55 protein-coding genes (2 of these 55 only partly in view) are annotated in these 56,775 nt (G+C 62.0%); 43 read left to right on the forward strand and 12 right to left on the reverse strand.

The window, feature by feature from the left end; genetic code table 11:
• From ACQRBV_RS16115 to yegS, 37 genes are all read left to right on the forward strand, one after another.
• Window positions 1–77: the 3' portion of a sigma-54 dependent transcriptional regulator gene (locus ACQRBV_RS16115; RefSeq protein ID WP_060756043.1), read on the forward strand. It extends 1,399 nt beyond the left edge of the window; only the last 77 of its 1,476 coding nucleotides appear in the window; the start codon falls outside the window, past its left edge; the stop codon is at window positions 75–77.
• A 109-nt stretch (window positions 78–186) separates the two neighbouring features.
• Window positions 187–1,398 carry a sensor histidine kinase gene (locus tag ACQRBV_RS16120; protein ID WP_161549169.1) on the forward strand — a complete coding sequence of 404 codons (1,212 nt, stop codon included), beginning with the start codon at window positions 187–189 and terminating at the stop codon, window positions 1,396–1,398.
• A 7-nt stretch (window positions 1,399–1,405) separates the two neighbouring features.
• Window positions 1,406–2,782 carry a sigma-54-dependent transcriptional regulator gene (locus tag ACQRBV_RS16125; protein ID WP_198762715.1) on the forward strand — a complete coding sequence of 459 codons (1,377 nt, stop codon included), beginning with the start codon at window positions 1,406–1,408 and terminating at the stop codon, window positions 2,780–2,782.
• Between the two features lie 131 nt (window positions 2,783–2,913).
• Window positions 2,914–3,243, forward strand: a complete 330-nt coding sequence (gene fliE, locus ACQRBV_RS16130; protein ID WP_016972029.1) for a flagellar hook-basal body complex protein FliE — start codon at window positions 2,914–2,916, stop codon at window positions 3,241–3,243.
• A 16-nt stretch (window positions 3,244–3,259) separates the two neighbouring features.
• Window positions 3,260–5,038, forward strand: a complete 1,779-nt coding sequence (gene fliF, locus ACQRBV_RS16135) for a flagellar basal-body MS-ring/collar protein FliF (protein WP_060756040.1) — start codon at window positions 3,260–3,262, stop codon at window positions 5,036–5,038.
• Window positions 5,031–6,050, forward strand: coding sequence for a flagellar motor switch protein FliG (gene fliG / locus ACQRBV_RS16140; protein ID WP_060756039.1), 1,020 nt, complete (start codon window positions 5,031–5,033; stop codon window positions 6,048–6,050). The genes fliF and fliG overlap by 8 nt, the downstream gene beginning before the upstream one ends.
• A 10-nt stretch (window positions 6,051–6,060) precedes the next feature.
• Window positions 6,061–6,825, forward strand: coding sequence for a flagellar assembly protein FliH (gene fliH, locus ACQRBV_RS16145; protein ID WP_060756038.1), 765 nt, complete (start codon window positions 6,061–6,063; stop codon window positions 6,823–6,825).
• Window positions 6,815–8,173, forward strand: coding sequence for a flagellar protein export ATPase FliI (gene fliI / locus ACQRBV_RS16150; RefSeq protein WP_060756037.1), 1,359 nt, complete (start codon window positions 6,815–6,817; stop codon window positions 8,171–8,173). The genes fliH and fliI overlap by 11 nt, the downstream gene beginning before the upstream one ends.
• A 3-nt stretch (window positions 8,174–8,176) precedes the next feature.
• The gene (fliJ, locus tag ACQRBV_RS16155; protein WP_060756036.1) at window positions 8,177–8,626 is read left to right on the forward strand and encodes a flagellar export protein FliJ; all 450 of its coding nucleotides are present in this window, start codon (window positions 8,177–8,179) and stop codon (window positions 8,624–8,626) included.
• A gap of 84 nt (window positions 8,627–8,710) precedes the next feature.
• Window positions 8,711–9,016, forward strand: coding sequence for an STAS domain-containing protein (locus tag ACQRBV_RS16160; RefSeq protein WP_060756035.1), 306 nt, complete (start codon window positions 8,711–8,713; stop codon window positions 9,014–9,016).
• Window positions 9,013–10,731 carry an ATP-binding SpoIIE family protein phosphatase gene (locus ACQRBV_RS16165; protein ID WP_411985154.1) on the forward strand — a complete coding sequence of 573 codons (1,719 nt, stop codon included), beginning with the start codon at window positions 9,013–9,015 and terminating at the stop codon, window positions 10,729–10,731. Before ACQRBV_RS16160 ends, ACQRBV_RS16165 begins: the two co-directional genes overlap by 4 nt.
• A gap of 30 nt (window positions 10,732–10,761) precedes the next feature.
• Window positions 10,762–11,106: an Hpt domain-containing protein gene (locus tag ACQRBV_RS16170; protein WP_060756033.1), complete on the forward strand. Its 345-nt coding sequence runs from the start codon at window positions 10,762–10,764 to the stop codon at window positions 11,104–11,106.
• Window positions 11,107–11,222: 116 nt separating this feature from the next.
• Window positions 11,223–12,569 (forward strand): flagellar hook-length control protein FliK, encoded by a 1,347-nt coding sequence (locus tag ACQRBV_RS16175; RefSeq protein WP_411985153.1) that lies wholly within the window; start codon window positions 11,223–11,225, stop codon window positions 12,567–12,569.
• 133 nt (window positions 12,570–12,702) lie between these two features.
• The gene (gene fliL / locus ACQRBV_RS16180; RefSeq protein ID WP_060756031.1) at window positions 12,703–13,203 is read left to right on the forward strand and encodes a flagellar basal body-associated protein FliL; all 501 of its coding nucleotides are present in this window, start codon (window positions 12,703–12,705) and stop codon (window positions 13,201–13,203) included.
• A 9-nt stretch (window positions 13,204–13,212) separates the two neighbouring features.
• Complete coding sequence (gene fliM / locus ACQRBV_RS16185) at window positions 13,213–14,181, forward strand: flagellar motor switch protein FliM (protein WP_090369530.1); 969 nt, start codon at window positions 13,213–13,215, stop codon at window positions 14,179–14,181.
• Between the two features lie 46 nt (window positions 14,182–14,227).
• Entirely contained in the window at window positions 14,228–14,695 is a 468-nt protein-coding gene (fliN, locus tag ACQRBV_RS16190) for a flagellar motor switch protein FliN (RefSeq protein WP_104994424.1), read from the forward strand.
• A 1-nt stretch (window position 14,696) separates the two neighbouring features.
• Window positions 14,697–15,134: a flagellar biosynthetic protein FliO gene (gene fliO / locus ACQRBV_RS16195; RefSeq protein ID WP_161549131.1), complete on the forward strand. Its 438-nt coding sequence runs from the start codon at window positions 14,697–14,699 to the stop codon at window positions 15,132–15,134.
• On the forward strand, window positions 15,134–15,877 hold the full coding sequence (fliP, locus tag ACQRBV_RS16200) for a flagellar type III secretion system pore protein FliP (protein ID WP_060756027.1): 744 nt from the start codon (window positions 15,134–15,136) through the stop codon (window positions 15,875–15,877). Before fliO ends, fliP begins: the two co-directional genes overlap by 1 nt.
• Window positions 15,878–15,880: 3 nt before the next feature.
• A complete protein-coding gene (gene fliQ / locus ACQRBV_RS16205) occupies window positions 15,881–16,150 on the forward strand; it encodes a flagellar biosynthesis protein FliQ (RefSeq protein ID WP_060756026.1) in 270 nt (89 codons plus the stop codon).
• A 7-nt stretch (window positions 16,151–16,157) separates the two neighbouring features.
• A complete protein-coding gene (gene fliR, locus ACQRBV_RS16210; RefSeq protein ID WP_060756025.1) occupies window positions 16,158–16,943 on the forward strand; it encodes a flagellar biosynthetic protein FliR in 786 nt (261 codons plus the stop codon).
• 3 nt (window positions 16,944–16,946) lie between these two features.
• The gene (gene flhB, locus ACQRBV_RS16215; RefSeq protein ID WP_060756024.1) at window positions 16,947–18,083 is read left to right on the forward strand and encodes a flagellar biosynthesis protein FlhB; all 1,137 of its coding nucleotides are present in this window, start codon (window positions 16,947–16,949) and stop codon (window positions 18,081–18,083) included.
• Window positions 18,084–18,480: 397 nt separating this feature from the next.
• On the forward strand, window positions 18,481–18,684 hold the full coding sequence (locus tag ACQRBV_RS16220) for a cold-shock protein (RefSeq protein ID WP_104994421.1): 204 nt from the start codon (window positions 18,481–18,483) through the stop codon (window positions 18,682–18,684).
• Between the two features lie 143 nt (window positions 18,685–18,827).
• Window positions 18,828–20,942, forward strand: a complete 2,115-nt coding sequence (gene flhA, locus ACQRBV_RS16225; RefSeq protein WP_218580543.1) for a flagellar biosynthesis protein FlhA — start codon at window positions 18,828–18,830, stop codon at window positions 20,940–20,942.
• A 12-nt stretch (window positions 20,943–20,954) separates the two neighbouring features.
• Complete coding sequence (gene flhF, locus ACQRBV_RS16230) at window positions 20,955–22,271, forward strand: flagellar biosynthesis protein FlhF (RefSeq protein ID WP_161549132.1); 1,317 nt, start codon at window positions 20,955–20,957, stop codon at window positions 22,269–22,271.
• A 105-nt stretch (window positions 22,272–22,376) separates the two neighbouring features.
• Window positions 22,377–23,210, forward strand: a complete 834-nt coding sequence (gene fleN / locus ACQRBV_RS16235) for a flagellar synthesis regulator FleN (RefSeq protein ID WP_003192912.1) — start codon at window positions 22,377–22,379, stop codon at window positions 23,208–23,210.
• The gene (gene fliA, locus ACQRBV_RS16240; protein ID WP_060756019.1) at window positions 23,207–23,947 is read left to right on the forward strand and encodes an RNA polymerase sigma factor FliA; all 741 of its coding nucleotides are present in this window, start codon (window positions 23,207–23,209) and stop codon (window positions 23,945–23,947) included. The genes fleN and fliA overlap by 4 nt, the downstream gene beginning before the upstream one ends.
• A 168-nt stretch (window positions 23,948–24,115) precedes the next feature.
• Complete coding sequence (locus ACQRBV_RS16245) at window positions 24,116–24,490, forward strand: chemotaxis response regulator CheY (RefSeq protein WP_160385018.1); 375 nt, start codon at window positions 24,116–24,118, stop codon at window positions 24,488–24,490.
• A 19-nt stretch (window positions 24,491–24,509) separates the two neighbouring features.
• Window positions 24,510–25,298 (forward strand): protein phosphatase CheZ, encoded by a 789-nt coding sequence (locus ACQRBV_RS16250; RefSeq protein ID WP_060756018.1) that lies wholly within the window; start codon window positions 24,510–24,512, stop codon window positions 25,296–25,298.
• An 11-nt stretch (window positions 25,299–25,309) separates the two neighbouring features.
• Window positions 25,310–27,541 carry a chemotaxis protein CheA gene (locus ACQRBV_RS16255; protein ID WP_411985152.1) on the forward strand — a complete coding sequence of 744 codons (2,232 nt, stop codon included), beginning with the start codon at window positions 25,310–25,312 and terminating at the stop codon, window positions 27,539–27,541.
• A 49-nt stretch (window positions 27,542–27,590) separates the two neighbouring features.
• Window positions 27,591–28,727, forward strand: a complete 1,137-nt coding sequence (locus ACQRBV_RS16260) for a protein-glutamate methylesterase/protein-glutamine glutaminase (protein WP_411985151.1) — start codon at window positions 27,591–27,593, stop codon at window positions 28,725–28,727.
• Complete coding sequence (locus ACQRBV_RS16265) at window positions 28,727–29,467, forward strand: flagellar motor protein (protein WP_060756015.1); 741 nt, start codon at window positions 28,727–28,729, stop codon at window positions 29,465–29,467. The genes ACQRBV_RS16260 and ACQRBV_RS16265 overlap by 1 nt, the downstream gene beginning before the upstream one ends.
• Before the next feature lie 193 nt (window positions 29,468–29,660).
• Complete coding sequence (motD, locus tag ACQRBV_RS16270) at window positions 29,661–30,548, forward strand: flagellar motor protein MotD (protein WP_060756014.1); 888 nt, start codon at window positions 29,661–29,663, stop codon at window positions 30,546–30,548.
• 50 nt (window positions 30,549–30,598) lie between these two features.
• Window positions 30,599–31,387 (forward strand): ParA family protein, encoded by a 789-nt coding sequence (locus tag ACQRBV_RS16275; protein WP_060756013.1) that lies wholly within the window; start codon window positions 30,599–30,601, stop codon window positions 31,385–31,387.
• Window positions 31,387–32,193: a CheW domain-containing protein gene (locus ACQRBV_RS16280; RefSeq protein WP_244699903.1), complete on the forward strand. Its 807-nt coding sequence runs from the start codon at window positions 31,387–31,389 to the stop codon at window positions 32,191–32,193. The genes ACQRBV_RS16275 and ACQRBV_RS16280 overlap by 1 nt, the downstream gene beginning before the upstream one ends.
• 79 nt (window positions 32,194–32,272) lie before the next feature.
• Window positions 32,273–32,755 (forward strand): chemotaxis protein CheW, encoded by a 483-nt coding sequence (locus ACQRBV_RS16285; RefSeq protein WP_060756011.1) that lies wholly within the window; start codon window positions 32,273–32,275, stop codon window positions 32,753–32,755.
• Window positions 32,756–33,148: a DUF2802 domain-containing protein gene (locus ACQRBV_RS16290; protein WP_060756010.1), complete on the forward strand. Its 393-nt coding sequence runs from the start codon at window positions 32,756–32,758 to the stop codon at window positions 33,146–33,148.
• A gap of 201 nt (window positions 33,149–33,349) precedes the next feature.
• Window positions 33,350–34,270: a lipid kinase YegS gene (gene yegS, locus ACQRBV_RS16295; RefSeq protein WP_090369542.1), complete on the forward strand. Its 921-nt coding sequence runs from the start codon at window positions 33,350–33,352 to the stop codon at window positions 34,268–34,270.
• On the opposite strand, the gene ACQRBV_RS16300 is transcribed toward yegS, so the two are convergent.
• The 3 genes from ACQRBV_RS16300 to ACQRBV_RS16310 all read right to left on the reverse strand — a co-directional run bounded on the left by ACQRBV_RS16300 (window position 34,229) and on the right by ACQRBV_RS16310 (window position 36,583).
• Complete coding sequence (locus tag ACQRBV_RS16300; RefSeq protein WP_060756008.1) at window positions 34,229–34,888, reverse strand: response regulator transcription factor; 660 nt, start codon at window positions 34,886–34,888, stop codon at window positions 34,229–34,231. The genes yegS and ACQRBV_RS16300 overlap by 42 nt on opposite strands.
• Entirely contained in the window at window positions 34,885–35,778 is an 894-nt protein-coding gene (locus ACQRBV_RS16305; protein WP_060756007.1) for a sensor histidine kinase, read from the reverse strand. Before ACQRBV_RS16305 ends, ACQRBV_RS16300 begins: the two co-directional genes overlap by 4 nt.
• A gap of 355 nt (window positions 35,779–36,133) precedes the next feature.
• Window positions 36,134–36,583 (reverse strand): hypothetical protein, encoded by a 450-nt coding sequence (locus ACQRBV_RS16310; protein ID WP_174554034.1) that lies wholly within the window; start codon window positions 36,581–36,583, stop codon window positions 36,134–36,136.
• 554 nt (window positions 36,584–37,137) lie between these two features.
• On the opposite strand from ACQRBV_RS16310, the gene ACQRBV_RS16315 reads away from it, so the two are divergent.
• Window positions 37,138–38,064: a chemotaxis protein CheV gene (locus tag ACQRBV_RS16315; protein WP_060756006.1), complete on the forward strand. Its 927-nt coding sequence runs from the start codon at window positions 37,138–37,140 to the stop codon at window positions 38,062–38,064.
• A 195-nt stretch (window positions 38,065–38,259) separates the two neighbouring features.
• On the forward strand, window positions 38,260–39,066 hold the full coding sequence (locus ACQRBV_RS16320) for an MOSC domain-containing protein (RefSeq protein ID WP_411985150.1): 807 nt from the start codon (window positions 38,260–38,262) through the stop codon (window positions 39,064–39,066).
• A 48-nt stretch (window positions 39,067–39,114) separates the two neighbouring features.
• Here the strand turns inward: ACQRBV_RS16320 and ACQRBV_RS16325 are convergent, their stop codons facing one another.
• From ACQRBV_RS16325 to ACQRBV_RS16360, 8 genes are all read right to left on the reverse strand, one after another.
• Window positions 39,115–39,399: a pyrimidine/purine nucleoside phosphorylase gene (locus ACQRBV_RS16325; protein ID WP_060756004.1), complete on the reverse strand. Its 285-nt coding sequence runs from the start codon at window positions 39,397–39,399 to the stop codon at window positions 39,115–39,117.
• Window positions 39,400–39,463: 64 nt separating this feature from the next.
• Window positions 39,464–40,006: an exonuclease domain-containing protein gene (locus ACQRBV_RS16330; RefSeq protein WP_060756003.1), complete on the reverse strand. Its 543-nt coding sequence runs from the start codon at window positions 40,004–40,006 to the stop codon at window positions 39,464–39,466.
• Window positions 40,007–40,103: 97 nt separating this feature from the next.
• Entirely contained in the window at window positions 40,104–41,993 is a 1,890-nt protein-coding gene (locus ACQRBV_RS16335; RefSeq protein WP_411985149.1) for an acetyl-CoA carboxylase biotin carboxylase subunit, read from the reverse strand.
• Window positions 41,994–42,104: 111 nt separating this feature from the next.
• A complete protein-coding gene (locus ACQRBV_RS16340; RefSeq protein ID WP_411985148.1) occupies window positions 42,105–42,866 on the reverse strand; it encodes an enoyl-CoA hydratase/isomerase family protein in 762 nt (253 codons plus the stop codon).
• Window positions 42,863–44,020, reverse strand: coding sequence for a citronellyl-CoA dehydrogenase (atuD, locus tag ACQRBV_RS16345; protein WP_104994411.1), 1,158 nt, complete (start codon window positions 44,018–44,020; stop codon window positions 42,863–42,865). The genes ACQRBV_RS16340 and atuD overlap by 4 nt, the downstream gene beginning before the upstream one ends.
• A gap of 16 nt (window positions 44,021–44,036) precedes the next feature.
• On the reverse strand, window positions 44,037–45,653 hold the full coding sequence (locus tag ACQRBV_RS16350; RefSeq protein WP_411985147.1) for an acyl-CoA carboxylase subunit beta: 1,617 nt from the start codon (window positions 45,651–45,653) through the stop codon (window positions 44,037–44,039).
• 4 nt (window positions 45,654–45,657) lie between these two features.
• Complete coding sequence (locus tag ACQRBV_RS16355; RefSeq protein ID WP_244385368.1) at window positions 45,658–46,530, reverse strand: SDR family oxidoreductase; 873 nt, start codon at window positions 46,528–46,530, stop codon at window positions 45,658–45,660.
• 12 nt (window positions 46,531–46,542) lie between these two features.
• Entirely contained in the window at window positions 46,543–48,321 is a 1,779-nt protein-coding gene (locus ACQRBV_RS16360; protein WP_411985146.1) for an acyclic terpene utilization AtuA family protein, read from the reverse strand.
• 152 nt (window positions 48,322–48,473) lie between these two features.
• On the opposite strand from ACQRBV_RS16360, the gene ACQRBV_RS16365 reads away from it, so the two are divergent.
• Complete coding sequence (locus ACQRBV_RS16365; protein ID WP_411985145.1) at window positions 48,474–49,097, forward strand: TetR/AcrR family transcriptional regulator; 624 nt, start codon at window positions 48,474–48,476, stop codon at window positions 49,095–49,097.
• Between the two features lie 91 nt (window positions 49,098–49,188).
• Window positions 49,189–49,977, forward strand: coding sequence for a substrate-binding periplasmic protein (locus ACQRBV_RS16370; protein ID WP_411985144.1), 789 nt, complete (start codon window positions 49,189–49,191; stop codon window positions 49,975–49,977).
• A gap of 2 nt (window positions 49,978–49,979) precedes the next feature.
• Here ACQRBV_RS16370 and ACQRBV_RS16375 read toward each other — a convergent pair whose 3' ends face one another.
• Window positions 49,980–50,531, reverse strand: coding sequence for an RNA polymerase factor sigma-70 (locus ACQRBV_RS16375; RefSeq protein ID WP_060755994.1), 552 nt, complete (start codon window positions 50,529–50,531; stop codon window positions 49,980–49,982).
• Window positions 50,532–50,834: 303 nt separating this feature from the next.
• Between ACQRBV_RS16375 and ACQRBV_RS16380 the strand changes: the two genes are divergently transcribed.
• On the forward strand, window positions 50,835–51,587 hold the full coding sequence (locus ACQRBV_RS16380) for a thioesterase II family protein (protein ID WP_411985143.1): 753 nt from the start codon (window positions 50,835–50,837) through the stop codon (window positions 51,585–51,587).
• A 51-nt stretch (window positions 51,588–51,638) separates the two neighbouring features.
• On the forward strand, window positions 51,639–56,775 hold the 5' portion of the coding sequence (locus ACQRBV_RS16385) for a non-ribosomal peptide synthetase (RefSeq protein WP_411985142.1). 7,751 nt of this gene lie beyond the right edge of the window; 5,137 of the gene's 12,888 nt are visible here — the first part of the coding sequence; it begins with the start codon at window positions 51,639–51,641; its stop codon lies off the right edge, out of view.

Here is a 56,775-nt window from a genome sequence, read left to right on the forward strand (position 1 = left end):
GTCGTACCACCCTGGTGGAGAAGATGCGCAAGTACGGCATGAGCCGCAAAGAAGGTGACGAACAGGCGGATGATTGACGCCTGTTTTTTAAACTACTGAAATTCCAGTAGTTTTTTTTCGGCACGGGTATTGCTACAGCCCTCGCAACGTTCCGTTTAACTGACGGTCAGCCAGCGAGAGAGCATGATGCCCCACGCCGCCCAACTATCTTCGTCCCCCGATCTTGCGGGGGGCGCCCCATCTGTAGAGCAGCAGAGCCGGCAGGGCCTTGAGCAGGCGTTTTCGCTGTTCAGCCAGATGTCCAGCCAACTGACCGACTCCTACAGCCTGCTGGAAGCCCGGGTTTCCGAGCTTAAGGGCGAGCTGGCGGTGGTCAGCGCCCAGCGCATGGAAGAGTTGGCGGAAAAAGAGCGCCTGGCCAACCGTCTGCAAAACCTCCTCGACCTGTTGCCCGGTGGCGTGATCGTCATCGACGACCAAGGGCGTGTGCGCGAAGCCAACCCGGCCGCCTGCGACATGCTCGGCCTGCCGCTGGAAGGCGAGTTGTGGCGAGAAGTCATCACCCGCTGCTTTGCCCCGCGTGAAGATGACGGCCACGAAATTTCCCTGAAAGACGGGCGCCGCCTGTCCATTGCCACCCGCTCCCTGGACGCCGAGCCCGGACAGTTGGTGCTGCTCAACGACCTGACGGAAACCCGTCACCTGCAAGACCAGCTGGCCCGTCATGAACGCTTGTCGTCACTGGGCAGGATGGTCGCTTCTTTGGCGCATCAGATCCGCACGCCCTTGTCGGCGGCGCTGATCTACGCCAGTCATTTGACTGATGAGCAGTTGCCGGCTGCCACCCACCAGCGATTTGCCGGGCGCCTCAAGGAGCGCCTGCACGAGTTGGAGCATCAAGTGCGCGACATGCTGGTGTTTGCCCGTGGCGAATTGCCGCTGACCGACCGCGTCACGCCGGCAGAGCTGATGCAATCGCTGCAATCGGCGGCTGCCACCCATATCCAGGACGTCAATGTGCGCTGGCAGTGCGATAGCCATCTCGGCGAATTGCTGTGCAATCGCGACACCTTGGTGGGTGCCTTGCTCAACCTGATTGAAAACGCCATCCAGGCCAGCGGCGCGGATGCGCGGCTCAAGGTGCATCTCTACCCGCGCGGGCAAAACCTGCGGCTGTGCATCAGTGACAGCGGCAGCGGCATCGACCCAGTCGTGTTGCAACGGATGGGCGAACCGTTTTTTACCACCAAGACCAACGGTACCGGCCTCGGCCTGACCGTAGTCAAGGCGGTGGCACGTGCCCATCAGGGAGAATTGCACCTGCACTCCCGATTGGGGCGTGGCACCTGTGCATTGATGACCTTGCCGCTGTTTACCAGCCCGGCAAGCGCGGAGTAACGAAGCTATGGCTATCAAGGTTTTATTGGTGGAAGACGATCGCGCCCTGCGTGAAGCATTGGCTGACACGCTGCTGTTGGCGGGCCATGACTACCGGGCAGTCGGTTCTGCCGAGGAAGCCTTGGAGGCGGTCGAGCAAGAGGCGTTCAGCCTGGTGGTCAGCGACGTCAACATGCCGGGCATGGACGGTCATCAGTTGCTCGGCCTGCTGCGCGCGCGTCAGCCGCAGTTGCCGGTATTGCTGATGACCGCTCATGGCGCGGTGGAGCGCGCGGTGGACGCCATGCGTCAGGGCGCGGCTGATTACCTGGTCAAGCCATTCGAGCCCAAAGCCTTGATGGAGCTGGTTGCGCGGCATGCCCTGGGGGTGATGCCTGCCGTCGAAAGCGAAGGCCCGATTGCCTTTGAACCGGCCAGCGCTCAATTGCTGGAGCTGGCTGCACGGGTGGCGCGCAGCGACTCCACCGTGTTGATTTCCGGCGAGTCCGGCACCGGCAAGGAGGTGTTGGCGCGTTATATCCACCAGCAGTCCAGTCGTGCCAAGCAACCCTTTATTGCGATCAACTGCGCGGCTATCCCCGACAACATGCTCGAAGCCACCCTGTTCGGTCATGAAAAGGGCTCGTTCACCGGCGCCATCGCGGCCCAGGCCGGCAAGTTCGAACAGGCCGATGGCGGCACTATCTTGCTCGACGAGATTTCCGAAATGCCTCTGGGCCTGCAAGCCAAACTGCTGCGGGTGTTGCAGGAGCGTGAGGTGGAGCGGGTCGGTGCGCGCAAGCCGATCCAGCTGGATATCCGCGTGGTGGCCACGACCAACCGCGACCTGGCGGGCGAAGTGGCGGCGGGGCGGTTCCGGGAAGACTTGTTCTATCGGCTCTCGGTCTTTCCGCTGGCCTGGCGCCCGTTGCGTGAGCGTCCGGCCGATATCATCCCGCTGGCCGAGCGCCTGCTGAACAACCACGTCAAAAAAATGAAGCACGCCCAGGCGCGGCTGTCGGCTGAAGCCCAGGCTTGCCTGATCGGCTATCCATGGCCCGGTAATGTGCGGGAGTTGGACAACGCGATCCAGCGTGCGCTGATTTTGCAGCAGGGCGGGCTGATCCAGCCGCAAGACTTCTGCCTGGCCATGGGCAGTGCGGCGGCACCGTTGCCCACCCTGGCGCCCGCGCCGGTAGTCGCCGAAGCCGAAACCGGCGGTGCCCTGGGGGATGATCTGCGGCGCCGCGAATTCCAGATGATCATCGACACCTTGCGTACCGAGCGTGGCCGTCGCAAAGAGGCCGCCGAGCGCTTGGGCATCAGCCCGCGCACCTTGCGCTACAAGCTGGCGCAGATGCGTGACGCCGGTATGGATGTGGAAGCGTATCTTTTCGCTACCTGACAAATACTTGGGCTGACATGGCTTGTCGCCTTTTCTTACGAGTCGCCACGGATCTGGCACCCTTGTTGCTACCACCTGTAGTAACCGCTGCGTAGTGTCAAAAAATTGCGGGTCGTCAGAGAGAGAAGGTCATGAGCCAGGGTATTGAGTTCAATCGGTTGATGTTGGATATGCGCTCCATGCAAATGGATGCCATGGCTCAACCGAAATCCGTCGCGCCCGCGCCGGAATTGGGCCAAAGCAGTTTTGCCGACATGCTCGGTCAGGCAATCAACAAAGTCAGTGATACCCAGCAAGCGTCGAACCAGTTGGCCACCGCCTTTGAAATCGGTAAAAGCGGCGTGGACCTCACCGATGTGATGGTCGCCTCGCAAAAGGCCAGTGTTTCCTTCCAGGCCTTGACCCAAGTGCGTAACAAGCTGGTTCAAGCTTATCAAGACATCATGCAGATGCCGGTTTAAGGACGAGATTTAAGTCATGGCAGAAGCAGTCGTGGACAACGCACCCGCCAAGGCAGACGGCAAGCCGCCGCTGTTTGGCCTGTCGTTCCTGGAAAACCTTTCCGAAATGACCATGTTGCGTCAGGTGGGCCTGTTGGTCGGCCTGGCAGCCAGCGTGGCGATTGGTTTTGCCGTGGTGTTGTGGTCGCAGCAACCCGATTACCGGCCGCTGTACGGCAGCCTGGCGGGCATGGATTCCAAGCAGATCATGGAAACCCTCGCCGCCGCCGACATCGCCTACACCGTGGAACCCAACTCCGGCGCCTTGCTGGTCAAGGCCGACGACGTCGCCCGCGCGCGCATGAAGCTGGCTGCCGCTGGCGTGACGCCGTCCGACGCCAACATCGGTTTTGAGATCCTCGACAAGGACCAGGGCCTGGGCACCAGCCAGTTCATGGAAGCCACTCGCTACCGTCGCGGCCTGGAAGGCGAGCTGGCGCGTACCATCTCCAGCCTGAACAACGTCAAGGGTGCCCGTGTGCACCTGGCGATCCCAAAAAGCTCGGTGTTCGTGCGTGACGAACGCAAGCCAAGCGCCTCGGTACTGGTCGAACTGTTTGCCGGTCGCTCCCTGGAGCCGGGTCAGGTCCTGGCGATCATCAACCTGGTGGCCACCAGCGTTCCAGAATTGAGCAAGTCGCAAATTACCGTGGTGGACCAGAAGGGCAACCTGCTGTCCGACCAGGCCGAGAACTCGGCGTTGACCCAGGCCGGCAAGCAGTTCGACTACAGCCGCCGCATGGAAAGCATGCTCACCCAGCGTGTGCACAATATCCTGCAACCGGTGCTGGGCAATGACCGCTACAAGGCTGAAGTATCCGCCGATGTGGACTTCAGTGCCGTCGAGTCGACCTCCGAACAGTTCAACCCCGACCAGCCCGCCCTGCGTAGCGAGCAGTCCACCAGCGAACAACGCACCGCCAGCAATGGCCCGCAAGGGGTGCCGGGCGCCTTGAGCAATCAGCCTCCGGCCCCGGCGTCGGCACCGCAAACCACCGGTGGCGCTGCCGCGACTGCCGGCGCGATTCAGCCTGGCCAGCCGCTGCTGGACGCCAATGGTCAGCAGATCATGGACCCGGCCACCGGCCAGCCGATGCTCGCCCCGTACCCGGCGGACAAGCGTAACCAGTCCACCAAGAACTTCGAGCTCGACCGTTCCATCAGCCACACCAAGCAGCAACAGGGCAAAATCAACCGCCTGTCGGTGTCGGTGGTGGTCGATGACCAGGTCAAGGTCAACCCGGCTGACGGCGCGGTGACCCGTGCGCCCTGGAGCGCCGACGAATTGGCGCGCTTTACCCGCCTGGTGCAGGACGCTGTCGGTTTCGACGCCAGCCGCGGTGACAGCGTCAGCGTGATCAATATGCCGTTCTCCGCCGAACGGGGAGAGGTGATCGCCGATCCTGCGTTCTATACTCAGCCGTGGTTCTGGGACATCGTCAAGCAAGTGCTGGGCGTGTTGTTCATCCTGGTGCTGGTGTTTGGCGTGCTGCGTCCGGTGCTCAACAACATTACCGGCAACGGCAAGAAACAACTGGCGGCCTTCGGTGGCAGTGACGTCGAGTTGGGTGGCATGGGCGGCCTGGATGGCGAACTGGCCAACGACCGCGTCAGCCTGGGCGGCCCGCAAAGCATCCTGTTGCCAAGCCCGAGCGAAGGCTATGACGCTCAGTTGAACGCAATCAAAAGTCTGGTGGCAGAAGATCCGGGTCGTGTGGCCCAGGTCGTGAAAGAGTGGATCAACGCAGATGAGTGATAATCGAGCCGCTGTTGCCAAGCTCACCCGGGTCGATAAAGCGGCGGTATTGCTGCTGTCCCTGGGTGAAACCGACGCCGCCCAAGTGCTGCGCCACATGGGGCCCAAAGAGGTTCAGCGCGTCGGCGTGGCCATGGCGCAGATGCGTAACGTGCACCGCGAGCAAGTCGAGCAGGTGATGAGCGAGTTCGTCGAGATCGTCGGCGACCAGACCAGCCTGGGCGTCGGCTCCGACAGCTACATCCGCAAGATGCTGACCTCGGCGCTGGGCGAAGACAAGGCCAACGGCCTGATCGACCGCATCCTGCTCGGCGGCAACACCAGCGGCCTCGACAGCCTGAAATGGATGGAGCCGCGTGCCGTTGCCGACGTGATCCGCTACGAACACCCGCAGATCCAGGCGATTGTCGTGGCTTACCTCGACCCGGACCAGGCTGGTGAAGTCCTCGGCCACTTCGACCATAAAGTGCGCCTGGACATCATCCTGCGCGTGTCGTCGCTGAACACCGTGCAGCCGGCGGCATTGAAAGAACTCAACACGATTCTGGAGAAGCAGTTCTCGGGCAACTCCAACGCCTCGCGCACCACCTTGGGCGGTATCAAGCGTGCGGCCGACATCATGAACTTCCTCGACAGCTCGATGGAAGGCCAGTTGATGGACTCGATCCGCGAGATCGACGACACCCTGTCCGGCCAGATCGAAGACCTCATGTTCGTGTTCAACAACCTCTCCGATGTCGACGACCGTGGCATCCAGGCGTTGCTGCGCGAAGTGTCCTCGGACGTTCTGGTGCTGGCGCTCAAGGGCTCCGACGACAACGTCAAAGAGAAGATCTTCAAGAACATGTCCAAGCGTGCGTCCGAACTGTTGCGCGACGACCTGGAAGCCAAAGGCCCGGTACGCGTCAGCGACGTGGAAACCGCCCAGAAGGAAGTCCTCACCATTGCCCGCCGTATGGCCGAAGCCGGAGAAATCGTTCTCGGCGGGAAGGGCGGCGAAGAAATGATCTAAGGCGCGTCCCATGTCGAGCAAAGATGAGGCGCCCAGCGATCTGATTCGCGCGCGGGACGTCGGCGGGTTCGATATCTGGTCGTTGCCCAGTTTCGATCCGCATGTACCGGAACCCGAGCCTGAGCCGGTCGAAGAGCCCCCAGTGCAAATGGAAGAAGTGCCGCTGGAGGAAGTCCAGCCACTGACGCTCGAAGAGTTGGAGGCCATCCGCCAGGAAGCCTACAACGAGGGCTTCGCGGCGGGGGAAAAAGACGGTTTTCGCAGTACCACTCTCAAAGTCCGCCAGGAAGCCGAGGCGGCGCTGAGCGTCCAGCTCGCCAGCCTGGAGCGCTTGATGAGCAGCCTGTTCGACCCGATCGCCGAGCAGGATTCCCAGCTTGAAAAAGCCATGGTCCGCCTGGTGGAGCACATGACCCGCCAAGTGATCCAGCGCGAACTGGTGCTCGACTCCAGCCATATCGAAAGCGTGATGCGCGAAGCCCTCAAGCTGCTGCCCCTGGGCGTCGGCAATGTGCGGCTGTACATCAACCCGCAGGATTTCGAGCAGGTCAAAGCCTTGCGCGAGCGCCATGAAGAAACCTGGCGCATCGTTGAAGACGCGACATTGCAGCCTGGCGGTTGCCGGGTCGAGACTGAGCACAGCCGTATCGACGCGACGGTGGAAACCCGTATCACCCAGATCATGGCCAAGCTCTTCGATCAGCTCCATGAGCAGGCCCTGCATCCGGCCGAACCTGACCTGAGCGTAGACCTGGACGCCCCTGATGCGCCTTGATCGCACCAGCTTCGCCAAGCGCCTGGGCAGCTACGCCGAGGCCACCGAGTTGCCCGGCCAGCCGATCCTCGAAGGGCGCCTGTTGCGCATGGTGGGCCTGACCCTCGAAGCCGAGGGCCTGCGCGCCGCCATGGGCAGCCGCTGCATGGTGATCAACGACGACAGCTACCACCCGGTGCAAGTCGAAGCGGAAGTCATGGGGTTCTCCGGCAGCAAGATTTTCCTGATGCCGGTCGGCAGCCTGGCGGGCATTGCCCCGGGCGCCCGCGTGGTGCCGCTGGCTGACACCGGGCGCCTGCCGATGGGTATGGGCATGCTGGGGCGCGTGCTCGACGGCGCCGGACGCGCCCTGGACGGCAAGGGCGGCATGAAGGCCGAAGACTGGGTGCCGATGGATGGCCCCACCATCAACCCGCTCAATCGCAACCCCATCAGCGTGCCGCTGGACGTGGGCATTCGCAGCATCAACGGTTTATTGACGGTCGGCCGCGGCCAGCGTCTGGGCCTGTTCGCCGGTACGGGGGTGGGTAAATCGGTCTTGCTGGGCATGATGACGCGCTTTACCGAGGCCGACATTATCGTGGTCGGGTTGATCGGCGAGCGGGGCCGCGAGGTGAAGGAGTTCATCGAGCACAGCCTGGGTGAAGAGGGCCTCAAGCGCTCGGTGGTCGTGGCGTCTCCAGCGGATGACGCGCCCTTGATGCGTCTGCGTGCCGCCATGTATTGCACGCGCATCGCCGAGTATTTTCGCGACAAGGGCAAGAACGTCCTGTTGCTGATGGATTCGCTCACTCGTTTCGCCCAGGCCCAGCGGGAAATCGCCCTGGCCATCGGCGAGCCGCCAGCCACCAAGGGTTATCCGCCGTCGGTGTTCGCCAAGCTGCCCAAGCTGGTCGAGCGTGCCGGTAACGCCGAGGCGGGCGGTGGTTCGATCACCGCGTTCTATACCGTGTTGTCCGAAGGCGATGACCAGCAGGACCCGATCGCCGACTCGGCGCGAGGTGTGCTCGACGGCCACATCGTGCTGTCGCGGCGCCTGGCGGAGGAGGGGCACTACCCGGCCATCGACATCGAAGCCTCGATCAGCCGGGTGATGCCGGCGGTGGTCACGCCGGAGCACATGGCCCGCGCGCAGCATTTCAAGCAGTTGTGGTCGCGCTATCAACAGAGCCGCGACCTGATCAGCGTCGGCGCCTATGTGGCCGGCGGGGATCGCGAGACCGACCTGGCGATCGCCCTGCAACCGCAGTTGGTGACCTACCTGCGCCAGGGGCTCAACGACAAAATCAGCATGGGTGAAAGCGAAGCGCACCTCGGCTCGATCTTCGCCCCGGCGCCAGGCGGCTAAGCCATGGCCAGCACCCGCTCTTCACGCCTGGCGCCGGTGGTGGACATGGCCGAAAAGGCCGAAAAGACCGCCGCCCAGCGCCTGGGCTATTTTCAAGGCCAGGTCCGCCTGGCGGAAAGCAAGCTGGGCGACCTGGAGCGCTTTCGCGGCGAATACCAGCAACAGTGGATCGAGCGCGGCAGCCAGGGGGTGTCCGGCCAGTGGTTGATGGGCTATCAGGGCTTTCTCAACCAGCTGGAGACGGCGGTCGCCCAGCAGCGCCAGAGCCTGGCCTGGCACCAGAACAACCTTGAGAAGGCCCGCGAAAGCTGGCAGCAGGCGTTTGCCCGGGTCGAGGGCCTGCGCAAGCTGGTGCAGCGCTATATCGACGAAGCACGGGCGATTGAGGACAAGCGCGAGCAAAAGTTGCTGGATGAGCTGTCACAACGTCTGCCCCGTCAGTCGCAGTATTAGGTGTGGGGCTGCTCCTGCATTTGCCGAGATCGGGTTCGCCTGCTAAACCTTGTTACACATGGCCAATGACAAGGAAGCAGTCGTATGTCGGTGACATCAGAAGTATCCCTGGATGGGAAGCAGTTGACGATCGCAATCAAGGGCCGATTCGATTTCGGCAGCCACCAGCATTTTCGTGAGGCTTACGAGCGTTTCTACAAGGTCCCCGACGCCTACACCGTCGATCTGAAAGAAGCCACCTACCTGGACAGCTCGGCCTTGGGCATGCTGCTGTTGTTGCGTGACCACGCAGGCGGTGACGACTCGCAGGTCACGCTGATCAACTGCAGTCCCGACGTGCGCAAGATCCTCGCCATCTCTAACTTCGACAAGCTGTTCGACATCAATTGAGAGTCCTGGCCCCGATGTCCGAGCCGCTGACTGTCCTGATCGCCGAGGACAGCGATACCGACCGGCTGCTGCTGGCGACTATCTTGCGGCGCCAGGGGCATCACGTGCTCACCGCAGCCAATGGCGAGGAAGCCGTTGAGGTGTTTGCGCGTGAGCGACCTCAACTGGTGTTGATGGACGCGATGATGCCGGTGATGGACGGTTTCCTGGCTGCGCGGTGGATCAAGCAATTGGCGGGGGAAGCGCTGGTCCCTGTGATCTTTCTTACGTCCCTCAGCGAAAGCGCCGACCTGGCCGAGTGCCTGGATGCCGGCGGGGATGATTTTCTGCCCAAACCCTACAACCCACTGATCCTGGCCGCCAAGATCAATGCCATGGACCGTTTGCGGCGCCTGCAGGCCACGGTCCTTCAGCAGCGCGATCAGATCGCCCGGCATCATGAGTACCTGCTGCAAGAGCAGCGGGTGGCCAAGGCGGTGTTCGACAAGGTCGCCCATTCGGGATGCATCAACGCCGCGCCGAACATTCGCTACCTGCAATCACCCTATGCACTGTTCAATGGCGACCTGTTGCTGGCGGCGTACACGCCGTCTGGCGACATGCACGTGCTGCTCGGCGATTTTACCGGGCATGGCCTGCCTGCCGCCGTGGGTGCCATGCCCCTGGCGGAAGTGTTCTACGGCATGACTGCCAAGGGTTACGAGCTGGTGCAGATCCTGCGGGAGATGAATGCCAAGCTCAAACGCATCCTGCCGGTGGACATGTTCTGTTGCGCCACCCTGTTGTGCCTGAGCGCACAGCGGCGCGTGGTCGAGGTGTGGAATGGCGGCATGCCGGAAGGTTATGTGCATGAGGTCGCGACGGGCAGGCGCACGCCGTTGATGTCGCGGCACTTGCCGTTGGGTGTGCTGTCGGTGGAGACGTTCGATGACCGCATTGAGGTCTTGCCCATGGCCCTCGGCGACCGGGTGTTTTTGCTCTCCGATGGCGTATTGGATACTGCCGACGCCAACGACCAACTGTTCGGCGCGGAGCGCCTGCAGCAGGTATTCGCCGCCAACCGCGAGCCCGACCGCCTGTTCGAAGAGATTGAACAGGCCCTGGCAGCCTTTCGTGGTGAAGCGCGCGATGATGTCAGCATGGTGGAAATCACCTTGCAGCCCGGCCAGCCATTGCGTGCGGCCGAGCCCATATACGCCGACAGCAACCAGCCATGCCCCCTGGATTGGTCGGTGAGCTTCGAATTTCGCGCCCAGACCCTCAAATGCTACAACCCCTTGCCTTACCTGTTGCAGCTGCTGCTGGAGATTCAGGGGCTGCGTGAGCAGAGCGGGGCGCTCTACAGCGTGATGGCCGAGCTGTATTCCAACGCGTTGGAGCACGGCGTGCTGGGCCTGGACTCGCAGCTCAAGCGCGACGCCCAGGGATTCGCCGACTACTACCGTCAGCGCAATGAGCGCCTGGCGCAACTGGACAGCGGTCATGTGCGGGTACATATGCAAGTGATGCCGACCGCCACGGGCGGCAAGCTGATCCTGCGCGTCGAAGACAGTGGCCCAGGCTTCGACGTGGATCAGGTGCTGAAGCGGCCCCTGGATTTGGACCGTCTGTCTGGTCGAGGCTTGAGCCTGGTGCGCCAGCTGAGCAGCGATGTACGCTGGACGGACGGCGGGCGCAGTGTCTGCGTGGAGTTTTGCTGGAAGGCTCTGGCATAATCCGCCGATTCTTGATCAAGGAGCGAGCAAGTGGCTGAGATTCATCTGGACCCTGAAGTGCTGTCGGGTTTGCAGGACGTCATGGAGAGCGAGTACCCCAAGTTGCTCGACACCTTCCTTGACGACTCGCAGAAGCGCGTCGAAGCCCTGCGCAAGGCGCGCGATGACGCCAAGGCGCTGGGGCGAATCGCCCATAGTTTCAAGGGCAGCAGCGGCAACCTCGGGGCGGTACGGTTGGCGCAGCTGTGCCAGCGGCTGGAAGTGGAGTCGGTTGGGGCGACGGCGGACCTGGGGGCGCTGGTGGATCAGATTGACCGTGAGTTTGCTCTGGTTCGGCCTATGTATGAGTCGGAGAAGCAGCGGTTTGGGCTTTAGCTGTTAAAGAAGCGTAAGTCGACGTCCTGCATACGCACAGACACAAACCTGGCCCGACTCTTGCTCTACCTCCTGGCACAGCATCCCCGACCCCTGTGCAGTGGAGACCTTTACCTATGCCAGTCGCCCCCAACTCGCTCCTCCAGGCTGCCCCCGCAGCCAAGCCTCAAGCGCCCGCCGCTACACCTGTGGCAGCTGCTGCGGCCCCGCAGGACAAGGGCCCTGGCTTTGCTCAAGTGTTCGCCAGCCAAGGTTCGAAGTCGTCGGTGAAGAGCGGCGACACCCCGACCCAATCCACCCGTGACAAGCCTTCGGTTAGCAGCGCCTCGTCGGTGGATAGCAACGACAAGCCTGCCGCCAGCAAGCCAGCGGTTGCCGATAGCGGCAATCCCTTGCCTGCCAACCCGCCGGCCAAGTCCGATGACAGCGCCGGCAGTGACGACGCCAAGCCCACCGACCCGTCCCTGGTCCAGCAACCTCCCGTTGACCCCGTGGTCGACCCGGCGGTGATTGCCGCCGTCACCCCGGTGGTAGCTGTGCCTGTTCCTGTGGAAACCCCGGCCCCTGCTGCCGCGGCCAAGGATGACAAGGCCCAGCCGGTGGTTGCCGCACCCGTCGCGGCGACGGATGACACCCCGCAGCCGGCGTTCGATCCGTCGGCCGACCCACTGGACTCGATGCCGACCGTGCGTTTGGCAATGGAGCAGGGCGGGCACGTGTCGGCCAGCAGCCAGGCGCCGCAGAAAACCCCATCGGCGCCGACCCAGGACCAACCGACCGCTGCGCAGAGTTTCGCGGCCGGCCTGGCGACAATGGTCGATCAACAGGCCACCAAGGACAGCACCGATGGCGGTGACAAAGCCTTCAGCGGGCTGATCGACAGTGGCCTCAAGGATTTGAAAGAGGCCAGCAGCGATACCCGCGTCGATGACTTCGCCAACCGCCTGGCCGCGCTGACCCAGGCCGCCACGCCGAAAACGGCTAACGCCTTGCCGCCGGTGGCCAATGCGCCGCTGGCCATGCACCAGAGCGGCTGGACCGAAGAAGTGGTCAATCGCGTGATGTACCTGTCCAGCGCCGGCCTCAAGTCGGCCGAGATCCAATTGCAGCCGGCAGAGCTGGGGCGCCTGGATATCAAGGTCAACATGACGCCGGACCAACAGGCTCAGGTCCAGTTCATGAGCGGCCATGCCGTGGTGCGCGAGGCCCTGGAAAGCCAGTCTGGACGTTTGCGGGAGATGTTTGCCCAGCAGGGCATGGGGCAGGTGGACGTCAACGTTTCCGACCAGTCCCGTGGCCAGGAGCAGCAGCAACAAGCTCAGGCTCAGGCCCAGGCCGGCTTGAGTGGCAGTGGCAGGCGCGGGGACAGCGGCGAGAGTAGTGGGCACATCGACGTGGCTGAAACAGCGGCGCCCGTCATTTCCAGCGTGATCGGGTCCAGCGCGGTTGATTACTACGCCTGATTCGTAACCAACTGTGGGAGGGGCTTGCTCCCACTTTGATGTGCTGGGCCTGCATGGCAGACAACTCTGGCATAACACTTGCTCTTGCCTTTCCGTAGATCTATGAATCCCCGAATAGTGACGGATTATTGGCATGGCGAAGAGCGACGACGCAGCAACTCCACCCGCAGGCAAAGGCAAGCTCAAGCTGATCCTGGTGATTGTGCTGGGCCTGCTCCTGGCCATTGGCGCCTCTGTTGGCGGCACGTGGTACATCATGCACAGCAGTGCCAGCAAACCGGCCCCCGCCGCCGAAACCGCCACTAACGTCAAGCAACCGGCAATCTTCGAGCCGATGCTTCCGGCCTTTGTCGCCAACTTCAATCAGAACGGTCATCAACGCTACCTGCAGGTGAGCATCACCTTGCTGGCGCGTAACCAGGCAGATCTGGACGCCCTCAAGGTGCATATGCCGGTGATCCGCAACAACCTGGTGATGCTGTTCTCCGGGCAGAGCTTCGACACCCTGGCCACCCCTGTGGGCCAGGAAATGCTGCGTCAGAAGGTCACTGCCAGTGTGCAGGAAGTGGCCCAGAAAGAGCTCGGCAAAGTCGTGGTCGAGCAGGCGCTCTTCACTAACTTCGTATTGCAGTAGGATCACGACATGGCCGTGCAAGACCTGCTGTCCCAGGATGAAATCGATGCGCTGTTGCATGGCGTCGACGATGGTCTGGTACAGACCGACATGGCTGCCGAGCCCGGCAGCATCAAAAGCTACGACCTGACCAGCCAGGATCGCATCGTCCGTGGACGCATGCCGACCCTGGAAATGATCAATGAGCGTTTTGCCCGCTACACTCGTATCAGCATGTTCAACATGCTGCGCCGCTCGGCGGATGTGGCGGTGGGCGGCGTGCAGGTGATGAAGTTCGGCGAGTACGTGCACTCGCTGTACGTGCCCACCAGCCTCAACCTGGTCAAGATCAAGCCGTTGCGCGGCACCGCGTTGTTCATCCTTGACGCTAAATTGGTGTTCAAGCTGGTGGATAACTTCTTCGGTGGCGACGGCCGTCACGCCAAGATCGAAGGCCGTGAATTCACACCGACTGAATTGCGTGTGGTGCGCATGGTGCTGGAGCAAGCCTTTATCGACTTGAAGGAAGCCTGGCAGGCGATCATGGAAGTCAATTTCGAGTACATCAACTCGGAAGTGAACCCGGCCATGGCCAACATCGTTGGCCCCAGCGAGGCCATTGTGGTCTCCACTTTCCACATCGAACTCGATGGCGGTGGCGGCGACCTGCACGTGACCATGCCGTATTCGATGATCGAGCCGGTGCGTGAAATGCTCGACGCCGGTTTCCAGTCCGACCTGGACGATCAGGACGAGCGTTGGGTCAAGGCCCTGCGCGAAGACCTGCTGGATGTCGACGTGCCGCTGAACGCCACCGTCGCCCGTCGCCAGTTGCGTCTGCGCGACATTTTGCACATGCAGCCGGGGGACGTCATTCCGGTGGACTTGCCCGAAGAAATGATCATGCGGGCCAATGGTGTGCCATCGTTCAAGGTCAAGCTCGGTTCCCACAAGGGCAACCTGGCGTTGCAAGTGATCGAACCGATCAACCGCCGCTGACCCGCCCTAATTTATTGATGAATGTTTGCTTCGCCGAGGACATGTAATGGCTACCGAACACGAAAACACTTCCGCCGAAGACCAGGCTCTGGCTGACGAATGGGCGGCAGCCCTGGAAGAGACCGGCGATGTAGGCCAGGACGATATCGACGCGCTGCTGGCCGCCGACGCCGCCAGCTCATCCGCCGGCACTCGCCTGCCCATGGAAGAATTCGGCAGCATGCCGAAAAACAACAACCCGGTGAGCCTCGACGGGCCGAACCTGGACGTGATCCTCGACATCCCGGTGTCGATTTCCATGGAAGTGGGCAGTACCGAAATCAACATCCGCAACCTGCTGCAACTCAACCAGGGTTCGGTGATCGAGCTCGACCGCCTGGCCGGTGAGCCGCTGGACGTGCTGGTCAACGGGACATTGATTGCCCACGGCGAAGTGGTGGTGGTCAACGAGAAGTTCGGTATCCGCCTGACCGACGTGATCAGCCCGAGCGAACGCATCAAGAAGTTGCGCTGATATGAAGTCTTCGATGGCGGGACTGTTACTGGCGCTGCCATTGAGCGCCCTGGCGGCGGAGCCGGTCGCGCAAGTGGCGGCGGCTCCCGTGGTCAGCAGTGGCATCGGCGGCCAGTTGACCCAGCTGGTGCTGGGGTTGTTGCTGGTGGTCGGCTTGATTTTCGTGCTGGCCTGGTTGATGCGTCGTGTGCAGCGCATCGGCCCGGGCAATGGTCAGGTCATCGAGATGATCGGCTCGCGGGCCCTCGGCCCGCGTGATCGCCTGGTGCTGGTGCAGGTCGGCGAGGAGCAGATCCTGCTGGGTATCACACCGGGCCGCATCACTGCGCTGCATGTGCTCAAGACGCCGGTGGAAGCGGCCAAGACCGAGGCCGCCACGCCAGAATTCGCCCAGCGCCTGATGGAGTTGCTGGGCAAGGATCAGAAGGATAAGAAGTAATGCGCGTTTTATTGACGCTCATGCTGTTGCTGGCTGCGCCATTGGCGTGGGCCGCCGACCCGTTGTCGATCCCGGCAATCACGCTGGGCACCAATGCCGCCGGGGCGCAGGAGTATTCGGTCAGCCTGCAGATCCTGCTGATCATGACCGCGCTGAGTTTTATCCCGGCGTTTGTCATGCTGATGACCAGCTTCACGCGGATCATCATTGTCTTCTCGATCCTGCGCCAGGCCCTGGGCCTGCAGCAGACGCCGTCGAACCAGATCCTCACCGGCATGGCCTTGTTCTTGACGCTGTTCATCATGGCACCGGTGTTCGACAAGGTGAACCAGCAAGCACTGCAACCGTACCTGGCGGAAAAGCTCACCGCCCAGGACGCGATCGACAAGGCCCAGGGGCCGATCAAGGACTTCATGCTCTCGCAGACCCGCTCCAGCGACCTTGAGCTGTTCATGCGTTTGTCCAAGCGTACCGACATCGCCACCCCGGATCAGGCCCCGTTGACCATCCTGGTGCCGGCGTTCGTCACGTCCGAATTGAAGACCGCGTTCCAGATCGGTTTCATGATCTTCATCCCGTTCCTGATCATCGACCTGGTGGTAGCGAGTGTGTTGATGGCCATGGGGATGATGATGCTGTCGCCGCTGATCATCTCGTTGCCGTTCAAGATCATGCTGTTTGTGTTGGTGGACGGCTGGGCGCTGATTATCGGCACCTTGGCCGGCAGTTTCGGAGGGGTATAGCGCATGACTCCAGAAGTTGCGGTCGACCTGTTCCGTGAAGCGCTGTGGCTGACCACCATGATGGTCGCCGTGCTGGTGGTGCCGAGCCTGTTGGTCGGCCTGCTGGTGGCGATGTTCCAGGCCGCGACCCAGATCAACGAACAGACCTTGAGCTTCTTGCCGCGCCTGCTGGTGATGCTGGTCACCCTGATTGTCGCCGGCCCGTGGCTGGTGCGCACTTTCATGGAATACATCCTGCAGTTGTACGGCAGTATTCCGCAGTTGATCGGCTGACCTGCCCATGCAATCCGTGTTGGCTTTGACCGACACCCAGATCAGTACCTGGGTGGCGTCTTTCATCTTGCCGATGTTTCGCGTGACGGCGGTGCTGATGACCATGCCGGTGTTCGGCACCACCTTGGTCCCGCGACGTATCCGCCTGTATTTTGCCGTTGCCATTACCGTGGTGATTGTCCCCGGGCTGCCGCCGATGCCGCCGGTGAATGCCCTGGACCTCAGCGCGTTGTTGCTGATTGCCGAGCAGATCCTGATCGGCGCATTGCTGGGCTTTTCGCTGACCCTGTTCTTCCAGGCGTTTGTGATCGCCGGGCAAATTATCTCGATCCAGATGGGCATGGGCTTCGCGTCCATGGTCGACCCCACCAACGGCGTGTCGGCAGCGGTGATCGGGCAGTTCCTGACCATGCTGGTGACGTTGCTGTTCCTGTCGATGAATGGCCATCTGGTGGTGTTCGAGGTCATGACTGAGAGCTTCACCACCTTGCCGGTGGGCTCGGGGTTGGTGGTCAACCATTTCTGGGAGTTGGTCGGTCGCCTGACTTGGGTGCTGGGCGCTTCGCTGTTGCTGGTGCTGCCGGCAATCACCGCGCTGCTGGTGGTCAACATCGCGTTTGGGGTGATGACCCGTGCGGCGCCGCAGTTGAATATCTTCTCGATCGGTTTCCCGCTGACCCTGGTGCTGGGCATGGGGATTTTCTGGGTCGGCATGGCTGACATTCTCAATCAGTATCAACCGCTGGCGACCGACGCCTTGCAGTTCTTACGTGATCTGGCACGGGCGCGCTGAGCCATGGCCGAGAGCGAGAGTGGCCAGGACAAAACAGAAGACCCCACGGAGAAACGTAAGAAGGAATCCCGGGAAAAGGGCGAGATTGCCCGCTCCAAAGAGCTCAATACACTCGCCGTGATGCTGGCCGGCGCCGGTGGCCTGTTGATCTACGGCGGCGGCCTGGCGCTGGACCTGATGGAGCTGATGAAGCTCAACTTCGCCTTGCCCCGTGAGGTGTTGCTGAGCCCCGGCGCCATGGGCCTGTACCTGCTGCACTCGGGCAAGATCGCCCTGCTGGCGGTGCAGCCGGTGCTGATCACGCTGCTGCTGGCGGCGTTGATCGGCCCGGTGTCCTTGGGGGGCTGGTTGTTTGCCGCCGGCAGCATGGCGCCCAAGTTCAGCCGGATGAACCCGGGGCCGGGGCTCAAGCGTATGTTTTCCGGCAAGGCACTGGTTGAGTTGCTCAAGGCGCTGGCCAAATTCATCCTGATTCTGTTCGTGGCGCTGACGGTGTTGTCGTCCGATATCGACGACTTGCTGCGCATCGCCCACGAGCCGTTGGAGTCAGCCATCATCCACAGCGTACAAGTGGTGGGCTGGAGTGCGCTGTGGATGGCCTGCGGGCTGATCATCATTGCGGCGGTGGATGCGCCGATCCAGCTGTGGGAAAGCCACAAGAAACTGCTGATGACCAAGCAGGAAGTGCGCGACGAGCACAAGGACCAGGAAGGACGCCCCGAGGTCAAACAGCGTATCCGGCAACTGCAACGCGAAATGTCCCAGCGCAAGATGATGGCGGCGGTGCCCGATGCCGATGTGGTCATCACCAACCCGACTCACTACGCCGTGGCGCTCAAGTACGACCCGGAGAAGGGCGGCGCGCCGATGCTGCTGGCCAAGGGCAGCGACTTCACGGCCCTGAAAATCCGCGAAATCGCCGTGGCCAACGACATCCTGCTGCTGGAGTCGCCGGCGCTTGCGCGGTCGATCTTCTATTCCACCGATCTCGATCAAGAGATTCCCGCCGGGTTGTACCTGGCCGTGGCCCAGGTGCTGGCGTATGTCTATCAGATCCGCCAATACCGAGCGGGCAAGGGCAAGCGTCCAGATCCCCTCAAGGACTTGCCGATTCCGCCGGAATTGCGTCGGGATTCCTGAAAGCCACGCTAATTCGCCAAACCTTGACGGAAGGAGCGGGCTGCATACCACTCGTCGTGAATGCCCGCTACCTGTCAACTTTGACAGTAGTCAGCAAAGCCCCCTCGCGGTTCTATTGCCTCAAGCACTGCGCGCAGGCTGTAAACGAGATGCAGGGAGAATGGTTTTGAAACTACTCAGAGGCAAGGTCAAATCTTATGACCCGCAGTCCGGAAAAGGTTTGATTGCCCTGAAAGGTGCGGACGACGTGAAAGTGGACCTCATCGGTTCACGCTGCATTCGGCTCGCGGTGGGCCAGCACGTGGAATTTCAGGGGATACACCGACCGGACGGTATTTATGCAGTCGGCGTCAGGGTTATCCCGCGAGTTCTTGAGTGATAAGTCAGGAGAACGGCGATGGCAACAGGCACGGTGAAATGGTTCAACGCGGAAAAGGGCTTCGGGTTTATCACTCCGGAGGGTGGCGGGGGTGACGTTTTTGTCCACTATTCCGCGATTCAAGGTGATGGATACAAAACCATTGGCGAAGGTGAAAAAGTGGAGTTTGAAATAACCCAGGGGCAAAAAGGCCCTCAGGCGGAAAACGTGCGCCCCGCGTAAATCCGGCAACATGCCCTCGCTGAGGGCGATCTGTCCCTTGAAGCAAAAGTTGGAAGGCTTCTTGCAACCCGGCCTGCAGGACGCCTCCCAGCGTCAAAACTTTGCTTCAAGGGACACGAGGAATACCGGTGGATCGCTCTCAAATGCTCAGCACGGCCCGTGGCACCCTGACTGACCTCTCGCGGGGCAATCTGGGGGTGCCGTTGTTGTTGCTGGTGATGCTGGCAATGATGATGTTGCCAATGCCGCCGTTCTTGCTGGACGTGTTCTTCACTTTCAACATTGCCCTGTCGGTCGTGGTGCTGCTGGTGTGCGTCTACGCCCTGCGGCCCCTGGACTTCGCGGTTTTCCCCACCATCCTGCTGGTTGCCACGCTGTTGCGCCTGGCACTGAACGTGGCGTCTACCCGGGTGGTCATGCTGCACGGCCAGGACGGTCACGCCGCCGCCGGTAAGGTGATTCAGGCCTTCGGTGAGGTGGTGATCGGCGGTAACTACGTGGTCGGTATCGTGGTGTTCGCGATCCTGATGATCATCAACTTCGTGGTGGTGACCAAGGGTGCCGGGCGGATTTCCGAGGTGAGCGCGCGGTTTACCCTCGATGCAATGCCTGGCAAACAGATGGCCATCGACGCCGACCTCAACGCCGGTCTGATCGACCAAGGCCAGGCCAAGGCGCGCCGTGCGGAAGTCGCCCAGGAAGCCGAGTTTTACGGTTCCATGGACGGTGCCAGCAAATTCGTGCGCGGTGACGCCATTGCCGGCTTGCTGATTCTGTTCATCAACCTGATCGGCGGCATGGCGGTCGGTATCTTCCAGCACGGCATGACGTTCGGTGATGCGGGCAAGGTCTACGCCTTGCTGACCATTGGTGACGGTTTAGTGGCGCAATTGCCATCACTGTTGTTATCTACAGCCGCAGCCATCATGGTGACCCGTGCTTCGGGTTCCGAAGACATGGGCAAGCAGATCAGCCGCCAGATGTTCGCCTCGCCGAAGGCGCTGGCGGTGGCGGCAGCGATTATGGCGATCATGGGCATCGTGCCGGGTATGCCGCATGTGTCGTTCCTCAGCATGGCGGCCATGGCGGCCGGCGCTGCCTACCTGTTCTGGCGCAAGCAGAACCAGGTGAAGGTCCTGGCTCAGCAGGAAATCGCCCGTCAGCAGGAACTGTTGCCATCGCCGGCCCGTGCCCAGGAAACCAAGGAGCTTGGCTGGGACGACGTGACCCCGATCGACATGATCGGCCTGGAAGTGGGCTACCGCCTGATCCCTCTGGTGGACCGTAACCAGGGCGGCCAGTTGCTTGCGCGCATCAAGGGGGTCCGCAAGAAGTTGTCTCAGGACCTGGGCTTCCTGATGCCGACCGTACACATCCGCGACAACCTCGACCTGGCCCCCAGTGCCTATCGCCTGACCCTGATGGGTGTGATCCTGGCCGAAGCCGAGATCTACCCGGACCGCGAACTGGCGATCAACCCCGGCCAGGTGTTCGGTACGCTCAATGGCATTACCGCCAAAGATCCGGCTTTCGGCCTGGATGCGGTGTGGGTCGAAGTCAGCCAGCGCAGCCAGGCGCAATCCCTGGGATATACGGTGGTGGACGCCAGCACGGTGGTCGCCACCCACCTTAACCAGATTCTGTACAAGCACTCCCATGAGCTGATCGGCCATGAGGAAGTCCAGCAATTGATGGGGTTGCTGGCCAAAGCCTCGCCAAAACTGGCCGAAGAGCTGGTGCCGGGGGTGCTGTCGCTGTCGCAGTTGCTCAAAGTGCTGCAGGCGTTGCTCGCCGAGCAAGTGCCGGTGCGCGACATTCGCAGCATCGCGGAAGCCATCGCCAACAATGCCGCCAAGAGTCAAGATACTGCCGCTCTGGTGGCCGCCGTACGCGTCGGCTTGTCCCGTGCCATCGTGCAAAGCATTGTAGGCATTGAGTCTGAGCTGCCTGTGATCACCTTGGAGCCCAGGTTGGAACAAATATTGCTCAATAGTATCCAGAAGGCCGGACAAGGCCAGGAAGAGGGCGTTCTGCTGGAGCCGAGCATGGCTGAAAAACTCCAGCGTTCGTTGATCGAAGCGGCGCAGCGCCAGGAAATGGCGGGCCATCCGGTGATTCTGCTGGTGGCGGGGCCGGTTCGAGCGATGTTGTCGCGGTTCGGACGCCTGGCAGTACCGAATTTGCACGTTTTGGCTTATCAGGAAATTCCTGACAACAAGCAAGTGACTATCGTCGCGACAGTAGGGCCCAACGGCTGAGGGTAGTGGGTTATGCAAGTTAAGCGTTTTTTCGCCGCCGATATGCGTCAGGCCATGAAACTGGTCCGTGATGAGCTGGGCGCCGATGCCGCGATTATCGGTAACCGTCGCATTGCCGGCGGTGTCGAGCTGACGGCTGCCCTGGATTACACCCCCCAGGCGTTGGCGCCGCGCGTGCCGAACATGGAACTCGAAGACGAGTTGCGCAAGACCGCCTCGCGCATTGTGTCGGCCCAGGCCGAGCTGAGCATGCGTGGCGACAGCGACGCTACCACCAATCGCCAATTGTTCGCCGGCCTGCCGCTGACGGCCGCCGAGCCGCTGGTCGAGCCGACCTTCGTTGAACCGCCACGTCCCGCAGCGCCGGCCCCGGCGGCTGCGGTCGACCAGCGCGTGTTCGACTCGATGCGCTCTGAACTCAATGGCCTGCGTGAACTGCTCGAAGTGCAGTTGGGTTCGTTGGCCTGGACACAGTTGCAAGGCAGCAAGCCGCACCAGGCCAACCTGTGGCGTCGCTTGCAGCGTATCGGCCTGTCCGGCCCGCTGTCCCGCGACCTGCTGGCGCTGACCACCGAGGTCGAAGAGCCCCGCCAGGCGTGGCGCATGTTGCTGGCCCACTTGGCCCGCATGATCGTCACCCCGGAGCTCGAACCGCTGGAAGAGGGCGGCGTGATCGCCATGGTCGGCCCGGCCGGCATGGGCAAGACCACCACCCTGGCCAAGCTGGCCGCCCGGTATGTGCTCAAGTACGGCGCGTCGAGTATCGCGCTGGTGAGCATGGACAGTTATCGTATCGGCGCCCAGGAACAGCTCAAGACCCTGGGGCGCATCCTCAATGTGCCGGTGACCCACGTCGACCCGGGCCAGTCCCTGGCCAATGCCCTTGACCCGCTGTTGCGCAAGCGCGTGGTGTTGATCGACACCGCCGGCCTGCAAGCCAGCGATCCGGCGCTGCGCATGCAGCTGGAAAGCCTGGCCGGGCGTGGCATCAAGGCGAAAAATTACCTGGTGCTTGCAACCACCAGCCAGAAACAGGTTCTTACCGCTGCGTACCACAGCTACAAACGTTGCGGCCTGGCGGGTTGCATCCTCACCAAACTAGACGAAACTGCAAACTTGGGTGAGGTGTTGAGCCTGGCTATCGGTCATGAATTACCGGTTGCCTACCTGACCGATGGCCCGCGGATTCCAGATGATTTGCATCTGCCGCGTCGTCATCAGTTGGTCAGCCGTGCTGTCAGCGTGCAAATGCAAGAAGAGCCTAGCGAGGAAGCGATGGCTGATATGTTCGCCGACCTTTACCACAACCCGGCAAAACGGGTGGGGTGAGGCAGGATGAGCACTGTGAAATGTATCTACATTGATGGTCTGCAAGCGATTCACGCGACCAAGCCGTGTAGCCTGCGTCTAAGCAAGACAAGGTAAAGAAATAAAATGGGCAGCATGCATCCTGTACAGGTGATCGCGGTGACCGGCGGCAAAGGTGGCGTCGGGAAAACTAACGTGTCGGTGAATTTGTCCCTGGCCCTGGCAGAACTTGGCCGTCGCGTCATGCTGCTGGATGCTGACCTGGGCCTGGCGAACGTGGACGTTCTGCTGGGGCTGACACCCAAACACACCCTCGCCGATGTGATCGAGGGCCGTTGCGAGCTGCGCGATGTGCTGCTGCAAGGCCCCGGAGGCATTCGTATCGTGCCTGCCGCCTCGGGCACCCAGAGCATGGTGCACCTGAGCCCGGCGCAGCACGCCGGCCTGATCCAGGCGTTCAGCGATATCGGCGACAACCTCGATGTGCTGGTGATCGACACCGCCGCCGGGATCGGCGAATCCGTGGTCAGCTTCGTGCGCGCCGCGCAGGAAGTATTGCTGGTGGTCTGCGACGAACCCACCTCGATCACCGACGCCTATGCTCTGATCAAACTGCTTAACCGTGACTACGGCATGAACCGCTTCCGCGTGCTGGCCAACATGGCCCAAAGCCCGCAGGAAGGCCGGAATCTGTTCGCCAAGTTGACCAAGGTCACGGACCGTTTTCTCGATGTCGCCTTACAATACGTTGGCGCAGTTCCCTATGACGAGTGTGTGCGCAAGGCCGTGCAAAAGCAGCGTGCGGTCTATGAAGCGTTCCCTCGTTCCAAATGCGCGTTGGCGTTCAAGGCTATTGCCCAGAAGGTCGATACCTGGCCGTTGCCTGCCAACCCGCGGGGGCATCTGGAGTTTTTCGTCGAGCGATTGGTGCATCAGACGAGCGCAGGACCGGTGCTATGACAGCCAGCGGCTATAACCTTTACAAGAAATCGGCACGTGACAGCCAGGGCGAATTGATCGAGCGCTATGCGCCCTTGGTCAAGCGCATTGCCTACCACTTGCTGGCGCGCCTGCCGGCCAGTGTGCAGGTGGAAGACCTGATCCAGGCCGGCATGATCGGCTTGCTCGAAGTGTCGACCAAATATGACGCGAGCAAGGGTGCGAGTTTCGAGACGTATGCGGGTATCCGTATCCGTGGCGCGATGCTCGATGAGGTCCGTAAAGGGGATTGGGCGCCGCGTTCGGTACACCGCAACACGCGAATGGTCAGTGATGCCATTCGCGCAATTGAAGCAAAAACCGGTCGTGACGCTAAAGATCATGAAGTTGCGGCCGAACTCCAATTGAGTCTCGATGATTATTACGGGATTTTGAACGATACCTTGGGCAGCCGCCTGTTCAGTTTCGACGACCTGTTACAGGACGGCGAACACGAAGGGCTGCACGAGGACGGCGCGAGTGCACATCTCGAACCGTCGCGTGACCTGGAAGATGAGCGTTTCCAGAGGGCGTTGGCGGACGCGATTGCCAATTTGCCGGAGCGTGAGCGACTGGTGTTGGCGCTGTACTACGACGAAGAGCTGAACCTCAAGGAAATCGGTGAGGTCCTGGGGGTCAGCGAATCGCGTGTCAGCCAGCTGCATAGCCAGTGCGCAGCCCGCTTGCGGGGGCGGTTGGGGGAGTGGCGCGCGCGCTGACAGGCAGTGTGGGGACACTGTAGACGCGCCGCGAAAGTCGAAGGCTTTTGCGGGGTCGTGCCGTGGTGCCCTGGGCAGTCCTTTGTTGTGTAACGCCTGTTGATTGAAATGGCGCGTCCAGGTGCTGGGCGCGTTTAAGACTGCTTGGAGGTCGAATTGGACAAGAACATGAAAATCCTCATCGTTGATGACTTCTCAACGATGCGGCGGATCATAAAAAATCTGTTGCGTGACCTTGGGTTCACCAACACGGTCGAGGCGGATGACGGCCTTACGGCGATCCCGATCCTCAACAGTGGGAGCATCGACTTTCTGGTAACGGACTGGAACATGCCGGGCATGACCGGTATCGACTTGTTGCGCCACGTGCGCGCCGACGAAAAATTGCGCAGCCTTCCCGTGTTGATGGTGACCGCCGAAGCCAAGCGTGAACAGATCATCGAAGCCGCCCAGGCCGGGGTCAACGGTTACGTGGTCAAGCCATTCACTGCACAGGCGTTGAAAGAGAAGATCGAAAAAATCTTCGAGCGCATCCACGGCTAACGCCATCGCAGGGGGAGCTATGGAGCATACAGAATCATCACAGAAAGACTTTGAGTCGACTCTGAAAAAACATGCCCACCAGTTGGTCGAAAGCCTGGAAAAAGGCCAGTTCGGCGACGCGGTGCAGTTGATCCATGAGCTCAATCAGACGCGTGACCGCGGCCTGTATCAGGAAGTGGGCAAGCTGACACGTGAGCTGCACAGTGCGATCGTCAATTTTCAGATTGACCCGCACATGCCCCAGGCCGAAGAAATTTCGCAAATCACCGATGCCACCGAACGCTTGTCCTATGTGGTCAGGCTGACTGAGGCGGCGGCCAACCGCACCATGGACCTGGTGGAAAACGCCACGCCGCTGGTCAACGGCATGGCCAACGAAGCCCAGGCCCTCAGCGTTGACTGGGGCCGCTTCATGCGTCGCGAAGTGGGCGCCGAAGAGTTTCGTGAATTGGCGCGTCGGGTTGAAGGTTTCCTGTCGCGCAGTGAGCAGGACAACCGTACGGTTTCCAGCAACCTCAACGACATTTTGCTGGCCCAGGATTACCAGGACCTCACCGGTCAAGTGATCAAGCGTGTGACCCAGTTGGTCACCGAAGTGGAAAGCAACCTGCTCAAATTGGTGCTGATGGCCGGCCAGGTCGACCGCTTTGCCGGTATCGAACATGACCGCGCAGCGATCCTTTCGGAAAAAGATCCACAAAAACATCTCGCCAAGGGTGAAGGTCCGCAGATTCATGCCGATAAACGTGAAGACGTCGTATCCGGTCAAGATGACGTAGACGATTTGCTGTCCAGTTTAGGCTTCTAAGGAGCACCCACATGAGCTTCGGCGCCGATGAAGAGATCCTTCAGGATTTCCTTGTAGAGGCCGGCGAAATTTTAGAGCAACTGTCCGAGCAACTGGTCGAGCTGGAAAGCCGCCCGGATGATGCGAACCTGCTCAATGCAATTTTTCGCGGTTTTCACACTGTAAAAGGGGGCGCCGGCTTCCTCCAGCTCCATGAGCTGGTGGAGTGCTGCCACATCGCCGAGAACGTGTTCGACATCCTGCGCAAGGGTGAGCGTCACGTTGATTCGGAATTGATGGACGTGATTCTCGAAGCCCTGGATGCGGTCAATGGCATGTTCAGCCAGGTCCGTGAACGTGCGCCGATCACGGCCGCCACGCCCGAGCTGCTGGCCGCCCTGGCGCGCTACGCAGAGCCTGCCGACACCTCGGCCGCGCCGGCGGTGGAAGCCGCCCCGGAACCGGTTGCCGAACCTGAGCCGGATGTGACCGATAGCGAGTTCGAGCAACTGCTCAACTCCCTCAGCGCGGCGAAGGCCGAAGCCGAAGCTCCGGCGGCACCTGCTGCCGTGCCGACCAGCGAAGACATCACCGACGCCGAATTTGAATCCTTGCTCGACCAGTTGCATGGCAAGGGCCAGTTCGCCGCCGATGCCGTGGCGCCTGCTGCAGCTTCCGAAGCGCCTGCGGCCCCGGCCAGCACCGACATTACCGACGACGAATTCGAAGCGTTGCTCGACCAACTGCACGGCAAAGGCACGTTCGCGGCCGAAGCCCTGCCGGAAGTTGCCGCGACAGCGGCTGCGCCGACGGCTGCCAAGCCGCCTGTTACGCCGCCTGCCAGTGCGCAGCCAGCCGGCGACGGGCTGATTTCCGAGCACGAATTCGAAGCCTTGCTCGACGAATTGCACGGCAAGGGCAAGTTCAGTGAAGTACCCCCGGCGGCGGCTGCGACCGCTACCCCGGTAGCGGCGAAACCTGCACCTGCACCTGCTGCTGCACCTGCTGCCGCCAAGCCGGCTCCTGCTGCTGCGCCGGCCGCTGCACCGGCGCGTGCCGCCGCTGCACCAGTGGCCGAAAAGCCGGCCAGCGAAGCTGAAACCACGGTGCGCGTGGACACGGCGCGGCTGGACGACATCATGAACATGGTCGGCGAGCTGGTGTTGGTGCGTAACCGCCTGGTACGCCTGGGCCTGAGCAGTGGCGACGAGTCGATGCAGAAGGCCGTGTCGAACCTCGACGTGGTCACCGCCGACCTGCAGACCGCTGTGATGAAAACGCGGATGCAGCCGATCAAGAAAGTCTTCGGCCGCTTCCCGCGCCTGGTTCGTGACCTGGCGCGCCAGCTCAAGAAAGAGATCAACCTGGAGCTGGTGGGGGAAGAAACCGACCTCGACAAAAACCTGGTCGAGGCCCTGGCTGACCCGCTGGTCCACTTGGTGCGCAACGCAGTCGACCACGGCGTCGAAACCCCTGAAGAACGTGAAGCCTCGGGCAAGTCCCGCGGCGGCAAGGTGATTCTGGCGGCCGAGCAAGAAGGCGACCATATCCTGTTGTCGATCACCGATGACGGCAAGGGCATGGACCCGACCATCCTGCGCAACATTGCAGTCAAGCGCGGTGTGATGGACAAGGATGCCGCCGACCGTCTGACCGACACCGAGTGCTACAACCTGATCTTCGCCCCGGGCTTCTCGACCAAGACCGAGATTTCCGACGTGTCTGGTCGTGGCGTCGGCATGGACGTGGTGAAGACCAAGATCAGCCAGCTCAACGGCTCGATCAATATCTACTCGACCAAGGGCCAGGGCTCGAAGATCGTGATCAAGGTGCCGTTGACCTTGGCGATCATGCCGACCCTGATGGTGATGCTGGGCAACCAGGCGTTCGCGTTCCCGCTGGTCAACGTCAACGAGATCTTCCACCTCGACCTGTCGCGCACCAATGTGGTGGATGGCCAGGAAGTGGTGATCGTGCGTGACAAGGCGCTGCCGCTGTTCTACCTCAAGCGCTGGCTGGTTGCGTCTGCTGCCCATGAAGAGCAGCGCGAAGGCCACGTGGTGATCCTGTCCGTGGGCACCCAGCGTATCGGCTTTGTTGTCGATCAACTGGTGGGCCAGGAAGAAGTGGTCATCAAGCCTTTGGGCAAAATGCTGCAGGGAACCCCGGGCATGTCGGGTGCGACCATCACCGGTGACGGTCGGATCGCGCTGATTCTCGATGTTCCGAGCATGCTCAAGCGTTACGCCGCTCGGCGTATTTGATTCTGGTGGGGGTTGGGCAATCGTGCCCGCCCCACCTAACGGAGTGTTTATGGCAGTCAAGGTCCTGGTGGTGGACGATTCGGGTTTCTTCCGCCGCCGCGTCTCGGAAATTCTTTCCGCCGATCCAACCATTCAGGTGGTCGGCACGGCCACCAACGGTAAAGAGGCGATTGATCAGGCCATTGCGTTGAAGCCGGACGTGATCACCATGGACTACGAGATGCCGATGATGGATGGCATCACGGCAGTTCGCCACATCATGCAACGCTGCCCGACCCCGGTATTGATGTTCTCGTCGCTGACCCATGAAGGTGCCCGGGTAACCCTGGATGCGCTGGACGCGGGTGCGGTGGACTTCCTGCCGAAGAATTTCGAAGACATCTCGCGCAACCCCGAGAAGGTCAAGCAGATGCTGTGCGAGAAGGTGCACAGCATTTCCCGCAGCAACCGCCGCAGCCTGTTCAGCACGCCTGCACCTGCGCCTGCGCCAGTGGCGGCACCTGCGGCACCTGCGCCGACCAGTTCCTCATTCGCGCGTCCGGCGCCTGCGCCAGTGGCGCGGCCCGCCGTGGCTCCCGTCCGTGCTTCGGCGCCGAGCGCTCATTCGCCCGCGCCCAAGCGCAAAGCCTACAAGCTAGTGGCTATCGGTACCTCAACCGGCGGCCCGGTCGCCCTGCAACGCGTATTGACCCAACTGCCGGCCAACTTTCCGGCGCCGATCGTGCTGGTGCAGCATATGCCCGCCGCGTTTACCAAAGCCTTCGCCGAACGCCTGGACAAGCTGTGCCGCATCAGCGTCAAGGAAGCCGAAGACGGCGACATCCTGCGTCCTGGCCTGGCGTTGCTGGCGCCGGGTGGCAAGCAGATGATGGTGGATGGCCGTGGCGCGGTGAAAATCCTGCCGGGCGATGAACGCCTTAACTACAAGCCGTGCGTGGATATCACCTTCGGTTCGGCGGCCAAGTCCTACGGCGACAAAGTTCTGGCGGTGGTGCTCACCGGCATGGGCGCCGACGGTCGTGAAGGCGCACGTCTGCTCAAGCAGGGGGGCAGCACGGTCTGGGCCCAGGATGAGGCCAGCTGCGTGATCTATGGCATGCCCATGGCCATCGTCAAGGCGGACCTGGCCGACGCCGTGTACAGCCTGGACGACATCGGCAAGCATCTGGCGGAGGCCTGCCTCTGATGGATGTGTTGAGCTTGATCGGTATCACCCTGGCGTTTGTCGCGATCATCGGCGGCAACTTCCTCGAAGGCGGCCACCTCGGCGCCTTGGCCAACGGCCCGGCGGCGTTGATCGTGATCGGCGGCACCGTGGGCGCAGCCTTGCTGCAATCGCCCCTGAGCTCGTTCAAGCGTGCCATGCAGATTCTGGTGTGGATCATTTTTCCACCGCGTATCGACCTGCTCGGTGGCATCGATCGTGTGGTCAACTGGAGCCTCACCGCGCGCAAGGAGGGCCTGCTGGGCCTGGAAGGCGTGGCCGATGCCGAGCCCGACAGCTACGCACGCAAAGGCTTGCAGCTGCTGGTGGACGGCGCCGAACCGGAAGCGATCCGCAGCATCCTCGAAGTGGATTTCTACACACAGGAAAGCCGTGACATCAACGCGGCCAAAGTCTTTGAAAGCATGGGCGGCTACGCGCCGACCATTGGCATCATCGGTGCGGTGATGGGCCTGATTCACGTCATGGGCAACCTGGCCGATCCGTCGCAATTGGGCAGCGGTATTGCCGTGGCATTTGTCGCCACCATCTATGGCGTGGCCAGTGCCAACCTGGTGCTGTTGCCGGTGGCCAGCAAGCTCAAGTCGATCGCCATGCGTCAGTCACGTTACCGGGAGATGCTGCTGGAAGGTTTGCTGTCGATTGCCGAGGGCGAGAACCCGCGCTCCATCGAATTGAAGCTCCAGGGCTTCATGGATTGATGGCGATGGCTATCAACCTGTGGCGAGCGAGCTTGCTCGCGCTGGGCTGCGAAGCAGCCCCAATACAGCCTACCTATTTCTTCAGATGGAGCGCGTCGCCTGGTTTTGGGGCCGCTTCGCAGCCCAGCGCGAGCAAGCTCGCTCGCCACAATCACAATGAAGCGGTCAATCTTGGTCAGAGAGGTGTCTGCCTGTGAGCCGTCGCCGTCGCGAGCCTGAAGAACACGTCAATCATGAGCGCTGGCTGGTGTCCTACGCGGACTTCATCACCTTGCTGTTCGCGTTTTTCGTGGTGATGTATTCCATCTCGTCGATCAACGAAGGCAAGTACAAGGTCATTTCCCAGGCGCTGATCGGGGTGTTCAACGACACCGATCGCTCGATCAAGCCGATTCCCATCGGTGATGAACGACCCAAGACCGTGACCCCGGCCAAGCCGCTGGTCAACGACAGCGATGAAGTCGCCGCCGGTATCGGCGGCACCAGCGACCCGCTCAAAAGCATCGCCGACGATATCAGCGCCGCGTTCGGTGACCTGATCAAGTCCAACCAGATGACCGTGCGCGGCAATGAGCTGTGGGTGGAGATCGAGCTTAATTCCAGCCTGCTGTTCGCCAGCGCCGATGCCATGCCCAGCGATCAGGCGTTCACCATCATCGACAAGGTGGCGGCGATTCTCAAACCGTTTGAAAACCCGATCCATGTCGAAGGCTTTACCGACAATTTCCCCATCAACACCGCGCAGTACCCGACCAACTGGGAGCTCTCATCCGCCCGCGCGGCCAGTATCGTGCGCATGCTGGCGATGCAGGGTGTGAACCCTGAGCGCCTGGCGTCGGTGGGCTATGGTGAATTCCAGCCGGTGGCCAATAATGCGACCGCCGAGGGCCGCGCACGTAACCGCCGTGTGGTATTGGTGGTGTCGCGCAACCTCGATGTACGCCGTAGCCTGACGGGTACGGGAACGGCTAATGCAACACCGGATGCGGCATTGAGGCGGGCTGGCACACAAACTGCACCGCCTGTGGTCAAGCCGCCGGTTCGGCAGGGGAGCGTCAATTCCCCGTCACTGGCTCAATAACTGATGCAATGTCTCGGTCGCGCTTTTGCCCACCGGGAGGAACCAACCGAATGAGAGTCTGGGCAGTTGCCAATCAAAAAGGTGGAGTCGGCAAGACCACCACCTCCATCGCCTTAGCCGGCTTGCTGGCCGAAGCGGGCAAGCGTGTGGTCGTGGTCGACCTCGACCCCCATGGCTCCATGACCAGCTATTTCGGCTACGACCCGGATGCGCTGGAGCACAGTTGCTACGACCTGTTCCTGCACAAGGGCAGCGTACCCAGCGACTTGCCGGGGCAATTGCTGCTGCCCACCAGTAACGAAAGCATTTCCCTGCTGCCCTCCAGTACCGCGCTGGCGACCCTTGAGCGCCAGTCGCCGGGGCAGAGCGGGCTGGGCCTGGTGATCGCCAAGACCCTGGCGCAGCTGTGGCAGGACTTCGACTACGCCATTATCGACAGCCCGCCGTTGCTCGGCGTGCTGATGGTCAACGCCTTGGCGGCCAGCCAGCAACTGGTGATCCCGGTGCAGACCGAGCACTTGGCCGTCAAAGGCCTGGAGCGCATGGTCAGCACCCTGGCGATGATCAACCGCTCGCGTAAACAGGCGCTGCCGTTCTGCATTGTGCCGACCTTGTTCGACCGCCGTACCCAAGCGTCCCTCGGTACCTTGCGGGTATTACGCGATGCCTACCCGGACACCATCTGGAATGGCTACATCCCGGTCGACACGCGCTTGCGTGACGCCAGCCGCGCGGGCCTGACGCCCTCGCAGTTCGATGGCAAAAGCCGTGGCGTGCTGGCTTATCGTGCGTTGCTCAAGCACCTGCTGGCCCAGCAGCTTGTAGCGCAGGTGGCTTGATGAACCGTCCTGTCAAACTCAAGACCCGGCCGCAATTGGCACTGGAGTCCTACCTGGACGCCTTGCTGCAGGATGCGACCGAGGAACCCTTGCCGGAGCCGGTGCTGGAACTTGAACCGGCCATCGCTGCAGACACTATGCTGGATGAATTCCAGTTGGCCGTATTGGAAGAGCAGGCGCGTGACGCCCATGTCGTGGTCGCCCCTGTGGTGGTGCCGGTCGTGGCGGCAGTGCCGGTTGTGGCGCCGGTCGAGCCGGTCGTGGTTGAGCCCGTTGCAGATGTGCACCTGCCACCGAGCATCACACCGCCGCCGGACACCGGTGACGGCCGCCCATACTGGGCCGCCGAGCCCTTCGAATGCCTGTTATTCGATGTCGCCGGGCTGACCCTGGCGGTGCCGTTGGTGTGCCTGGGTTCGATCTATTCTCTGGAAGGCCAGGAACTGACACCGTTGTTCGGGCAACCGGATTGGTTCCTCGGCATCCTGCCCAGCCAGGCCGGTAATCTTAAAGTGCTGGATACCGCCCGTTGGGTGATGCCCGATCGCTACCGCGACGATTTTCGCCAGGGCTTGCAATACGTGATCTCGGTGCAGGGCTACGAATGGGGGTTGGCGGTGCATCAAGTCAGCCGCTCGTTGCGCCTGGACCCGAACGAAATCAAATGGCGCAGCCACCGTGGCCAACGACCCTGGCTGGCAGGCACCGTGATCGAACATATGTGCGCGTTGCTCGACGTCGCTGAACTGGCCGAGTTGATCGCCAGCGGTGCCGTCAAGTCGATGCCTGCGCACCCGCGCAGTTGATTGAACAATAAGGCCCGCATGCGAATGCGGTTAGCGAAGCACACACGCCGGTTGAGCCGGCATTGAAGGGGTTCTAAGCATGAACAAATCAGCGTCCGCACAAGGTTCGGAAGATCCAATCCTGCAATGGGTTACCTTCAAACTGGACAACGAAACCTACGGTATCAACGTGATGCGCGTGCAGGAAGTGCTGCGCTACACCGAGATCGCTCCGGTTCCGGGGGCGCCAAGCTATGTGCTGGGCATCATCAACCTGCGCGGCAACGTGGTGACGGTGATCGACACCCGCCAGCGTTTTGGCCTGGACACGGTCGAAGTCAGCGACAACACGCGTATCGTGATCATCGAAGCCGACAAGCAAGTGGTCGGGATCATGGTCGACAGCGTGGCGGAAGTGGTTTACCTGCGCCAGTCGGAAGTGGAAACCGCGCCGAACGTGGGCAATGAAGAATCCGCCAAGTTTATCCAGGGCGTATGCAACAAGAACAACGAGCTGCTGATTCTGGTTGAGCTGGACAAGATGATGAGCGAAGAAGAATGGTCGGAACTGGAGAGCATCTGATTGTTCTTCGAGGCGGCGGTGATTGTCCTGGCCCTGTTGTGGGCCGGGACTTTGGCGTTCCTGCTGCGCTACCTGCGCCAGCAACGGGAATTGGCCCAGCAGCAGGCTGAGCGCGATGCCTTGCGTGACCGACGCATCATCGATCTGGTCAAGCGTGTTGATCACTTCCAGCAAACGACGGTGAAGGTGGGGGATGAGGTGCATGAACTGCGCGCCATCCTCGGGCCATTGCCGGACAAGCTGGCGCAGATTGAACAGCGTGACCCGACGAGCTTGTCGTTCGCCCAGGCGGCGAAGTTGGTCGGCATGGGCGCTACGGTGGATGAGCTGACGCAGTCGTGTGGGTTGACCCAGGCGGAGGCGCAGTTGATGAGCAAGCTTCACAAGAGCTGAAGCCTGTGGGAGGGGGCTTGCTCCCGATTGCAGTGGGGCAGGCACCCGATTCATCCACTGGCCCACCCTTATCGGCAGCCCCCCTCGTACAGTGTCGTTGTTCGGGCCCCAACGAATTAATTTCCCTCACCCAATGACTTTTTCCCCCTCACCGAATGTCCACATCCTTCAGGAACCCTCAACCCCTGGAGTCACCCACCCATGACCAGCCCCAAAGCTCTATTGATCCTTCACGGCAAACAAGCCTTGAACGAGGACGTGCGCGCGGCCGTACAGGCTCGGCGCGAGCAGGGTGATGAGTTGGCCGTGCGGGTCACATGGGAAGGCGGCGACGCCCAACGCCTGGTCAATGAAGCCCTGGCTGACGGCTACACCCACATCATCGCCGGTGGCGGCGACGGTACGCTGCGTGACGTCGCCGAAGCCATGGCCCGGGCCAAGACCGACGCCAGCCTGGTCCTGATGCCCCTGGGCACCGCCAACGACTTTGCCCGCGCCGCCGGCGTGCCGCTGGAACCTGCACAGGCATTGGCACTGCTGGACGTGCCACCTCGGGCAATCGACCTCGGCCAGGCCGGCGGGCAAATCTTCCTCAACATGGCCACTGGCGGCTTCGGCAGCCAGGTCACCGCCAATACCTCGGAAGACCTGAAAAAGGTCCTGGGCGGCGCCGCCTACCTGTTCACCGGCCTGACCCGATTCAGCGAATTGAAGGCGGCCTATGGTGAGCTGGAAGGCCCCGGCTTTCACTGGAAAGGTGATCTGCTCGCGCTCGGTATCGGCAACGGTCGCCAAGCGGGCGGTGGGCATGTGTTGTGCCCGGGCGCGTTGGCCGATGATGGCTTGCTGGATATCAGCATTCTGCCGGCGCCCCAGGAAGTGGTCGGCACTTTGCTGACCCTGATGAGTGACGGCTGGGGCCTGGACAATATGTTTGTGCGGGCACGTTTGCCCTGGGTCGAAATCAAGGTGGCCGAAGGGTTGTACATCAACCTGGATGGTGAGCCGCTGCAGGGCGACGATTTGCGCTTCAGTGCGTTGCCCAAGGCCTTGCGCGTGCACTTGCCGCTGGGCTCGCCCCTAGTCGTCCAGGCTGATGATCTGCTCGCGAACGGCGAATAACACCAGGCCGGCGACGTCATAGATCTGCAGGCGTTTCATGATCTGCGAGCGATGGGCTTCCACCGTCTTGATGCTCAAGCCCAGTCCCTGGGCGATTTCCCGGGTAGATTTACCGCGCACGATCAAGCGCAGGATCTCCAGCTGGCGTGCCGTGAGGGTGTGGTTGTGGGCGACGGGAGAGGCCGGCCCCTGGCTGCGGATCAATGCCTGGTTGATCACGGTGTGGGCAATGGCGGGACTCAGGTAGCGCTCATTATTGCGCAGGGCCAGCAAGGCGTGTTCCAGCTCGTTGGCCGTGGTGTCCTTGAGCAGATAGCCGTGGGCGCCGGACTCCAGCGCGCGCATGATCAACTCGGGGTCGGTGTGCATCGACAGGATCAGCACCTTGCTCTTGGGGTAGGCCGCTTTGAGCTGCTGCAAGGCATCCAGGCCACCGGTGTGTTTCATCGACAGGTCCAGCAGCACGATGTCCGGCTGCAAGGTGCTGAAGGCTTCCAGCACTTGCGCGCCATCGTCGGCTTCGCCAATCACGGTGTAGCCGGGGATATCCTGGATCAGCGCGCGCACGCCGGCCCGGATCAGAGCGTGGTCATCCACCAGGAGTAGTGTGCAAGTCACTCAAGAGCCTTAGGGGCGCTGGCCCGTTCGAGGGCGCGGGGCGCCCAGGGGAAAAGTGCGTCGATCCGTGTGCCCTGGCCGGGTTGGCTGTTGACGGACAAAGAGCCTCCCAGTTGATCGATCCGTTCGACCATGCCGGCCATGCCCCGCTGGCCCATCAGGCCCGGGTTGGGCGCGGGTGAAAAGCCACGGCCGTCATCGCAGATCATCAGCGACAAGCCTTCGGGCAGGCGCTGCAGGCGCACCCGCAGGTTCTGCGCCTGGGCGTGGCGGAGCATGTTGGTCACCGCTTCCTGGGTGATGCGAAAGGCGGCCACGGCCATTTCTTCGGGGATGCCGGTCAACCGTTGCTGGCATTCCAGGCTCCAGTGGATCGGGGTGTTTTCCAGGGTCTTGAGCAGGTGCGCGCGCAGGCTGGCTTCCAGGCCCAGGCTGGCCAACTGGCGCGGGTTGAGAATCGCCGATACGTCACGCACTTTGGCCAGGGTCTCATTCAGGGTATTGCACAGCACCGTGCATTGGCTTTGCAGGTCGTCTGGCAGTCGGCGCTTGAGCCATTCGCTTTGCAGTTTGGCGGCGGTCAGCAATTGGCCGATGTCATCGTGCAGGTCGCGGCTGAGCCGGTGGCGTTCGTTTTCCTGGACTTGCAGCAGGCGGTCGGCCAGTTCCTGGGGCTGGAACTTGATGGATTTGCGCGAGTGCCATTGCTGCACGCCCACCACGATCAAGGTGATGAGGTTGAGCAGAAGGATCGAGAGCGGCAGGGGGGCGTTGTGGCTATAGGCCCACAGGCTGACCAGCAACGAGCACAGGCACAAGGCGAGGACCAGGCGGCGGGCATTGCTGCGGGACACGGACCTTGTGATGAGTGACTTGAGGCTGGCGTACATAGCGGATGGAGCCAATGAAGGTTCGCTGCGGGAAAGCCGGTCATGGGGGGTGACAGGCCTTTGTTTGGAATACGGTGCCGAATCGTTTTTGGACATGATGAAGTTGAGTCACTTCGAGCGGGGCATAGTACCACCACTATTACCGTCGGTCGCCTGGCGCCTCGCTCGATTGGCTTATTAACCAAGCCAATACCCTGAGTGGTAATCCCAGAGTTCAAAGTGAGTGAGTAGTTGTATTAATGAACCGGGTTGCAGACATGGCTAATTGATATATCGGCCGCGCAAGATCGCCTCGACCGACTAACCCAAGGTCGTTTTTAGATAACTAACCGATTAAATACGACCTGGTCATTGCTCAAACCGTGTGGTGCAAACGTGATTGTGGCTTATTGCCGAAGTCTTTTTGTGGGATTTGCAAGGTGACCGTCGCAATCAGCGTTGTTTGTTCGCTTTCATCCAGCGCCAGTTCGCCGGTGCGCGTGTCGATCAACTCCAGTTGCCAGGCCAGCAGCGTCAGGCAGTCGTGCAGGGCGTCCAGTGCCTGATCATGCAATTGCATGGGGTTCACGGCGTTGGCAATCAGGCATTGCAGATGCCTGGAGAATTCACTGATCGCCTGCAATGCCAGGCCTTCGGCTTTTTCCGCCAGCTTGGCGAGGCTGGCTTTCATGCAGTCGATGGCATCGCTGTCGTTGCGAATCAAATGCAGGTGGCTCAAGCACTCTTCCGATTTGGCCAGCAGCATTTCGGCTTCCAGCAGGAACTCGGGAAGTGTGGTTTGCCATTCGTTTGCGCTATTCATCATGTAAGTCTCCGCAACATAAGGTCGGGTGATGAGATGTCGCACCGGGTGAATGGCGTAAAACTACTGCTGAAATATGACTGGAATCTGTAGGTCGGTTCTGAGATTGCAGTAGGAACGTTATTGAATTGACCACAAAAGCCGCGCGTGGCCCTCGCTGTCCGGGGCGATTGCACAACTTTAGTTGCCGCCGACAGAGTGCCTGGAAGACCCGTGGGATGTGGGCTTGGTGTGGCAAACAAAAGCCTGACTCCATTCATGCAATGAGAATGGCGTCACATTAATGGCTATTAGATATCGCGAATATCAGGTTGGACCTGATTGTGTATAGGGGAATCCCTTATACGATGGAACCCTACGTCGATTCGGGTGTCGCGCGACGTTGCGGCAATGCCGGATGAAGGCGCAATTCAGTAAACCATGATGTCAGTGTGACATCAACTGATTTACGTGGCATTTTACTGGGGTCAAGGTCTGGCGATTGCCGCCGATAACTAGTCTTAACTGAGTTGCACAATTTCTCAGCGTGAATTCAACGCGCACATCAGGAGCTTTTAATGGCCGGCATTCTCGACACCGTAGATCAACGCACGCAGCTGGTGGGTGAGAATCGCCTGGAGATTCTCATGTTTCGCCTGGCCGGGCGGCAGTTGTTCGCGATCAATGTGTTCAAGGTGCAGGAAGTCCTGCAACTGCCCAAGCTGACCCTGATGCCCCAGCGCCATCCATTCGTGTGCGGCGTGGTCAACCTGCGTGGCCAGACCCTGCCGGTGATCGACTTGTCCCAGGCCATCGGCATGCGTCCGCTGGTGCCGGGGCCCGACAGCACCATTATCGTCACCGAGTACAACCGCTCGGTACAGGCGTTCCTGGTGGGGGGCGTGGACCGTATCGTCAACATGAACTGGGAAGCCATCCTGCCACCACCGACCAGCGCCGGGCGTCAGCATTACCTGACCGCCATCAGTAAGGTCGATGATCAGTTGGTGGAAATCATCGACGTGGAAAAAGTCCTCGCCGAGATCGTGCCGTATAACGCCAAGGTCTCCCGGGAAAAACTCGAAGACCCGGTGCTGGAACGCGCCCGTGGCCGCGAAGTACTGCTGGTGGATGACTCCAATGTCGCCCTGGCGCAACTGCGCGACACCCTCGGGCAGCTCGGCGTGAAGATGCACATCGCCAGCGACGGCCTCAAGGCACTGAATATGCTCAAGACCTGGGCCGACAGCGGCCAGGTGATGACCGACAAACTGCTGATGATCTTCACCGACGCCGAAATGCCCGAGATGGACGGCTATCGCCTGACCACCGAGATCCGCAACGATCCACGCTTGCGCGGGCTCTATGTGGTGCTGCACACCTCGCTGTCGGGCAGCTTCAACGAGTCGATGGTCAAGAAGGTCGGCTGCGACAACTTCCTGTCCAAGTTCCAGCCGGACAAACTGGTGGACGTAGTCCGCCAACGCCTGACGCTGGATCTGTAGTGAGCGGGCTTGCCCCGCGCTGGGGGGCGCAGCCGCCCCAAATCCAGGCACCTCGGTTTTTCTGATACACCGCGGCGTCCCTGTTGGGGCGGCTGCGCCCCCCAGCGCGGGGCGAGCCCGCTCACTACAAGGGGGTTTTGATTCTGGGGGCCTGCTCGTATAGGGTGGCGCTTTATCCTCCAGGAAAGCAGGCTCATGCTTCGTCTCAGCGCGTTGTACCGTTACCCTTTGAAGTCCGGCAAGGCCGAGGTCTTGCAGCGGATCGGCCTGGATAAACTGGGGCTGGAAGGGGACCGACGCTGGATGCTGGTGGACGAGGCCAGTGGGCGTTTCCTGACGCAACGAGCGGTGGCGAAGATGAGCCAGCTATCGGCGCTGTGGAACGCAGCCGGTGGCTTGACCCTCAGCACCCCAGGCGTTGCGTCGCTGGAAGTGGCCTTGCCTGGCAGTGACGTCGAGCTGCGCGGCGTGACCATCTGGCGCGACACCTTGCGCGTGCCGGATGCCGGGGATGCGGCCGCCGCCTGGGTCAGTGAGTTTATCGGCAAGCCCACGCGGCTGGTGCAGATGCCGCTGGCCCGCGCCCGTACCACCGAGGCGGGGTTCGGCAACGACGACGATCAAGTGGCGTTTGCCGACGGCTACCCGTTGTTGCTGATCGGCCAGGGCTCTCTGGACGATCTTTCGCGGCACGTTGGCCGCCCGATGGAGATGCTGCGTTTTCGTCCCAACCTGGTGATCGAAGGGGGGGAAGCCTTTGCCGAAGACGGCTGGAAGCGCCTGCGCATTGGCGACGTCGAGTTGCGCGTGGTCAAGCCGTGTTCACGCTGCATTCTCACCACGATCGACCCCGCCACCGGCGAGCGTAGTGCCGATCGCGAACCTTTCGCCACGCTCGATAGCTATCGCAAGACGGAAAGTGGCGCGATGTTCGGCCAGAACTTGGTCAACGATGGCATCGGCTATCTCGAAGTCGGCATGCCGGTCACGATCCTGGAATAAAAAATGCCCGTCTCCTGCGAGACGGGCATTTTTTTGTCGGGCTGAAACTCAGCCGCGGTATTCGCACAGGTAAGCGGTGTCCACCGCGACCTTCAGCTGGAACTTGCTGTTGGCCGGTACGTTGAACTGGCTGCCGGCGGCGAAGGTTTCCCACTCGCTGGCTTCCGGCAGTTTGACGGTCAGTGCGCCGGATACCACGTGCATGATTTCACGCTGGGCGGTGCCGAACTCGTATTCACCCGGGGCCATCACGCCGATAGTCGCCGGACCCTCTGCGGTGCCGAAAGCGATCGACTTGACGGTGCCGTCGAAGTACTCATTGACTTTAAACATGGGTGAATCCTCGGAAAAAGGGTCTGGAAAGGTCGGCCAGTATGCCCAAGCCCGGAGGAGCTGCCTAGACCGGCAAAATCAACGGCAGCAGGCGTGCGGTGTTGCGTGCATCTTCCAGCGCGCGATGTTGCTGGCCATGGAACTGCATCCCCGCCAATTGCAGGGCGCCATTGAGCCCCAGCGGCTTGTCCAGGCGCCGGGCCTTGGCGAAGCGCTGCTTGAGATTGACGTGGGTCGTTTGCGCCAGGACGCTGGTCAGGTCATTGCGCTGCCATTCCAGTTCCAGTTGCACACGATCGTAGTCGCCCCAGCTGGCCCAGCCTTCCAGGCGTGTCTGATGCTGGCCCAGCCAGCGCTCGAACAGTGGCCACACCTCGCTGAGCGGGGCGGCAGCATCGATATTGGCCTGGGTGATATGGGTCAGTTGGCGGCAGAAGGGCGTCAGCAAGGGGCGACGCAGCGGCCGCACAAAGCGCTGGAAATGATCCAGTTCACGGCCCTGGCGGTTGACCAGGCTGGCGCCGATCTCGATGACTTCCATCTCCGTCACGGGCCAGCCGCCTTCATCCGTTGTGGCTTCAAGGTCAATAATCAGCCAATGAGGCATCGCGCAGGTTCCCGTACTCTTTGTTTCCTGATGGGGATAGAGCGTAGCGTGACCTTGTAGTTCCGCGCTGTTTTTTCATCGAGGCCCAGGGCTGCCGCTATTCGATCTCCAGCAGCACTTGGCGATTGCGCACCTGATCGCCGGTCATCACCTGCACGCCTTTGATGACCCCATCGATGCCGGCGGTGAGCGGATGCTCCATTTTCATCGCTTCGAGCACCAGCAGCAGTTGGCCTTTGGTGACGGTTTGCCCGGCGCTCACGCGGATGTCGACAATGGCACCGTCCATCGGCGCTTTGACCGTGCCGCTGCCGGCGCTCGTCTGGCGGCCGGCGACTGGCTGGGTGCAGTGGGTAATGCTGAGACCCGGCAGCCATAACCGGGTGCCCTCAAGGTGGTAGGCGACACGTCGGCGAATGCCGTCGAGTTCCAGGGTGGCATACTCGCCATCGGTGCTGAGTTGCAGGGGGGCGGCACTGACGTTGTGGATTTCACCGTTGACCTCCAGGCGGCAGGCCCAAGGCGCACTGGCGCTGGGATTGTTGCTCCAGCCCGCAAGAGCCGGTGCATGCGCACTGGCGCTGTGTTGATAAAACAGCGCGGCGGCCAGCGCGAGTTGTTCTTTTGTCGCGGCCTGAGGCGGGACTTCGCTGAAGTGCTCGGCGATAAAGCCGGTACTGAAATCGCCTGCGATAAAATCCGGATGCTTGAGCAGGTCGGCCAGCAACCGTTGGTTGGTGGTCACGCCCAGCAGCAGGGTGTCTTGCACTGCGCGCAGCAGCTTGCGTCGGGCCTCTTCACGGGTAGTGCCGTGGGCGATGATCTTGCCGAGCATCGCGTCATAGAACGGGCTGATGCGCTGGCCTTGCAGTACGCCGTGGTCAGTCCGCACACCGGCGGCCGGCTCCCAGCGCAGCACATCGCCGGTTTGCGGCACAAAGCCCTGGGTCGGGTCTTCGGCATACAGGCGCACTTCCATGGCGTGGCCGCTCAGGCGCACATCGGCCTGTTCCAGCGGCAGCGGGTCGCCGGCGGCGATTTTCAACTGCCAGTCCACCAGATCCAGGCCTGTGATCAGTTCAGTGACCGGGTGTTCCACCTGCAGGCGGGTGTTTATTTCGAGGAAGTAAAACCGGCCGTCGCGGTCGAGCAAGAACTCCACGGTGCCCGCACCCACGTAATTCACCGCGCGCCCGGCCTTGAGGGCGGCTTCGCCCATGGCCTGGCGCAACGCGGGCGTCATGATGGGGCAGGGGGCTTCTTCGATGACTTTCTGGTGACGGCGTTGGATCGAGCAGTCGCGCTCGCCCAGGTAGATGAGGTTGCCGTGTTGGTCGCCGAACAGTTGGATCTCGACGTGGCGCGGGTCGATCAACGCTTGTTCGAGGATCAGTTCGTCGCTGCCAAACGCGTTTTTGGCTTCGGAGCGGGCGGTGTGCAGATTCTCCAGCAGGGCGTCGGCATCCTGCACAAGGCGCATGCCACGCCCGCCGCCGCCGGCGCTGGCTTTGATCATCAGCGGGTAGCCGATGCGGTTGGCTTGCTGTTGTAGCGTGGCGTTGTCTTGTTGCTCGCCTTGGTAGCCCGCAACACAGGGCACACCGGCGTCGAGCATGGCGAGCTTGGACAGGCGTTTGCTGCCCATCAGTTCGATGGCCTCGACGCTGGGGCCGATGAAGGTCAAGCCGGCCTCCAGGCAGGCTTTGGCGAATGGGGCGTTTTCGGAGAGGAAGCCGTAGCCGGGGTGGATGGCGTCGGCGCCGGTTTTCCTGGCGGCATCGAGAATGGCCGGGATGTCCAGGTAGGACTGTTGTACGGGAGCGGGACCGATGTTGACGGCTTCGTCGGCCATCAGGACGTGCAGCGCCTCGGCATCGGCGTCGCTGTAGACGGCCACGGTGCGGTAGCCCAGGGCTTGGGCGGTGCGCTGGATACGGCAGGCGATCTCACCGCGGTTGGCGATCAGGATTTTGCTGAATGCGGGCATTGAGTTATCCCTTGGTTGATGGGGTGTCGGTTCGGGCCTCATCGGGAGCAAGCCCCTTCCACATTGTTGAAGTGCGTTCCAACGGTGGGAGGGGGCTTGCTCCCGATGGCATCATTTGCACCACTCAGGCTGACGCTTTTGTACAAAGGCCTGAGTCCCCTCGATCCCTTCCTCCCCCCTGACGGCCTCGGCAAACCACTGTGCCCCCCGATCCAATACGTTCTCGAGCGGCTCATCCACGCTGGCCAGCAACAGCGCCTTGGTCCGTCCATTCGCCCCGGGTGCGCACTTGAGCACCTCGCCCAACACCTCATCCAGGCGCTGCGCCAGGGCCTGCGGATCCGTCTCGACAAAATGCACCACGCCCAACCGCTCAGCTTGCATCCCATCAAACCGCGCCGCCGTCAGCGCCAATCGGCGTGCCTGGGTCAGCCCGATTCGCTTGACCACAAACGGCGCTATCTGCGCCGGCAGCAGGCCCAGGCGGGTCTCCGGCAAGCCGAACTGCGCCTGATGATCGGCAATCGCAATATCACTCACACACGCCAAGCCAAACCCGCCGCCCAGCACCGCGCCTTGCAACACCACGATTACCGCCTGCGGCAGCGCTTCAACTTGCTGCAACAGCGTGCCGAACGCCCGATTCAAGGCCTGTAACTGATCGCCGGCGTGGAGCATGTCCTTCACATCCGCGCCGGCACAGAAATGCCCGCCGACGCCTGTGATCACCAACGCCCGTATCTGGCTGTCCAGCCCTGCCAGCACCGTGCGCAGTTCATTGACCATTTCCAGGCTCATCGCATTGCGGCATTCGGGGCGGTTGAGGGTGATATGCAGCACGCCGTGATGCGCTTCGAGCAACAGGGTGTTCATGACTTTTTACCGGGCAAGGTGCCCATCAGTTTGCAGAGGATGCCCAGCATGATTTCATCGGCACCGCCGCCGATCGACACCAGGCGCACGTCGCGGTAGGCGCGGGCCACCGGGTTGTCCCACATATAGCCCATGCCGCCCCAGTATTGCAGGCAACTGTCGCTGACCTCGCGCCCCAGGCGCCCGGCCTTGAGCTTGGCCATGGAGGCCAGGCGCGTGACGTCCTGGCCTTTGATGTATTGCTCGGTGGCCTGGTACACCAGGGCGCGCAGGCATTCGATTTCGGTGGCCAATTCAGCCAGGCGAAAGTGGATCACCTGGTTGTCGATCAAAGCCTTGCCGAACGTCTGGCGCTCCTTGCAGTAGTCGATCGTGCTGTCAATGCAGTACTCCAGGCCCTTGATCATATTGGCCGCGCCAAACAGGCGTTCTTCCTGGAATTGCAGCATCTGCATCATGAAGCCCGCGCCTTCGTGGCCGATACGGTTGCGCTGGGGCACGCGCACGTCATCGAAGAACACCTGCGCGGTCTCGGAACTGTGCATGCCGAGTTTTTCCAGGGGCGGGCTGACACGGATGCCGGGCGTGTTCATCGGCACCATGATCAGCGACTTGTTGATGTGCGGTTTGTCGTCGGAGGTGTTGGCCAGCAGGCAGATAAAGTCGGCGCTGGGGGAGTTGGTGATCCACATCTTGCTGCCGTTGATTACGTAGTCGCCGCCGTCCTTGCGCGCATGGGTTTTCAACCCGGCCACATCGGAGCCGGCGCCGGTTTCCGAGACGCCGATACAGCCCACTTGTTCGCCGCTGATGGCTGGTCGGAGGAACTCGTCGCGCAATTCATCGGAGCCGAAGCGGGCGAGGGCCGGGGTGCACATATCGGTTTGCACGCCAATGGACATGGGAATACCGCCGCAACGAATGGTGCCGAATTCCTCGGCGGCGACAATCGAATAGCTGTAGTCCAGGCCCATGCCGCCGAATGCCTCAGGCTTGGAAATGCCCAGCAGGCCCAGCTCGCCGGCTTTGCGAAAGATGTGGTGGATGGGAAAACGCCCGGCTTTTTCCCATTCATCCACATGCGGGTTGATCTCGCGGTCGACAAAGGCACGGACGGTGCGGCGCAGTTCCTGGTGTTCCTGGGTGAAGATCATTGTTGTTGTTCTCCTGTTAGAAACGCGCCACGCCAAAACTGTTGGGCTGCAACTGCCTGACCTCGGCTTCGTGGCAGATATCCAGCAGCAACCCCAGCAACGTGCGCGTATCGCGGGGGTCTATCAGCCCGTCATCCCACAGATTGGCACTGCCATACAGCGCAGTGGACTGGCTGTCGAGTTTCTGTGCGGTGACCTGTTCCAGCATGTCCAGCACCTTGGAGTCGGGCACCAGGCCGTCTTTCAGTTGCTTGGCTTCGGTGACGATGCGCAACACCTTGCCGGCCTGCGCGCCGCCCATCACCGCCGTGCGGCTGTTGGGCCAGGCGAAGATGAACCGTGGGTCCAGGCCGCGACCGCACATCGCGTAGTTGCCGGCACCGTAGGAGCCGCCGACCACAATCGCGAGTTTAGGCACCCGCGCCGTCGCCACGGCCTGGATCATCTTCGCGCCATGCTTGATCACGCCTTGCTGCTCCGATTCGGTACCGACCATGAACCCCGTGGTGTTGTGCAGGAACAGCAGTGGTGTGCGGCTCTGGTCGCATAGCTGGATAAACTGCGCGGCTTTGCTGGCCCCCTTGGGCGTGATCGGGCCGTTGTTGCCGATCACGCCCAGCGCACGGCCCTGGATGTGCAAGTGGCCGCACACGGTGTGGGCGTCGAACTCGCCCTTGAATTCGAGGAAGGCGGAGCCGTCTGCCAGGCGCGCGAGGATTTCACGCACGTCGTAGGGTTTTTTCGGGTCATTGGGGATCAACCCCAGCAGTTCGTCGATGGGATACAACGGTTCTGTGTAAGGCCGCGTCGGGGCGGGCGGCAGTCGCTCATTCCAGGGCAGCAGGGCGACGATTTCGCGCACGATACGCACGCCGTCCGCATCATTTTCCGCCAGGTACTCCGCTGTGCCGGCGGTTTGCGCATGCATTTCAGCTCCGCCCAAGGCTTCATCGGTCGCCACTTCGCCGGTGGCGGCCTTGAGCAGAGGCGGCCCGGCGAGGAACAGCTTGGCGTTGCCGCGCACGACCACCACGTAATCCGACAACCCGGGCTGATAGGCCCCACCCGCCGTGGCGGAGCCATGCACCACGGTGATCTGCGGTAAGCCCATGGCCGACATGCGTGCCTGATTGGCAAAGCTGCGGGCGCCTTCGACAAAAATCTCGGCGGCATAGTTGAGGTTCGCGCCGCCACTTTCCGCCAGGGTCACCACCGGCAGTTTGTTCTCCATGGCGATCTGTTGCAGGCGCAGGGATTTCTTCAGGCCCGTGGGGGAAATGGTCCCGCCCTTGATCGCACTGTTATTGGCCACCACCAGCATGCGCACGCCACTGACGTAGCCGATGCCGGCGATCAAGCCACCGCCGGCGGCGCTGCCGTCCTTGTCATCGTGGAGTTTGTAGCCGGCCAGGCTCGCCAGTTCAAGGAACGGTGCGCCGGGGTCCAGCAGCAGGTTGAGGCGTTCGCGGGGCAGCAGTTGGTTGCGCCGCTCGAACTTGGGTCTGGCCTCCTGCGCTTTGCTCAGCAACTGCTGTTGCAGTTGGTGCAGTTGTTGAAGGCTGGTCAACAGGGCTTCGCGGTTTTGCGCGAATTGCGGGCTATGGATGTCGATCTGGGTTTCGATCACCGGCATGGTTTTATTGCTCCGCCTTGAGCACATCGGGCACAGAGGCACGATGGAAACCGTTGAACGACGCGCTGGGTGGCTGCGCCTTGTGCAGCGGCCAGGCGCGGCTGCCCAGGCTGGCGGCGCCGTCGATGCGCAGGGTGCTGCCGCTGATAAAGGCCGCGGCGGGGCTGAGCAGGAACACAATGGCGGCGCTGACCTCCGACTCGGTGCCGATGCGCTTGAGCGGCACGTGTTCGCGCAACGTCGGGATCACCGCCTTGAACGCGCCTTCGTAAGTGTCCATGCCGCTGGAGGCAATCCAGCCCGGCGCCACGGCATTGACCCGCACACCGGCGTAACCCCATTCGAACGCGGCGGTCTTGGTGAAGTTGTCCATACCCGAACGGGCCGCTCCGGAGTGCCCCATGCCAGGCATGCCGCCCCACATGTCGGCGAGCATGTTGACGATGGCGCCGCCGTGCTGGCTCATGGATTGGTTGAACACTTCACGGGCCATCAGGAAGCCGCCGACCAGGTTGGTACGCAGTACGGTTTCAAAACCTTTCTGGTTGATCGAGGCCAGTGGCGATGGGTACTGGCCGCCGGCGTTATTCACCAGCCCGTGGATCGGCCCGTGCTCGCCGATGAGCTGGCTGACGAGTGCTTTGACCGCCGCTTCATCGCGAATGTCGCAAGCCTGCCAGTGGGCGTTGCCACCGTCCTGGGCTATCTCCGCCGCTACTGCCTGGAGTTTTTCCGGTTTGCGCCCCACGAGTATTACCTGGGCGCCCAGGGCCGCCAGTTCATGGGCGGTGCAGCGGCCAATACCGCTGCCGCCTCCCGTGACAATCACGGTTTGCCCTTGGAACAGGTTGGCTTTGAAGATCGAGTCGAAGGCCACGGCAACGGTCCTTTAGCGAAGTTGATCGGCAATGTGCTGCGGCACGGCAATGGGGATTTCCAGCAGTTGCTGGGCAAACGCCTTGCCTTGCGGGTCGATGCGCAGGCTGGCGATACCACCGCCGCCCAGGGCGTTTTCCAGCAGGAAATTCAGGCTGTGGCTGCCGGGCAAATACCAGCGCTCGACGCGGCCATGCAGGGGATCGAGCACATGGCTCATCCAATCGACGATCACTTCCGGGGTCAGCGCTTCGGCGATCCACGGCAGGTACTCGGGGTCGCGGGCGATCACACCGATGTTGCTGTGGTTGCCCTTGTCCCCGGAGCGCGCTACGGCGAGTTTCACCAGCGGTACGCTGGCATCTGCGCGGCCTTGAGGCTTGGGTGGATCAAGCGGTGCGGCCGGCGTGGCGAGCGCATGCACGGGCGGTAACGCGCAGGCGTGGCGTTGCCCTTGGCATTCGACCAGCGGCTTACACGCGGTTTTGTCGACCAGGAACGAAAACAGTCGGATCAACGGGTAGACCGAAGGTCGCCCACCGACGATGCCGGTCAGGCCCGGTGCCATGCCGGTCGCCGCCTGGGCGATTTCACGGGCGAACAGCAGCAATGCCTGCTTGTTCGGGTGGCGCACGGCGAGCTTCACCACCACTTCGCGGCTGTCGTGGCGTTGGGCGTGGGCGCCGTAGGTGGCTTCGCTGCCCAGCAGTTCGATATTCACTTCGGTGTAGGGGCCCCAACCGCGCTGGCTGAACAGCTCCGACGTCTTGTTGATGATCGCCTGGCTGACGCGCTCGGCCTTGGCCACCGCATCGATCCCGGCCAGCAGGCAACTGGCGGTACAGCGAAAGCCATCCAGGTAAGTGGCGCTGACTTTGTACTGCGCAGTGGGCGGCAAGCCCTTGGCGCCGTGCAGGCGTACGCAGTTTTTGCCCTGTTGCTGCAAGCGCACCTGGCTGAAATCGCAGATCACATCGGGCAACAGGTACGCACGCGGGTCGCCGATTTCATACAGCAGTTGCTCGGCCACGCTGAGTTCACTGATCAACCCGCCCGTACCCTCGACTTTGTTCACGGTGAACTGCCCGTCGGCGCTCACCTCGACGATGGGGAAGCCGATGTGTTCGTAGTCCGGCACGTCGCGCCAATCGGTGAAGTTGCCGCCGGTGCACTGTGCGCCGCATTCGATAATGTGCCCGGCCAGGGCGGCTTGGGCCAGGCGGTCATAGTCCTGCCAGGACCAGCCGAACTCATGCACCAGTGCGGCACTGACCACGGCGCTGTCGACCACCCGGCCGGTGATGACGATATCGGCGCCCAGCGCCAGCGCCTGGACGATGCCGGGAGCGCCGAGATAAGCGTTGGCGGACACGCAGGCCGGCGGCAGCGGCGCGCCGTTGAACAGGTCGGTGACGCCGTGCAGTTGCTTGAGCCGGGGTTGCAGGTCGTCGCCCAGCAGCACGGCGATTTTCAGCGGCAGCCGGGCTTCATCGCAGGCCGCCTGGAGCGCCGCAGCGCAGGCTTGTGGATGGATGCCCCCGGCGTTGCTGATCACGCGGATGCCCTGGCGCCGGATCTCGGCCAACAATGGCGTGAGCACCTCGACGAAGTCGGTGGCGTAGCCGGCCTGGGGATCTTTCAAGCGCGCCCCGGCGAGGATCGACATTGTGACTTCCGCCAGGTAGTCGAACACTAGGTAGTCCAGCGCGCCGCCATGCACCAACTGGGCGGCAGCCGTGCTGGTATCGCCCCAGAAAGCGCTGGCGCAGCCGATACGAACCGTCTTGCTCATGAGAGATCCTTCCTCGAATGGCTGGGTCGAGACTACCAAGCAAGCGCTTGGTTTGTAAACTCCCGACACAAGTTCTGCCCAAGCGCTTGCTTGGGTGGCGGTCACAGCCTAAATTGCCGCCCAAGACGTTAGTAGAAATAAAGGAGAGCAGCATGGATGAGCACAAAGCCCAGCGGGTGATGCGCACCATGGTCGATGGCGGCCAATTGACCGACCCCGACAGCGCCCGGGGCAAATTGCTGCAAACCGCGGCTCACCTGTTTCGCAACAAGGGTTTTGAACGCACCACGGTGCGTGACTTGGCCGGTGCCGTGGGCATTCAGTCCGGCAGCATCTTTCATCACTTCAAGAGCAAGGACGAGATTCTGCGTGCGGTGATGGAGGAAACCATTCACTACAACACCGCGATGATGCGTGCTTCCCTCGAGGAGGCGAGCAACGTGCGCGAACGGGTGCTGGCGCTGATCCGCTGCGAATTGCAATCGATCATGGGCGGCAGTGGCGAGGCCATGGCGGTGCTGGTCTACGAATGGCGCTCGCTGTCGGCCGAAGGCCAGGCCCGGGTATTGGCGCTGCGCGATGTGTACGAAAATATCTGGCTGCAAGTGCTGGAGGAGGCGAAGGCCGCCGGGTACATCAAGGGGGATGTGTTTATTACGCGGCGCTTCCTGACCGGTGCCTTGTCCTGGACCACCACCTGGTTTCGTGCCCAGGGCAGCCTGACACTTGAGCAATTGGCTGACGATGCCCTGCTGATGGTGCTGAAGTCCGATTGAGGCGCAAGCTGTTAATTTGGCGACGAAAGTTGTCTCGCCTGAGAAAAACGCCTAGCTTACTGATATCAGAGTTTAAACGGTGTGTGCCTTGATGTTATCGCCATGGCGGCTGGCTGCAGGACTTACATTATGGGCCGTGGGCACCGGAGGCTGGATGCCGGCTTCTGCTGCGCAACTGGTGAGGATCGGTGCCGCGCATTTTCCGCCCTACACCGTGCGTCCCGAACAAGGGGCCGACACCGGGATACTGCCGCAATTGGTGGAAGCCCTGAATACGTTGCAAAGCGACTACCAGTTTGTCCTGGTGCCGACCTCGATCCCCCGGCGTTTCAGGGACTTCGAGCAGGGCCGGGTCGATATGGCGATCTTCGAAAACCCTGCTTGGGGTTGGAAGGATATTCCTCACACCAGTGTCGACATGGGCCTGGAGGATGCGGAAATTTTCGTCGCCCAGCGTGAGCCCGAGCGCGACCAGCATTATTTCGCCGACCTGACCGGCAAGCGCCTCGCGGTGTTCAGCGGTTATCACTACGCCTTCGCCAACTTCAACGCCGACCCCAAATACCTGGCCGAACACTTCAACGCCACGCTGACCTATTCCCATGACAGCAACCTGCTGATGGTCGTGCGCGGGCGTGCCGATATCGCGCTGGTGACGCGTTCGTACCTGAGTGACTTCATGGTGCGCAATGCGGACATGGCGGGGAAATTCCTGGTCTCGGAACGTATCGACCAGGTGTATCACCACTATGCCTTGCTGCGGCCGAAAGCGCCGATCACCGGGGAGGCGTTCGCCGCGTTGCTCAAGCATTTGCGCGATAACGGCCAGATGCTGAAGATTTTCGAGCCGTATCGCATCGATGTGATGCCGGTGCCCTGAACCTACACCCGCCGCGCAAACGTATCGCTGTGGCTGCCCGACACCTTGCGGCAATGCACCAGCGCATCCCGGATCATGAAGTTCACCAGGGTCGGCGATACGCCCAGCTCCTTGGCGATGTCCTTTTGCGGCACGCCGTGCAGGCGGTACATCTCGAACGCATAGCGGGTGCGCTGGGGCAACTCTGTCAGGGCGTCGGCGATGTTTTCCAGGGTGTTGAAATTAATGTGCGAGGTTTCCGGTGATGCACCGTGAATCACCACATTCAGACCTTCCTCTTCCGGTCCCGAATACTTGAGTTCCAGCGCCTGCTTGCGGTAGTGGTCGATCGCCAGGTTGCGCACGATCTGGAACAGATAACTCAGTTGGGCCTTGAACGATGAAGTGATCGTCGGCGCTGACTGCAAGCGGAAGAAGGCGTCTTGCACGACGTCTTCAGCGCGGGAGCGACAGCCGGTAATTCTGGCCGCAATCTTCACCAGGATCAGTCGATTGTCGACGAATGCCTGGAGAAGCGGTGAGTCGCACCTGCCTGTGGATACTGGTTCCGTCATGGAAATTCACCTTGTCGCAAAAGAGGTTAGGGGAGGGCGTCCGTGCTGAAGCCTCCTACACATCGGGCAACAAATTATGCTTAATGATAATTATTGTCAAATGAGAGAAAGAACTAATCCTATGCCTTTCTGCAAGGTGTGAACCGCGTCTCGCGCGTCCCGGGCGACTAATTATTTACCGGCTCCGTCCGTTCTCATGGGTGACAGGTCCGTTAGCGAAACGGCCAAGGATCAGCACCCGCAGGAGGGCGAGATGGGTTTTTACCGTGCAAACAGCGTGTTTCAGTGGGGAGTCCTCAAACCATGAGCGCACCCACCCGACTGCGCCTGTTCTGCCTGCCCCATTCGGGCGCCAGCGCCTCGGTTTACGCCCGCTGGCGCCGTGCCCTGCCGGACTGGTTGCAAGTGTGCCCGCTGGAGTTGCCGGGGCGCGGCATGCGCATGGACGAGCCCTTGCAGCGTGATATCAAGGCATTGGCGGCCCAGCTTGCCGATGAAATCAGCCACCACCTGGATGGCCCCTACGCGCTGTTCGGTCATAGCCTCGGTGGCCTGCTGGCCTTTGAGTTGGCCCATGCGCTAAGCCTGCGCGATGTGCCCGCGCCACTGGCGTTGTTCGCCTCCGGCACGGCTGGCCCGGCCCGTCGCGATGTCAGTGAATACGCCATCGAAAAGACCGACGAACAATTGCTCGCCCGCCTGCGTGAGCTACAGGGCACCGCCGAAGAAGCCCTGGCCAACCCTGAATTGATGCAGTTGATGCTGCCGATCCTGCGCGCCGATTTCCTGCTTTGCGGCAGCTTCCAGTATGGCGAGCGCGAGCCGCTGGGCATGCCCATCCATGTGTTCGGCGGCAAGCAAGACAGCGTGCGTGCCGACCAGTTGCTGGACTGGCAGATCGATGCCGCCAGTGGCTTCTCCCTGGACATGTTCGACGGCCATCACTTCTTTCTCGTGCAGCACGAAAGCGCCGTGCTGCGCTGCCTGCGTCGTTATGCCGATGAGCACCTGAGCCGTTGGCGCACTGGCACGACGCGGCAGCGAATCGCCGGCTGAACGCTTTCCAATTTTCGATTTTCCCGTAAGCCGATTTCAGGCAGGAACCCCATGATGGACGCCTTCGAACTTCCCCGCACCCTGGTCCAGTCCCTTCAACGTCGCGCCGCGCAGACCCCGGACCAGGTCGCCCTGCGCTTCCTCGCCGAATCCGCCGAGCACAACGTAGTGCTCAGTTACCGTGACCTGGACCAACGTGCCCGCACCATCGCCGCCGCCTTGCAAGCCAATGCGGCACTGGGTGAACGTGCGGTGCTGCTGTTCCCCAGCGGCCCGGATTACGTCGCGGCGTTCTTCGGTTGCCTGTACGCCGGGGTGATCGCGGTGCCGGCCTACCCGCCTGAGTCCACGCGCCGGCATCACCAGGAACGCTTGCTGTCGATCATCAAGGATGCCGAGCCGCGTCTGCTGCTGACCATCGCCAGCCTCGCCGATGGCCTGGCCCGGATCGAGAATGCGCCGCCGGTGTTGAGCGTCGACAACCTGGATAGCGCGGTCGCCGACGGCTGGATCGAGCCTGAATTGCAGGCTGACGACATCGCTTTCCTGCAATACACCTCCGGCTCCACGGCATTGCCCAAGGGCGTGCAAGTCAGCCACGGCAACCTGGTGGCCAACGAAGTGCTGATCCGGCGCGGGTTTGGTATCGACCTGAACCCGGATGACGTGATTGTCAGCTGGCTGCCGCTGTACCACGACATGGGCCTGATCGGTGGGCTGCTGCAACCGATTTTCAGCGGCGTGCCCTGTGTATTGATGGCGCCGGCCTATTTCCTCGGGCGGCCATTGCGCTGGCTGGAAGCGATCAGCGAATACGGCGGCACCATCAGTGGCGGGCCGGATTTCGCCTATCGACTGTGCAGCGAGCGGGTCAGCGAGTCAGCCCTGGAGCGCCTGGATTTGAGCCGCTGGCGCGTGGCGTACTCGGGTTCCGAGCCGATCCGCCTCGACACCTTGGAGCGCTTTGCCGAGAAGTTCGCGGTGTGCGGTTTCTCTTCAAACCATTTCTTTGCTTCTTACGGCTTGGCCGAGGCGACCTTGTTTGTCGCCGGCGGCACGCGAGGGCAGGGCATCCCGGCCATGCGTGTGGACGAACAGGCCCTGGCGGCCAACCGCGCTGAGCCAGGGCAGGGCAGTGCGATCATGAGTTGCGGCACCAGCCAACCGGAACATGCGGTGCTGATCGCTGACCCGCACACGCTCAAGGCGTTAGCCGATAACCAAGTCGGCGAACTCTGGGCCACCGGGCCGAGCATCGCCCACGGTTACTGGCGCAACCCCGAAGCCACCGCCAAGACGTTTGTGCAACAGGCCGGCCGTACCTGGCTGCGCACCGGTGACCTGGGCTTCATTCGCGACGGTGAGGTGTACATCACCGGCCGGCTCAAGGATCTGCTGATCGTGCGCGGCCACAACCTGTATCCCCAGGACATCGAGCAAACCCTCGAGCGCGAAGTGCAAGGCATACGTAAGGGCCGGGTCGCTGCATTTGCGGTGCAGCATCAGGGCCTGGAGGGCATCGGCATCGCCGCCGAAATCAGCCGTAGCGTGCAGAAAATCCTGGCGCCCGAGGCGCTGATCAAGGCCATCCGCCAAGCCGTGGCCGAGGCCTGCCAGGAAGCCCCGAGCGTGGTGCTGCTGCTCAACCCCGGCGCCTTGCCAAAGACCTCCAGCGGCAAGCTGCAGCGTGCGGCGTGCGCGCTTCGCCACGCCGATGGCAGCCTCGACAGTTATGCGCAGTTCCCCGAGGTGCAAGCCAAGGTCAGTGATGCGGCGCTGGAGTCGCCGTTGCAACAGCAGATCGCAGCGATCTGGTGCGAGCAGTTGCAGGTCGACACGGTCGCGGCGGATGACCATTTCTTTCTGCTCGGCGGTAACTCCATTACCGCTACCCAGGTGGTGGCGCGCTTGCGTGAAGCCCTGGGCCTGGAACTGAACCTGCGCCTGCTGTTCGAAGCGCCGACCCTGTCGGCGTTTGCCGCCGACGTAGCGCAATTGCAAAAGGACGGTGGCGTTGCCCAAGGCGCGATTCACGCCCTGTCACGTCAGGACGAGTTGCCCCAATCGCTGGCGCAAAACCGCCTGTGGATCACCTGGCAGTTGGACCCCTACAGCAGCGCCTACACCATTCCCGGCGGGCTGCGCTTGCGTGGCGAGCTGGATGAAGACGCGGTGCGCAGCAGTTTTGCGCAACTGGTCCAGCGCCACGAAGCCCTGCGTACACGCTTTTACGAGCGTGACGGCCAGGCGTTCCAGCGTGTCGACAAAAGCCCCGAGTTCGACCTGCAACGGATCGACCTCAGCGACCTGCCGGTTGCCGAGCGTGAATCCCGTGCCGAACAGATCCGTGAAGACCTGGCGCGCGCGCCGTTCGACCTGGAGAAAGGCCCGCTGCTGCGGGTGACCCTGGTGCGCCTGGACGATGAAGATCACCACTTGCTGGTGACCTTGCACCACATCATCGCCGACGGTTGGTCACTGAACATCCTGATCGACGAATTCTCCCGCCTGTATGCCGCCGCCACTCAGGGCCAACCCCTGGAGCTACCGCCGCTGGCCCTGCAATATGCCGACTACGGCAGTTGGCAGCGCCAATGGTTGGCCGAGGGCGAAGGCCGGCGGCAACTGGCGTACTGGCGGGCGCAGTTGGGCGAGGAGCACCCGGCCCTGAGCCTGGCCACCGACCATCCGCGCTCCGCGCAGCAGCGTCACAGCGCCTCGCGCCATAGCGTGCGCCTGAGCGCGGGCCTCAGCGAAGCGATTCGCCAGACCGCCCAGGCCCACGAGTCGACGCCGTTCATGCTGTTGCTGGCGGCGTTCCAAAGCCTGCTGCACCGCTACAGCGGCCAGCGCGATATCCGTATCGGTGTGCCGAATGCCAACCGCCCGCGCCAGGAAACCCAGGGCTTGATCGGCTTTTTCATCAACACCCTGGTGCTGCGCGCCGAGCTGGAGGGGCGCCTGCCGTTCGATCAACTGTTGGCCGCTACTCGCGACACCGTGCTGGGGGCCCAGGCCCATCAGGATCTGCCGTTCGAGCAACTGCTCGAAGCCTTCCCGCAAGCCCGTGAGCAAGGGCTGTTTCAAGTGATGTTCAACCATCAGCAACGTGACCTGAGCGCTTTGCGCCGCTTGCCGGGGATGTTGGCCGATGAGTTGCCGTGGCACAGTCGCGAAGCCAAGTTCGACCTGCAATTGCATAGCGAAGAAGACCGCAATGGGCGCCTGAGCCTGTCGTTCGACTATGCCGATGAGTTGTTCGAAAACCGCACCGTCCAGCGCCTGGCCGAGCACTTCATCAACCTGCTGCACGCGGTGTGCGAGCAGCCGCAGCAGGCCATCGGCGAGCTGACGCTGATGCACACCAATGAGCAGACTCCCTGGAGTGAGGCGCCGTGCGCGCCGGCCACCCGCTGGCTTCCCGAGTTGTTCAGCCAGCAGGCTTCGGACAACACCGCGCTGGTCTGGCAGGACGGCAGCCTGAGCTTCGCCCAACTGCACAACCAGGCCAACCGCCTGGCGCATTACCTGCGTGACAAAGGCGTTGGCCCGGATGTGTGCGTGGCCATCGCCGCCGAGCGTTCGCCGCAGCTGCTGATCGGCCTGTTGGCGATCATCAAGGCGGGCGGCGCCTATGTGCCGCTGGACCCGGACTACCCCGCCGAGCGCCTGGCCTACATGCTCAACGACAGCGGCGTCGAACTGCTGCTGACCCAGACCGCCTTGCTTGAGCGACTCCCGGCGGCCGACGGCGTGTGCGTGATCGCCATGGACAGCCTGCACCTCGACAGCTGGCCGAGCCAGGCGCCGGGTTTGCACCTCAACGGCGACAACCTCGCCTATGTGATCTACACCTCCGGTTCCACCGGCCAGCCCAAAGGCGTGGGCAATACCCATGCGGCCCTGGCCGAGCGCTTGCAGTGGATGCAGGCCACCTACTGCCTGGATGAAACCGACGTGCTGATGCAAAAGGCGCCGATCAGTTTCGACGTGTCGGTGTGGGAATGCTTCTGGCCGCTAATCACCGGTTGCCGGCTGGTGCTGGCCGGCCCCGGCGAACATCGCGACCCGCAGCGCATCGCACAATTGGTGCAAGAGCACGGCGTGACCACGCTGCACTTCGTGCCGGCGCTGTTGCAGCTGTTTATCGACGAGCCCCTGGCGCGTGAATGCACCAGCCTGCGTCGCGTGTTCTCCGGGGGCGAGGCGTTGCCTGCCGAACTGCGCAACCGCGTGCTGGCGCATTTGCCCGCCGTGCAATTGCACAACCGTTATGGCCCGACCGAAACCGCGATCAACGTCACCCACTGGCACTGCCATGTGGCAGACGGCGAGCGCTCGCCGATTGGCCGACCCTTGGGCAACGTGATCTGCCGCGTGTTGGACGAGCAGTTCAACCCGGTGCCATTGGGTGTGCCGGGCGAGCTGTGCATCGGCGGTATCGGCCTGGCGCGGGGTTACCTCGGCCGCGCCGGGTTGACGGCTGAGCGTTTTGTCGCAGACCAGCACGGCACCCGCCTGTATCGAACCGGTGACCGCGCCCGCTGGAGCGCCGACGGTGTGCTGGAATACCTGGGGCGTCTTGATCAACAGGTCAAACTGCGCGGCTTCCGTGTGGAGCCTGAAGAAATCGAAGCGCGCCTGCTGGCCCAAGAGGGCATTGCCCAGGCCGTGGTGCTGGTGCGTGAGGCCAAGCTGATCGGTTACTACACCGCGCCGGCCGGGCTGGACGAGCAGGCCGTGAAAACCGCCCTGGCCGCCGAGCTGCCGGAATACATGGTGCCTGCGCTGCTGATGCGCCTGGACGCCCTGCCGCTGAGCCCCAGCGGCAAAGTCGACCGGCGTGCGCTGCCGGAGCCGGTGTGGCAGCTGCGTGAACACATCGAGCCCGAGACCCCGTTGCAGCAGCAGATTGCAGCGATCTGGCGCGAAGTGCTGGGCCTGCCCCGTGTCGGCCTGCGCGATGACTTTTTCGCCCTCGGCGGGCATTCGTTGCTGGCCACGCAAATCATTTCCCGCACCCGCCAGGCGTGTGACGTCGAACTGCCGCTGCGCACCTTGTTCGAAGCCAGCGAGTTGGGCGCTTTCGCCGAGCAGGTGGGGCTGATCCAGGCGGCGGGCCATCGCAACCAGCAAGCCCCCATCGCCCGGGTCGACCGCAGCGTGCCGGTGCCGTTGTCCTATTCCC

The sequence above is a fragment of the Pseudomonas sp. R11F genome (assembly GCF_050312575.1).
Classification (GTDB): domain Bacteria; phylum Pseudomonadota; class Gammaproteobacteria; order Pseudomonadales; family Pseudomonadaceae; genus Aquipseudomonas; species Aquipseudomonas palleroniana.

Excerpts from the sequence above, each read along its gene's own strand:
- ACQRBV_RS16120 (WP_161549169.1), top strand. The coding sequence starts at position 187 with ATGCCCCACGCCGCCCAACTATCTTCGTCCCCCGATCTTGCGGGGGGC.
- ACQRBV_RS16125 (WP_198762715.1), top strand. The coding sequence starts at position 1,406 with ATGGCTATCAAGGTTTTATTGGTGGAAGACGATCGCGCCCTGCGTGAA.
- fliE (WP_016972029.1), top strand. The coding sequence starts at position 2,914 with ATGAGCCAGGGTATTGAGTTCAATCGGTTGATGTTGGATATGCGCTCC.
- fliF (WP_060756040.1), top strand. The coding sequence starts at position 3,260 with ATGGCAGAAGCAGTCGTGGACAACGCACCCGCCAAGGCAGACGGCAAG.
- fliG (WP_060756039.1), top strand. The coding sequence starts at position 5,031 with ATGAGTGATAATCGAGCCGCTGTTGCCAAGCTCACCCGGGTCGATAAA.
- fliH (WP_060756038.1), top strand. The coding sequence starts at position 6,061 with ATGTCGAGCAAAGATGAGGCGCCCAGCGATCTGATTCGCGCGCGGGAC.
- fliI (WP_060756037.1), top strand. The coding sequence starts at position 6,815 with ATGCGCCTTGATCGCACCAGCTTCGCCAAGCGCCTGGGCAGCTACGCC.
- fliJ (WP_060756036.1), top strand. The coding sequence starts at position 8,177 with ATGGCCAGCACCCGCTCTTCACGCCTGGCGCCGGTGGTGGACATGGCC.
- ACQRBV_RS16160 (WP_060756035.1), top strand. The coding sequence starts at position 8,711 with ATGTCGGTGACATCAGAAGTATCCCTGGATGGGAAGCAGTTGACGATC.
- ACQRBV_RS16175 (WP_411985153.1), top strand. The coding sequence starts at position 11,223 with ATGCCAGTCGCCCCCAACTCGCTCCTCCAGGCTGCCCCCGCAGCCAAG.
- fliL (WP_060756031.1), top strand. The coding sequence starts at position 12,703 with ATGGCGAAGAGCGACGACGCAGCAACTCCACCCGCAGGCAAAGGCAAG.
- fliM (WP_090369530.1), top strand. The coding sequence starts at position 13,213 with ATGGCCGTGCAAGACCTGCTGTCCCAGGATGAAATCGATGCGCTGTTG.
- fliN (WP_104994424.1), top strand. The coding sequence starts at position 14,228 with ATGGCTACCGAACACGAAAACACTTCCGCCGAAGACCAGGCTCTGGCT.
- fliO (WP_161549131.1), top strand. The coding sequence starts at position 14,697 with ATGAAGTCTTCGATGGCGGGACTGTTACTGGCGCTGCCATTGAGCGCC.
- fliP (WP_060756027.1), top strand. The coding sequence starts at position 15,134 with ATGCGCGTTTTATTGACGCTCATGCTGTTGCTGGCTGCGCCATTGGCG.
- fliQ (WP_060756026.1), top strand. The coding sequence starts at position 15,881 with ATGACTCCAGAAGTTGCGGTCGACCTGTTCCGTGAAGCGCTGTGGCTG.
- fliR (WP_060756025.1), top strand. The coding sequence starts at position 16,158 with ATGCAATCCGTGTTGGCTTTGACCGACACCCAGATCAGTACCTGGGTG.
- flhB (WP_060756024.1), top strand. The coding sequence starts at position 16,947 with ATGGCCGAGAGCGAGAGTGGCCAGGACAAAACAGAAGACCCCACGGAG.
- ACQRBV_RS16220 (WP_104994421.1), top strand. The coding sequence starts at position 18,481 with ATGGCAACAGGCACGGTGAAATGGTTCAACGCGGAAAAGGGCTTCGGG.
- flhA (WP_218580543.1), top strand. The coding sequence starts at position 18,828 with ATGCTCAGCACGGCCCGTGGCACCCTGACTGACCTCTCGCGGGGCAAT.
- flhF (WP_161549132.1), top strand. The coding sequence starts at position 20,955 with ATGCAAGTTAAGCGTTTTTTCGCCGCCGATATGCGTCAGGCCATGAAA.
- fleN (WP_003192912.1), top strand. The coding sequence starts at position 22,377 with ATGGGCAGCATGCATCCTGTACAGGTGATCGCGGTGACCGGCGGCAAA.
- fliA (WP_060756019.1), top strand. The coding sequence starts at position 23,207 with ATGACAGCCAGCGGCTATAACCTTTACAAGAAATCGGCACGTGACAGC.
- ACQRBV_RS16245 (WP_160385018.1), top strand. The coding sequence starts at position 24,116 with ATGAAAATCCTCATCGTTGATGACTTCTCAACGATGCGGCGGATCATA.
- ACQRBV_RS16250 (WP_060756018.1), top strand. The coding sequence starts at position 24,510 with ATGGAGCATACAGAATCATCACAGAAAGACTTTGAGTCGACTCTGAAA.
- ACQRBV_RS16255 (WP_411985152.1), top strand. The coding sequence starts at position 25,310 with ATGAGCTTCGGCGCCGATGAAGAGATCCTTCAGGATTTCCTTGTAGAG.
- ACQRBV_RS16260 (WP_411985151.1), top strand. The coding sequence starts at position 27,591 with ATGGCAGTCAAGGTCCTGGTGGTGGACGATTCGGGTTTCTTCCGCCGC.
- ACQRBV_RS16265 (WP_060756015.1), top strand. The coding sequence starts at position 28,727 with ATGGATGTGTTGAGCTTGATCGGTATCACCCTGGCGTTTGTCGCGATC.
- ACQRBV_RS16275 (WP_060756013.1), top strand. The coding sequence starts at position 30,599 with ATGAGAGTCTGGGCAGTTGCCAATCAAAAAGGTGGAGTCGGCAAGACC.
- ACQRBV_RS16280 (WP_244699903.1), top strand. The coding sequence starts at position 31,387 with ATGAACCGTCCTGTCAAACTCAAGACCCGGCCGCAATTGGCACTGGAG.
- ACQRBV_RS16285 (WP_060756011.1), top strand. The coding sequence starts at position 32,273 with ATGAACAAATCAGCGTCCGCACAAGGTTCGGAAGATCCAATCCTGCAA.
- yegS (WP_090369542.1), top strand. The coding sequence starts at position 33,350 with ATGACCAGCCCCAAAGCTCTATTGATCCTTCACGGCAAACAAGCCTTG.
- ACQRBV_RS16305 (WP_060756007.1), bottom strand. The coding sequence starts at position 35,778 with ATGTACGCCAGCCTCAAGTCACTCATCACAAGGTCCGTGTCCCGCAGC.
- ACQRBV_RS16310 (WP_174554034.1), bottom strand. The coding sequence starts at position 36,583 with ATGATGAATAGCGCAAACGAATGGCAAACCACACTTCCCGAGTTCCTG.
- ACQRBV_RS16315 (WP_060756006.1), top strand. The coding sequence starts at position 37,138 with ATGGCCGGCATTCTCGACACCGTAGATCAACGCACGCAGCTGGTGGGT.
- ACQRBV_RS16320 (WP_411985150.1), top strand. The coding sequence starts at position 38,260 with ATGCTTCGTCTCAGCGCGTTGTACCGTTACCCTTTGAAGTCCGGCAAG.
- ACQRBV_RS16325 (WP_060756004.1), bottom strand. The coding sequence starts at position 39,399 with ATGTTTAAAGTCAATGAGTACTTCGACGGCACCGTCAAGTCGATCGCT.
- ACQRBV_RS16330 (WP_060756003.1), bottom strand. The coding sequence starts at position 40,006 with ATGCCTCATTGGCTGATTATTGACCTTGAAGCCACAACGGATGAAGGC.
- ACQRBV_RS16335 (WP_411985149.1), bottom strand. The coding sequence starts at position 41,993 with ATGCCCGCATTCAGCAAAATCCTGATCGCCAACCGCGGTGAGATCGCC.
- ACQRBV_RS16340 (WP_411985148.1), bottom strand. The coding sequence starts at position 42,866 with ATGAACACCCTGTTGCTCGAAGCGCATCACGGCGTGCTGCATATCACC.
- atuD (WP_104994411.1), bottom strand. The coding sequence starts at position 44,020 with ATGATCTTCACCCAGGAACACCAGGAACTGCGCCGCACCGTCCGTGCC.
- ACQRBV_RS16350 (WP_411985147.1), bottom strand. The coding sequence starts at position 45,653 with ATGCCGGTGATCGAAACCCAGATCGACATCCATAGCCCGCAATTCGCG.
- ACQRBV_RS16360 (WP_411985146.1), bottom strand. The coding sequence starts at position 48,321 with ATGAGCAAGACGGTTCGTATCGGCTGCGCCAGCGCTTTCTGGGGCGAT.
- ACQRBV_RS16365 (WP_411985145.1), top strand. The coding sequence starts at position 48,474 with ATGGATGAGCACAAAGCCCAGCGGGTGATGCGCACCATGGTCGATGGC.
- ACQRBV_RS16370 (WP_411985144.1), top strand. The coding sequence starts at position 49,189 with ATGTTATCGCCATGGCGGCTGGCTGCAGGACTTACATTATGGGCCGTG.
- ACQRBV_RS16375 (WP_060755994.1), bottom strand. The coding sequence starts at position 50,531 with ATGACGGAACCAGTATCCACAGGCAGGTGCGACTCACCGCTTCTCCAG.
- ACQRBV_RS16380 (WP_411985143.1), top strand. The coding sequence starts at position 50,835 with ATGAGCGCACCCACCCGACTGCGCCTGTTCTGCCTGCCCCATTCGGGC.